A 43,829-nucleotide genomic window follows, 5' to 3' on the forward strand; every position below is an offset into this window, starting at 1 on the left:
AGTCTATTCAAAAGCAAAAAAGCTATTTAGGCAAGAGAATTAAAAGAGGACTATTCAGAAGCTCGTCGGGTTATTTCTATGGAGCAGATATTAATGGTTCCTTAAATATTGGAAGAAAGGTAGTCGGAGAGGCCGCCTTTAGCGGGAATCCGATAGAGAGGTTCGTAGTTAACCCAGTACGGGTCAAAGCGTACAAAGCTAATTCTAGATCCAATATTTGCGTACAGAATTAGTAACTATTCTGCACTAACAAGAACAAGATGGCTCTTCTCGACTTTGTGTGATAATTTTTGCTTATAGAATCATGAAATGCTTACTGGGAAAGACTTTTAGGACTATTTTGCTGAAGAAACTATCAGTATAGACCCCGTTTCCACACAGAAACCAGAAGAGCCACAAGATTAACTTATAACTTACTCTAGTGCAGTTAAACCTGATCGCCTGAAGCGATCAAAACTATCCAGGGTGCAGGAGTTGAACCTGCCTAGCACGAATTATGAGTTCGTTGCCTCAACCGCTCGGCCAACCCTGGGTTATACTATTAACTCATTATAGATCGGTAATTACTCTGAACGTGAAAATTCAGCCCCACCAAGATGAAAAAATTTGCAATCAGCACCTCCTTGCAGTTAGGACTCCTTTTGATGGTAGCCATGTTAGCCGCCGGTTTCGGTAGCGGTTGGGTAGCCTATCAATTGGGAATCGCCTCCCTGAAGGGAGTCAGTCAACCGGATATCAACCCCGCTAAAAAGTTTACCAACGATCGCACCAGTTATGGTCGCAATCAAACTTTTATCCCCGTGAAAGAACAAGAAGTAATTAAAAGAGTGAGAGTTTATATGCAACAACAGAAAAACAAACCGCAATCAAAGAACGAAACCAAGGGATAGGCTTTAAAAAAGGCGAATTTTGCCTTTTCGCTATGGATAATCAGGATTTATTGACTCGTTTAATTTTAGTCTTTTTACTAATCGTCCTCAATGCTTTTTTCGTAGCGGCGGAATTTTCGCTTGTGTCGGTCCGTCGTACCCGCGTCAGTCAGCTAGTGGCTGCGGGAGATGTGCCAGCGCAGACGGTACAATCTCTACAAAGAAGTCTCGATCGCTTACTTTCCACTACTCAATTAGGCATCACCCTTTCTAGTTTAGCTTTAGGTTGGATCGGGGAGAGTACCATGACCGTTTTTGTGAAGAAATTACTAAGTTTTTTACCCTTTTCTTTAAACTGGCAAAATCTTCTCTCCCATGGTTTCTCTCTTTGTCTAGCTTTTTTAATTGTTGCCTATCTCCAGATAGTTTTTGGGGAACTTTATCCCAAATCCCTAGCTTTAATTTATGCCGAACCGATGGCGCGATTATTAGCAGCACCTATTGGCGTTATTTCCCGGATTTTTAAGCCTTTTATCGGTATTCTCAACCAATCAACTCGTTTTTTATTGGTTTTAACCCGTATTCCCGAAGTGGATCTACAGCGTTCCAGTCGGGTAACTTCCGAGGAATTACAATTAATTATCAGCATGGAAGGGGAATTAACAGGATTAGAAGCAGCGGAAAGGAAAATCTTAAACAATGTTTTCCAGTTTGGCGAAATCACTGCCTCAGAAATTATGGTTCCCCATAACCGTTTAATAGCTATTCCCTCGACCGCAACTTTTGAGGAATTATTGCTACAAGTAGTTAACAGAGGCTATTCTTGTTATCCTGTGGAAGGAGATTCCAGCGATGATATCCGTGGTCTGATCGATTTTAAAGATTTAGCTTTACCCCTTGCCGAAGGTCAGTTAAATTTAACAACCCCGATTAAAACTTGGTTGAAACCTGTGCGTTTTTTCCCCGAAACCACTCCCTTAAATGAATTACTAACAGTGATGCGGGAATCATCCTTAAAGATGGTTATCATTGTGGATGAATTTGGCAGAACAGCCGGTTTATTAACTCTGAAAGATTTAATCGGTGAGATTCTGGGAACTTTTTCCCCTAGTGATCAATCAGGAATATTAGAATACCAAATCCTCGATGAATCAACTTTTCTCGTACAAGCACAAATGAATTTAGAGGACGTGAACAAAGCATTAAATTTAAGCTTACCCTTGGCCGATGAATACCAAACCCTAGCCGGTTTTATCCTCCATCATTGGCAAAAAATACCGAGGGTGGGAGAACAATTATATTACCAAAATTTAGAATTTACCATCATTTCTAAGGTAGGCCCTCGCTTGGAACAAATTAAAATTTATCGACAACAATTATCCTCATGATATAAATAAGAAACAACTTTTCTCCTTGATCCTTCTTGATTGTTAATCCCGTCAATAGCTGCCCACTCCTATCACCATGAAACACCTTTTGGCACTCCTCCCCCTCAGCTTGGGATTAATTGCCCTCACCCCCGCAAATTTGCCCCTAGAACGCCTTGAAATCTCACAATTAGGAACATCTACGGGATACGATGAACGACTGCCAAAGGACAAAAAAACCCTACTACAAGCGATCGATCATAGTTTACGTTATCTGAATAGCTCGGCGGCGATCCGCGCCTATCAAAATTATCCTATTCCTGAAATAACTCGTCAGCGAGTGCAGCGTTCCTTAGTACGTTTTCGTCAATTAGTGCAGAATTCTCCCACTCCCGCAGCTCTACAAAAGGCAGTTAAAAAAGAATTTATTTGGTATCGTTCTTTGGGTAATGATAGTCAGGGAAATGTTAAGTTTACTGGTTATTTTGAGCCAATTTATCAAGCAAGTCGGCAAAAAAACGCCGAGTATAAATATCCTCTCTATCGCCAACCTGCTAACTTTTCTCGCTGGTCTAAACCCCATCCAGCTAGGGTAGAATTAGAGGGAAAAGATGGTTTACTGGGGGAAAATAGCCGTCTAGCGGGATACGAATTAGTTTGGTTAAAAGATCGCTTAGAAGCTTATTTAGTTCATGTGCAAGGTTCGGCAAAATTACGTTTACCTAATGGTCAAATTATGAGCATCGGTTTTGATGGCAATACCGAGCATCCCTACACAAGTCTGGGAAAAGAAATGATTGCCGATGGTATTTTTCCTGCTGAGGGTTTAACCTTACCAATGGTTTTGGATTTTCTCAGAAGTAATCCTGAGCAATTAAAGAATTATATTCCCCGCAATAATCGGTTTATTTTCTTTCGAGAAACCCACGGTGCGCCTCCCACTGGTAGTATTGGAGTTCCGGTTTTACCAGAAAGATCGATCGCTACAGATAAAAGTATTTTTCCCCCCGGTGCTTTAGCGGTAATTGAGACAGAAATTCCCCAGGAAAATCTTAATAAAAAATTAGTGAGTCGCTATGTTCTCGATCAAGATACTGGCAGCGCGATTAAAGGTACTGGGAGGGTAGATATTTTTATGGGAACAGGAAAAAATGCTGGCGATAAAGCTGGTTTAGTTAATACCCCCGGTCAGTTATATTATTTATTATTGAGGGAATAGGAAATAGTATAGGTAGAATTAAGATAGACTTCCCAGAATCGGTTATCATACTTAAGTGATAATTTAAACAATAGAATCATGAAAAAAACCGTAAATATAGATTGGTCGGATTGTGGTCCAATTACTTTAGTAGTCGTGCAGCCGACTTCTTTTTGTAATCTCAATTGTGATTACTGTTATTTACCCGATCGCCATTTAAAAAATACCTTATCCTTAGATTTAATCGAGCCGATTTTTCAGAGGGTTTTTAGTAGTCGTTTTCTCCAAGATAATTTTACCATTTGCTGGCACGCAGGCGAACCCTTAGCAGTTCCCATCAGTTTTTATGAAAGTGCCTTTGCTAAAATTGCAGAAGTTAGCGAGAAATATAATCAGCAGGGTTATTGTTTTCGTCATTCGGTACAAACTAACGCCACTTATATTAACGATGCTTGGTGTCAATTATTTAAAAAGCATGATGTTTATGTAGGAGTCAGTCTTGATGGACCGGCTTTCATTCATGATATCCACCGGCAAAATCGTAAGGGAACTGGCAGTCATGCTGCTACTATGCGGGGGATTTCTTTCTTGCAAAAACATGAAATTGATGTTAGTATCATCGCTGTTTTAACAGAAGATTCCCTCGACTATCCCGACGAAATTTTTAACTTTTTTTGGGATCATGGTCTTACCGATGTGGCTTTTAATATGGAAGAAACCGAGGGGATTCATTCGCAATCTTCCTTAGATAAATTAGGTATTGAACAACGTTATCGCCAGTTTATTGCTAGATTTTGGCAGTTAGTCACGGCTAAACAAGGAGAATTTAAGCTGCGGGAATTTGAATCGATCTGTAGTTTGATTTATGCCGATGAACGCTTAGAAAATACTGATATGAATCGACCTTTTATGATTGTCAATTTTGATAATCAAGGTAATTTTTCCACTTTTGATCCAGAATTACTATCGATTAAAACCCAACCCTACGGTGATTTTATCTTTGGTAATGTTTTGACCGATTCCCTAGAATCTATCTGTGAAACCGAGAAATTTCAACAAATTTACGCTGATATACGCGGTGGAGTCGATTTATGTCGCCAAAAATGCGATTATTTTGGGGTTTGTGGGGGTGGTGCCGGTAGTAACAAGTATTGGGAAAATGGCACTTTCAACTCCACAGATACTAAAGCCTGTTTATACCGGATTAAGTGTATCACCGATATCGTTCTTGATCGCCTAGAAAATTTATTAGAAGTTTAAAGATGTTTTTAGCTATCAGTAAACAGTTATCAGTTATCAGTTATCAGTTAAGTAGCTGGTTATAATTAAATTAAAAATGGATTTTAGGTTCGATCCCCCCTGCCCCCCTTGATAAGGGGGGTGCCGATCCCCCCTGCCCCCCTTGATAAGGGGGGTGCCGATCCCCCCTTAGTCCCCCTTAATCCCCCCTTAATAAGGGGGGCATCTGATAATTTTTAACGCCTACCTACTTATCAGTTATCAGTTCACTGATTATTGTTTACTAATAACCTATGAAAAAACTTAATCTAAATACCATTTTTCCAAAGTAATGGCATGGTATTATTCTTCTTCTAAGGTTAATCCTAACGCCTCTAAGCGTTCCGCTAGTCGATCCGCGCGTTTCTTTTCTTTATCGGCACGTTTCTTTTCTTTATCAGCGCGTTTCTTTTCTTGACGCATTTGAGACTCTAACTCAACAGTTGTTAAAAATTTTTCTCCATCGGGACGATACAATTCTAAACTAGATTTATCCCAGATAAAACGCATACCTAAGCGGGGACTTATCCAGTCATTGATGGGGATAATTTCTCTTAAATTTTCTCCCTGTCTTTGCCAACCTTGTAAACGACAGCGCATCGGGTTATATAAATAGTATTCTTCTACACCATAGGTGTCATAAAACTCTAATTTTCGACTCATCTCTGCTTTTGTATTCTTCGGTGATAGAATTTCAAAAACTACTTGAGGAGCGATATTTTCTTCCTGCCATTGACGATAGGAACCCCTCCGTCCTTTGGGACGGCCAAAAGCTACCATCACATCAGGAGCAACCGGTGAAACCAAAGTAGAACGCAGAGAATACCAGAGTAAATCTCCGGCAATAAACACCCTAGGGTCATCGGCAAAGATAATCTCTAAATTCTCCTTAATTTTGACAATCCACTCATATTGTTCGGTATTATCTGCCATCGGTTGACCATCACTATCTGGGAAAAGAAGATCGTCGTCAATATCAAGATAACTAACCATTGTCTTTTATTTTTAATAGATGGTTGTTTTTTGATTGTAGCAAGATAATTATGAATTATGAATTATGAATAGGAATTATGAATTGGGGAGTGGGGGAGATGGGGGAGTGGGGGAGTGGGGGAGTGGGGAGGAGGGAGAAAAAAGCTGATGGCTGACAAAAGGTCTTAAGCGGCGGTTATATCTATTAGAGTCTATATTTATCAAAAAGTTAATTGACTAGAATCTATAAAAGCGTTAGGATTGATGGTGACAAATAGTTATTATTGAGGAGGAGATAAGAACTTGATACAGGCAACCCTGCACCAGTTAAGGGTTTTCGAGGCTACCGCACGACACAGTAGCTTCACCAAGGCGGCCGAGGAGTTATTTATCACTCAACCTACCGTCTCAACCCAAGTCAAACAACTCACAAAAGCTGTGGGTTTACCGCTATTCGAGCAAATTGGCAAACGTTTATTTTTAACCGAAGCGGGTCAGGAATTACTGTTCACCTGTCAAGAGATTTTTAATAAATTGGACAACTTTCAGATGAAAGTGGCCGATATTAAGGGAACTAGACAGGGAAAACTGACTTTAGGCGTAATTACTACCGCTAAATACTTTGTGCCGCGATTACTGGGGGCATTTTGTCAACAGTATCCCGGTATCGACATCGCTCTACAGGTGACTAATCACCAGAAACTGCAAGAGCGAATGTTAAATAACGAGGATGACCTCTATATTCTCAGTCAACCGCCGGAAGAAGTGGAACTTTGTTCTCAGTCTTTTCTGGAAAATCCTCTAGTGGTGGTGGCGCGACGGGATCATCCATTGGTGGGACAGAAAAATCTCCCCCTTGAGTGCCTCAACCATCAACCTTTTATTATGCGCGAATCGGGATCTGGAACCCGCCAAGCGGTACAAAAATTATTTAATCTCCACGATATTAAAGTTAAGGTGCGTTTGGAATTAGGCAGTAACGAGGCCATCAAACAGGCTATTTCTGGCGGTTTGGGACTATCGGTACTATCTAAGCACACTCTCATCTCGGAAGGGGAAAACGGCGAATTGGCCATCCTCGACGTGGAACAGTTTCCGATTCAGCGCAATTGGTACGTTTGTTATCTGGCCGGAAAACAACTTTCCGTGATTGCCGATGCTTTTTTAAAATACCTGCTGGAAGCTAGTCAAGCCATCCCGATTCATGCCCCGTTAAAAAATGGTCACAGCCTATTAGTGACCCATTAAACCTTAAACTTTAATTCAGGATCATTTTTCTTCTTGAGGTGGTTATATGTTCGAGTCCTTCAGCCAGACTATCTGGTTGGTACCTCTTTATGCCTTTGCGGGCGCACTTCTCGCCCTACCCTGGTCTCCCGGTATTATCCGGCAAACTGGCCCGCGACCGGCTGGTTATCTGAACTTGATCATGACCTGCTGGGCTTTTTTGCATAGCCTTTTCGCTTTGCTCGCCGTTTGGGGTCGTCCGCCCCAATCTATAGCATTTAATTGGCTAAATGCCGCAGATTTAAGCATATCTTTAGATGTGCAGATTTCGGCTGTTAATATCGGGGCTTTACTGCTAATTACTGGCTTAAACCTCGCCGCTCAGGTATATGCGATCGCCTATCTAGAAATGGATTGGGGTTGGGCAAGGTTTTATTCTCTCGTCGCCCTCTTTGAAGGGGGTATGTGCGCCCTAGTTATCTGTAATTCGCTATTTTTCAGCTATTGTGTGCTAGAAGTTCTCACCCTCGGCACTTATCTGCTGATTGGTTTCTGGTTCAATCAATCTCTGGTGGTAACGGGGGCGCGGGATGCTTTTCTAACCAAACGGATTGGCGATTTAATCCTCTTGATGGGAGTGGTGGCCCTTTTACCCCTGGCGGGAACCTGGAACTTTGACCAATTGGCAGAATGGGCGGCTACAGCCAATTTAAACCCCAATGTGGCTAATTTACTCTGTTTAGCCCTGATTGCCGGTCCGATGGGTAAATGCGCTCAATTTCCCCTGCATTTATGGCTAGATGAGGCCATGGAAGGACCGATGCCCGCAACAATTCTGCGGAATACCGTCGTCGTTTCCACTGGCGCTTGGTTATTGGTGAAATTAGAGCCGGTGCTACAATTATCGCCCTTAACCTTACAGGTGATGATCATTGTTGGCTCTGTTACTGCCATCGGTGCGGGGTTAATTGCGATCGCCCAGATCGATGTTAAGCGTTCCCTTTCCTATTCCGTCAGTGCCTACATGGGACTGATTTTTATCGCTGTTGCCACCGGACAAACGGAAACCGCTTTAGTGTTACTCTTTACATACGCGATCGCTATGTCCCTGTTAGTCATGGTGGTGGGTAACATCGTTTGGAATAATATCAGCCAAGATTTAAGCCAATACGGCGGTTTATGGTCTCGTCGTCCCGTTTCTGGCATTTGTTATCTCGTCGGTGCCGCTAGTTTAGTCGCACTGCCTCCCTTTGGTGGTTTTTGGTCATTGGCCCACATGGGCGATCGCCTCGCAGAAATCAGTGGTTTACTGTTATTAGTGCTATTGTTGGTCAATGCCTTAACTGCCTTTAGTGTCACTAGAGAATTTTGCGTTTTCTTTGGCGGTAAAATCAAACCAATGACCCTGCGCTCTCCGGAAGCTCTTTGGCCCTTAGTTATCCCCATGACTGTGACCATGGGTTTCGCCCTTCATCTGCCGATTTTATTAGCGCAATGGCATTTATTACCAAGTAACTTAAATCTGGGAGTGGCTTTTCTCTTGGTACTTTCCACTGCTGGGGGCGTAATTCCGGCAGCATATATTTATCTGAATGAAAATATCTCCAAACCGATCGTTTTTCAACCGAAAGCCCTTCAAGATTTCTTTGCCAACGACCTTTATACAGCCCAATTGTATAAAGTCACCATCGTTTTTGTCGTCGGATTAATTTCGCAAATTATTAACTGGATCGATACCTTTCTGGTGGATGGGATCGTTAATCTGGTGGGATTAGCCACGGTTTTTGGTGGTCAGAGTTTGAAATATAACGTCTCAGGACAGACCCAATTTTACTTTCTGTCGATTATTTTGGGGGTGGCTTTGATCGGTATTATCATCTGCTGGCCCCTACTAGCACAAATTTCTCTAGTTTTCAGTTAAAGATTTGATAACTTAGGCTTTTCTTTAGCATCCCCGGCCCTGACAATAGGATTTGTCCTGATTAATGGAAACAATTACCTATGTTCAATACCTCTCGTCGCCAATTAATCCGTTATGGGGGTGGTTTTTTGGGAACCAGTCTAGCCGCCTCTGTTTTGGGTTCTCAGTTGTCCCAAACTAACGCCCAAACCGCCGTTAATTCCCAGCCATGGCTAACGGCTCAAAATCAAGGATTGAACCCAGACCAGGCCTTAACTATGCTCATGGAAGGCAATCAACGTTTCTGGGAACGAAGACAAAAAAGTCCTAACCGCGATCAAGCTCGACTCACAGAAGTGGCCGAAAGTCAAGCCCCTTTTGCGGCAATTTTGGGCTGTGCCGATTCTCGCGTACCAGCAGAAATCGTTTTTGATCAAGGATTAGGAGATCTATTTGTGTGTCGGGTAGCGGGAAATTTAGCCACTTCCGAAGAAATTGGTAGCCTCGAATTCGGCACGTTGGTGTTAGGAGCCAAGGTAATTGTTGTCCTTGGACATTCTCGTTGTGGAGCGGTAAAAGCCACCATTGAAGGGGGTCGATTCCCCGGACAAATCGGTCGTTTAATCGATGGCCTACAGGTGGGAGTTGATCGGGCCGAAAAACAACCCGGTTCTAACAAACTTGAGCGAGCAATTAAATCCAATGTTAACTATCAAGTAGAGAAATTAGGCAAATCCCCAGTTATTGGTGAATTAGTGGACGGCAAACAATTAAAAGTTGTCGGTGCTTACTACGATCTCGATACCGGCAAAGTGAGTTTAATTTAGTCAATTCTAGATTAGTCATCGTGTCGTTTGGCTAATCCTTTTCTCATCCCAGTCATTATAAATTTGATCGATACCAATATGCTCAGTACCCTGCTTTGGTTGCCAATAATTGGAGCAATTATCGTCGGTCTTTTCCCCGATAAATTTGCCCCAGCAAAATTACGTCAAATTACCCTCTTTTTTGTTGCTGCCGTCCTCTTTTGGTCTTTATATCTGCTGACTCAATATAACTTAACCAGCAATGGCTTTCAATTTTCTGAATACCGCGAATGGGCAAAACCAATCGGTTTAAGTTATAACCTCGGAGTCGATGGTTTGTCCTTACCGTTAATTATTTTAAGCTGTTTCTTGACAGGAATAGCTATCTATAGTAGCGAAGAAAAAATAGAGCGTCCCCGACTTTATTACATCCTAATCCTCCTGATTAACGCCGGGGTTTCTGGGGCATTAATGGCCAAAAACCTGCTGCTGTTCATCGTTTTCTATGAACTAGAATTAATCCCCTTTTATCTGATGATTGCTATCTGGGGAGGCGAAAAACGTGGCTATGCTTCGATTAAATTTCTTCTCTACACTGCTGTCTCCGGATTATTAGTCCTAGCGGCATTTTTAGGCATAGGTTTCCTCAATGGTGGCACTTTTGACTACTCCTCCCTCTCGACCGCCGATTTCTCCCAAAAAACCCAGTTACTGCTCTTAACTCTGCTGTTAGTGGGATTTGGCATCAAAATCCCCCTCGTACCTCTCCATACTTGGCTACCAGATGCCTACACGGAAGCTTCCCCCGCTACAGCAATTTTACTAGGTGGTATTCTCGCTAAACTCGGTACTTATGGCTTAGTTCGCTTTGGTCTGCAATTATTCCCGGAAACTTGGTCTTTAATCGCCCCCGGACTGGCAATTGTCGGCGTTATTAGCGTTATTTATGGAGCTTTGAGCGCTATTGCCCAAAAAGACATTAAACGCATGGTGGCCTACAGTTCGATCGGTCACATGGGCTATATACTGGTAGCAGCCGCCGCTGGCACGGGTTTAAGCGTCCTTGGTGCCGTCGCGCAAATGATTAGCCACGGTCTTATTCTCGCCCTCTTATTCTATCTGGTGGGCATTGTCGAACGCAAAGCCGGAACTAGAGATTTAGATGTTTTAAACGGTTTAATGAACCCAATTCGCGGTTTACCCTTGGTTAGCGCTCTATTAATTCTCGCCGGTATGGCCAGCGCTGGTATCCCCGGATTAGTGGGATTTGTGGCGGAATTTATCGTTTTTCAGGGGAGTTTTTCCCGTTTTCCCGTGCAGACGGTTCTCTGTATCATCGCTTCCGGTTTAACGGCGGTTTACTTTGTTATACTGCTTAATCGCACCTGTTTTGGTAAATTGGATAATAAACTTGCCTACTATCCCAAAGTCCTGAAATCGGAAACTATACCCGCTTTTGTCCTAATGGTATTAATCGTCTTTTTAGGTATTCAACCCAATTATTTAGTCCGTTGGATTGAACCCACCACTAACTCGATGGTTGCCAGCTTATCGGGACAAGCAAAACCTAGTTTTGTGTTACAAAAATCTCCGCAAAAGTCCTCAAAAACCAACTGGTTTAATCGGGGTAAATTTTTGAGTAATAGTTAGTTATCCCTTGCTGTTTCCGAATTATTGTAACCGCTGCTAATTACTTTACCTAAAACTATGACTGGGACATTAATCAAAGCCAAAATTCCCCCTTCTACTCACGAATTCGCCGACATTATCTATCGTTTAGAAGCGGGTGGATCCATGTTGCCGGATACTCCCGAAAACCTGATGCAAATTATCGGCATTTATAAAGCTTATGCCGTGCCGATGGATTTTTATTGGCGAGATCTGCTCTACATTGCCGAACGAGTTTTCCTCGATCCTTTGCCCTTTTTTAAATATTTTCTGCCCCAAGAATACCTAGACCTACAAAATCATTACGCTGGCGATAATGCCGATTTACGCATCTGGCGCGGTACGGGTTCCGCTCACCCTGAATTGTTAGAATTCATGGATAAAGGTAAAACCCGAAAAATGCCCAGATTAATCCATCACCTCTGGCATGACCGTATTAATATGGAATTTGCTGAAGCCTGTATGCAAGCCATGTTATGGCATGGCCGCGATATGGGTTGGGGTTTATTTGATGCCTATCTCGATTCAGAAGAATATCGCCAAAATGCCGACCGCGCTATTAAGGCCTATTTCAAGAAAAACCCCGTGATGATGAAACTTTATGACCTGTTCCCCGATATGTTTTTGGAACAGGTGCGGATGATGTCCTACTACTCTAATTTAGGACTATTCTGGGAAGTGATGGCTCCAGTATTTTTCGAGATGTCCGATATCTACGATGAAGGCGGGTTTAAAGGTGTTCCTGATGCCATGAATTTCCTCGTCAATGGCATTTTTGCCATCGCCGGCCGGCCAATTTATCATCATGTTTATATTGATGGTCAATGCTACGAAATTATCCCCAAATCAAAGGCTTTTACTTGGCTTTATGAAGCGGCTTTACCCTATGTGGAAGCGGTCTTTTATCGTACTGCTCCCTTCCGGGGTACCAAGTCCTATAATGCCCAAGCAAAACAGGTTCCTGACGAACAAAAAGACTTTCACTATGGCATTCTTTATGCGGATGTTTTCCCCGTGGGTACTGCGGGAATTCCTCCCACTTTGTTAATGGATGATATGTATCATTTTTTACCCCAATATCTGATTGATTACTATCAGCAAAACTGCCGGGGGGAAGACGATATTTTGATTCAATTGGGTATTAGTTTCCAGCGCTCGATGTATAATGTTACTTCAGCAGTTATTCAAGCTCTACGCACTGCTTTACTCTATCCCCTCGACGATCCTAATCCCAAACATTTACTTAAAAATCGTCAATTCTTTGAGGCACAAATGGACAGATTTAAACGTCCCGAAGCGCGTCTTAGAGATATCCAAAGTCCTAATTATCGTTAAGGTTTTTGGGTTATTTTTCTGGTGGGTTTATCGCCCACCTTTTTTGATTATGAGATAACCGACACCCAATGTCATACTAATACTAAATCCCTTGAGTAACCCACAGAAAACGGGTTTTTCCGAGAAACCCGTTTTCTACTCGAGGGAATAAATAATCAGTATTTAATAGCCAGATTTAGTATTAAGTACCTAAGCAAAATTAATTACACATTTCGATAAAGCTTTTGCTTCTTGCCTTCGTTAAAACCACCCACTTACTAGGATAGTTACAGAACGTAAAAATTGGCTAATTCAGGAGTTATTATTATGCTAGACCAAATGATGAAGATGTTAGAAGGGCAACAAATAGGCCCCTATCGTCTTAATAAATTTCTCGGTGCGGGTGGTTTTGGTGGTGTATTTCATGCTAGTGAAATGGTCAGAAATACATCGGTCAAAGAAGTTGCCATTAAAGTTATCCCCGAAAGTAGCGATGATAAATTAATTGAATTAACAAATTCCAGAAAGTTAGAACATCCTAATTTAATTAAGAGTTATGCGGTGGGGGAATTTACTTTTCTCAATACAGAGATGCTTTATTTAGTGATGGAATTGGCACAGGGTAGCCTAGAAAATCACATTGCCAAAGCCAGTTTGTCAGCGGATGAGATTACAAATATTACTGCTCAAGTCGCCCAGGGCTTAAATTATCTTCATCGACAAAATAAAGTCCATCGAGATTTAAAACCGGGTAATATCCTCAAGGTTAATCAACAATACAAGTTAGCAGATTTTGGCTTAATTAGAACCTTAAATAACAAAAGCCACACTCAAACAGTCCACAATACCGGTACAATTATTTATATGCCTCCCGAAGCCTTTAGGGGGGATATTTCCTCAGCCTGGGATTTGTGGTCATTAGGTATTATGTTAATCGAAATGACGACTAATCAACTTCCCTATAAGTTTAATAATGATATTCACCAGTTAATGGCAAAGGTGATGAATTGTGATTTACAAATCCCCAGTTTACCGAAAGAGTTTAAACCGATTATTGAAGGGTGTTTGCAAAAAGATAGAAAACAAAGATGGACAGCACAACAGGTTTTAAATGCCTTACAAGCAGTCAAAAAGCCTGTTTCACCAATACCCCTAATTGCTTCACCTACTCCATTTACCGAAAAAATATCCAACGGAGTAACACTAGAGGTAGAAAACGGGTTTCTCCGAGAAACTCGTTTTCTGTGGGTTACTCAACGGATTTAGGATAATATTGGTGCGTTACGTCGCCTATGTAATTAATGTAAATTAAATAATATTGTGGCGCTCCTAACGCACCCTACCTACTCAGATGAACAGTTTCGACGATTACAACAGCATAGCGTCCTGTAGGGGGGAAGCATTCGAGCAATAACCTATCGGTGAAACCGGAGATTTTCTATCCGAATGCTTCACCCGTACTTTTTGCAGCAAACCCTATATAGGGTTTGCTGAATAAATCTAAAAACCTTGTTGGGTAAGACTTTTAGACTTTTTGTCAATCAAAAAGTACCAGGTATGGGAGTGATCAGGGGGAAAATCCCTGGACTTTTTCCCTAAAAATTAGGTAATTGGCCACCTCAAAACCGGTAAAACCCCACACCCCACACTCCACGAAAAACTTTTTGCCGCAAACCCTAACTATTGATTATGTTTCCGCTGCAACTAGCGCACAGACTAATCTTCGCTTTCTTGATCATTCCTCTCTTCAAACCCTAGCCAAAAAAGTAACGCATTCTCAACCTCCATCATTTGCTCAGATGTCAGATTTCCTAATTTACGCAAAAGCTTTGCATGGGGAATTGTAACGATGTTTTGTACATCAAAGACTCCTTCTCTAAGGAAGCGAGCTTGGACTTTCACTTCAAATCTTGAACCACGAGAGCTTGTCGTATGTGGAACCAGCGTCGCTAAGGCACGCTCTTGATTGCGCGCAGGAATACTGATAACCAAACAGGGTCTGACTTTGGCCACATAACCCAGATCAACCAGCCAAACCTGACCACGATCAGGGCTATCCATAGGAAGCTTCCTGATCATCTAATTCTAGAAAAATTCCCTCGGCATTGAGGACTAGATCTTCATCAGATAAGGGCGGAAAATCCAGGTGAATTGTCCGCTTCAGAATCTCTAATAGCAAATCTGAGCGCTCTGAGTCTGTCAAGCGGTCAAAGGTATCTAAAAGTTCCTGAACTATAGCAGTCATAGCGGTTGCCCTATATCTGCTCAATACTATAACACAAGCTTAACAAGGCTCTTAGTCATTCCTTGACAGCCCCAATAAATTCCGAATGTAAGTTTGGAATCCCCCCAAACCGCCATCGTCATCCCAACGCTGTCTGAAAGTCGGTAACTTCTCCAATTCCATCACATTCCCACCTTGATACCTGACTCGATAATCAAACATCGCATCTGCTTTTGCTGATACAGGTGGATTATCAAAATCAATAGCCCAAAGCACCTCAACAATTCGATAGATGTCGTAATTATCCTTGCCAATTTCACGTTCGGCTTTGCAGTCGAGAACTTTTACTAAATGGGTAACATACCCTCGCTGTCTGAGTAGTATCAAACTACCTTTTTCGGGTTTATTGGCATTGACTTCATCGTCTTTCCATGCCAGTTGGAAGGGCGATGAAACCTTATATTTCCGATATGCCCATGTACCATCGTTTCGCCTGACATTTTTAGTCCACTTCAGAGCTTGTAAATCCATGTCAATATCTCGAAATAAAACTATAAGTTAAACTCGATCGCGATGACGGCGATCAGCGATAAAAGACTCCACCAATTTAACATCTTCGACACTACCGATCACTAAAGGTGTGCGGGTGTGTAATTTATCGGGAACGATATCTAAAAGATTTGTCACCCCATCACTAGCTTTACCTCCTGCCTGTTCAATTAAAAAAGCAAGGGGAGCAGTTTCATAAATTAAGCGCAATTTTCCCTGGGGATTTTTAACAGTACCCGGATAGAGAAAAACGCCTCCCTGCATTAAAATTCGATGGATATCTCCCACTAATGCCCCACTGTAACGGGCTGTGTAACCATCATGACGGTGGACATAACGGGTATAGTCGCGAATTGCCTCATCCCACTGCCAAAAATTGCCCTCATTGGTACTATAAATTGGACCGTGATCGGGGATAATAATATTCTCTTGGGCGAGGATAAATTCCCCTAAACTGGGGTCAAGGACAAAGGCATGAACACCGCGACCGATCGAGTAAACTAAAATAGTCGATGGTCCATAGAGAATATAACCGGCGGCGATTTGTTTACGACCATTTTGCAGTAAATCTAGGGCTTCTCCGTCTAAATCATTGCCTTCCTGTTGACGGATGGCAAAAATCGAACCCACATTTAGGTTAATATCCACATTGGAAGAACCATCGATCGGGTCGTAGAGTAGGGTATAGCGACCGATGGGACAGTTTTCTGGGATATAATAGGGTTTATCCATTTCCTCGGAAGCAAGACGGCAAACTAAACCACTTTGCTTAAAAACCGAGATAAATACTTCATTGGCAAAAACGTCCATTTTCTTGACCGATTCCCCTTGGACGTTGGTTTCTCCAGTAAAACCTAGCACATCCGCCATTAATCCCGCTTTACTGAGACGACGGGCAATTAATTTCCCCGCTAGGGCAATCCGACTCATAATTGCGCTTAAATCCTGCGCGTCGGGGGAAAAGCTTTGTAGTTGCTGCAGGACGTGACGGGAGAGGGTGGTACAATCTCGATCGAGGCTATGTTCGGGGATAGAAAAGGGAATATTGCTAACCATAACTGTAATTGCCAGTAATAAAGTAAAAAAAGGGAAACTCGTCTAGTCTCAATTATGACTATGATTTGATCCTAGCCAAAATTTTTCCCATTGCGGGCTAATTTTTAGATCAGTTTTAGAGTTGGCTAATTTTTATCCCATTGATCATTAAATTTTGGTCAATAAGTAGCTGTTTATAATTAAATTGAAGATAAACTTTGGTTTCGATTCCCCCTTGATAAGCTATCCATTAGTCACATCTTTCTTAACATAAAATTTGACAAAAAGAGAAAAGTGTGCAAGATGGCTCAAGGGGGTTCTATAGGGGGACTAATTTGTAGCTTGTAGTTGGGAGCATCTCACCTTTGTAACCCCTAAATCAGGTTTTTATGTCAAGCTATTTTGAAAACCTTGCTAGAAAACAGTTTTAGGGATAAGTATAATTACTCACTTGCATAAATGAGATGCTCTCTTTGTAGCAATGATGTGGCCTCTAGATGAGAATATTTTGTCTCTATTTTAAATTTTTTGATGACCGATAAGACAACTTCTATAAATATATCATTCAGTCCATGTTTGTATAATTCATCCATGACTCTCCCAATTTTATCATCATTGATATAATCGGTTTTTATTTCTTCTCCCAATAATTCTTCGATTCCTTTATCTTCAAAAAATTGACTAAATAAGTATAAAGGCCTTGAAACAAATCCTAATCCATTGATTAGAATAGCTTTGACCACTGTTCCTGCTGAAATTTTTTCTCGGGAGTCAATTCCTAATTTAGAGTTGATTATTTCAACTATTCTTATTTCGTCAATTAGTCCGGCTACTATTCCTAAGTGATCTAGGTTTTTAATTTTTACCTCTGAGATAGGAGACAATTTTTGTACCTTTAATAGATTTTTGAGCTTTTTGATTGTCTCACTTTTTTGGGACTAATTCTCTGAGTATTTTTATTTATTTTTTTCTTGAATGAGTTTATGCTATTTTATGCTACATTTTGAAGTGCGGAGTGTCGGATAAAAAAATCAACCCATGAACGAACAACGCACCCAATTCTGTCTAAATTATGATTTTTTTGATTGTTTGATTGACTAGGATTTTGGCTCTCTTGGATTTGGTGGGTGAAATGTATTCTAAGATACATTCCTCCTAGCGAGGGGGTGGAAGGAACCACAAAGACACAAAGGACACAAAGATTGATCGATCATATTGTAAGTTAAACTTATCACACAGAACCTATAAGAGCCGGATTTTTTTCGGCTATCATCCCGGTGATACAATTCTGATAATCTCCCCATTCAATCTAAACAGCGCACTCAATTGATTCTTGACGATGACTAATGAGTTCAAAAGTTATCGCTGCTTGAGGTTCAAGAGTAATTAGATGATTTAGTTGTAATAATTCTGGAATCATCTGTCGTAATTTAGCTGTTAAAGCTTCGATGGTATCAGCTTCGATGACTAATCCCGGAATATCTTCACTCTCTGCTACCCACACTTGCGCTTCTCGATCCCAAAATGCTTCTACTTGGTACGGTTTTTGATTCATGATGATTTAGTTCAAGTGAGTAGAATTAGCTTATATATCAATTAAGATTATACAGTGCGATCGCATTTTTGACAACCCTACCACCAATCCCCAAATCTTGATGATCGCCGATGAATCGCTTATAATTGAATCAAACGAACAAAGCACCCAATCCTATCCAAACCTCATTAGGTTCTGCCTAATTTTCAATTAAGTACGGGATGATAAAATATGCAATATCAAGTCAATCTCAAACAAACAGAAGAGGGATATGCTGTTTGGTGTCCTAGTTTACCCGGTTGTGCTTCTCAAGGGACAACTAAAGAAGAAGCACTCAATAATATTCAAGATGCAATTCAGTCTTATTTAGAAGTTGCTGCAGAATTAAATCAAGGGATCGAATCTTATTATGTAGAAGTTGAATTAAATCATGCCTAGTCTTGCTAGAATTAATCATCAACGAGCAATTAAAGCGTTTGAAAAAGCAGGATTTCAGATTGTTCGACAGGGAAAACATATTTATTACCATGACTGATGGACAACATATTCTCACTATTCCAAGGGCTAATCCAATTAATGCCTATACAATGGGAACAATTATTAAAGGTTCTGGATTAACTATTGAAGAATTTAAAAAACTTTTATAAAACAATCTCAACCCATGAACGAACAACGCACCCAATCCTGTCTAAATTATGATTTTTTTTGATTATTTGATTGACTAGGATTTTTTTTGGATATTATCCCTGTGATACAATTTTGATAATCTCCCCATTAAATCCCTGTAGGGGCGAAGCATTCGGATAGAAAATCTAGGGTTTCAGCGATAAGTTATTGCCCGAATGCTTCGCCCCTACCCCCGAACAATAACCTATCGCTAAAGATAACTGAATTAACCGCCACCATCTACCACGCCATGAATGAACCCCAAAAACATCGACAATCTATTCGTTTAAAAGGCTATGATTATAGGCTTAATGGAGCTTATTATATAACAATTTGTTCTTATCAGAAGCAGTATTTATTTGGTGAAATTGTTGAAGGAAATATGGAGCAGAATTTACTTGGTGATACTGTTGAAGCAGTATGGTATAGACTGCCTCTAAATTTTAAATTTATTGAACTAGATGCTTTTATTGTCATGCCCAATCATATTCATGGAATTATAGTAATACAAAATTATGATCTGGAAAAGACCGAATACGATTCTCAATATACTCACGGTACAATGCCGGAATCTTTGGGGGCTATTGTGCAGAATTTCAAATCAATTTCTAGTCGTAAAATTAATCGTTTATGTGGCGATCGCCTGAAAATTTGGCAGCGCAATTATTATGAACATATCATTCGCAATGAAAATTCTTATCAAAAAATCCGGCAATACATTCTTGATAATCCGCGAAATTGGGAACAAGACGAGAACAATCTGAATAAATTCAAACCAATGTAGGGGCAAATAACCTGTGGGGACAAATAACCTGCGGGGACGAATAACCTGTAGGGGCGAAGCATTTGGGCATAACATATCGCTGAAACCATAAATTTCTTATCCGAATGCTTCGCCCCTACCCCGGGCAATAAACTAATAACCTTCGCCTATTATCCCTGTGATACAATTATGATAATCTCCTCATTAAATCCCTGTACGGGCGAAGCATTCGTGCATAATCTATCACTAACCTTAGCCTATCATCCCTGTGATACAATTCTGATAATCTCCTCATTAAATCCCTGTACGGGCGAAGCATTCGTGCATAATCTATCACTGAAACCCTAGATTTTCTATCCGAATGCTTCGCCCCTACCCCAGACAATAACCTTAGCCTATCATCCCTGTGATACAATTATGATAATCTCCTCATTAAATCCCTGTACGGGCGAAGCATTCGTGCATAATCTATCACTGAAACCCTAGATTTTCTATCCGAATGCTTCGCCCCTACCCATCAATTCCCCATCTACCACGCTATGAATGAACAACGCACCCAAGCCTACCTAAACCTCATTAATCAGCTATTATCCTGCAATGATGGCGATGAACCCCGAATATTACAGGAAAATCGGGAATTGCTGGATGAGGGGTTGGTACAGGTAATGGTAGCGGTAGCGCAACAATACGAGAATGCAGGAAGGGAAAATGAGGCGCGATGGTTGATGAATATGGCGCAACAGTTAGCGCAAGCATTAGGATTATTGGGAGAGGAAACCACAGCAACAGCTAACACTCCTCGAGACTATCTAAATTTCTTGATGAAGACATTACTAAAAATCTCAGAAAATCGTAACCCTCAAGTAATTTATCCCTTCTGGGAACAAAATCTTGATAAATTGGATGATAATTTAGCGCAAATTTTAGACAGTTGGACAAGAGAGAAATTAAGGCAAATTATACGAGAACAAGCCTATTCTATCGCTGTATATATTGGCAATTTCAGTAACTTAATCTGTCAATTTCCTCTCGGTGACATCACCACCCACAAAGAAATTGCCATCACGGGTTATGAAATAGCCTTAACTATCTTCACTTTTGAAGCATTTCCCCAAGAATGGGCATTGACACAGTTTAGTCTCGCTATTGCTTACCGTAACAGAATCAGAGGAGAGAAAGCCGACAATTTAGAAAGGGCGATCACCGCTTACCAAGAAGCTTTGAAAGTTTATACTTTTGACGCATTTCCCCAAGCTTGGGCAAGGACACAAACTAATCTTGGCACAGCTTACAGTGACAGAATCAGAGGAGATAAAGCTGAGAATCTTGAACAAGCGATTTCCTGTTACACAAAAGCCTTGAAAGTGAGTACTTTTGAGGCATTTCCCCAAGATTGGGCAACGACACAGTATAATCTCGCTCTTGCTTACTATTCCAGAATCAGAGGAGAGAAAGCTGACAATTTAGAAATAGCGATCACCGCTTACGAGAAAGCCTTAAAAGTGTTAACTTTTGACGCATTTCCCCAAGAATGGGCAATGACACAGAATAATCTCGGTGAAGCTTACCGTAACAGAATCAGAGGAGATAAAGCCGACAATTTAGAAAAAGCGATCGATGCTTACAAGGAAGCCTTGAACGTGAGGACTTTTGACGCATTTCCCCAAGAATGGGCAGATACACAGAATAATCTCGCTGCTGCTTACAGTAATAGAATCAGAAGGGAGAAAGCCGACAATTTAGAAAAGGCGATCACCGCTTACCAGGAAGCATTGAAAGTGAGGACTTTTGACGCATTTCCCGAAGATTGGGCAATGACACAGCGTAATCTCGGTGAAGCTTACCGTAACAGAATCAGAGGGGATAAAGCCTGTAATTTAGAAAGGGCGATCGCGTACTGCCAAGAAGCTTTGAAAGTTTATACTTTTGACGCTTTTCGCCAAGATTGGGCAATGACACAGAATAATCTCGCTGTTGCTTACCGTGACAGAATCAGAGGGGATAAAGCCTGTAATTTAGAAAGGGCGATCGCGTACTGCCAAGAAGCCTTGAAAGTTTATACTTTTGACGCATTTCCTCAACAATGGGCAATGACACAGAATAATCTCTCTATTGCTTACAGTAAGAGAATCAGAGGAGAGAAAGCTGACAATTTAGAAATAGCGATCGCGTACTGCCAAGAAGCCTTGAAAGTTTATACTTTTGACGCTTTTCGCCAACAATGGGCAATGACACAGAATAATCTCGCTATTGCTTACCGTTACAGAATCAGAGGAGAAAAAGCTGACAATTTAGAAATAGCGATCAAGTCTTATCACAATGCCTTACAAATCTATACTAAAGACAGTGATCCCCTTAATTGTTTACAAACCGCCCAAAATTTAGGCATCCTACATTATGATCAAAAACAATGGCAACAAGCAACAGAAGTCTATAATATCGCCATTGAAGCGGTAGAGAATGCCCGCTTAGAAGCATTAAATCCCCAAGATCGTCAAGAGGTTTTATCCAATGCCATTGGTGTTTTCCATCGCATTGTACAGGCGCATCTTAATCTCAATCAGCCTGAGAAGGCATTAGAATATATCGAACGCAGTAAAGGGCGTAATCTGGTGGAATTAATCACCCAGAAAAACCTACACCCCCAAGGCGTTAGTCAAGAAATTATCGCCCAATTAAATGAATTAAAGCAAAGAGTTGTTAACGAGCAAATTCGCTTACAACATCAAAGCATTAACCAGAAGCTAATGCAGAGTGATAACCTAACTCCCTACGTTCAAGATCACAGTTATCTGAAAGAATATCAACAAGACTTAGATAATTTTATTGCAAGAGAAATTAAAGATCCTCTCTTTAGCCTCACTCAAAAAGTTGAGCCGATCCCATTTACAGAAATTCAGGAATTAACTGATGCTGAAACTTGTCTGCTGCAATGGTACATTACAGGGGAGAAAATAATCGCTTTTGTGGTGTCGGCTGATGGAGAGATTAAAGTTTGGCAATCTTCCGAAGATGATAAAAATCAATTCTTGGATACATTCAATAATTATCGACGACTTTACTACTCCGAAAATGGCAAGCAAGAATGGAAAAATCAACTATCTAACCTCTTACAGACTTTTGCTGATATTCTGCATATTAATGATATTCTTGCCCTGATTCCCGATACTTGTCAACGCTTAATTATTATTCCCCATGTGTATCTGCATATTCTCCCTATTCACGCTTTCCCGATTAACAAAAACCAAATTTTACAGGATAAGTATGATGTACAATATGCCCCTAGTTGTCAAATCTTGCAAAAAATCTCCCAAACTTCTCACCATTCCGACTTTAATAAACTGTTCGCTATTCAAAACCCCACTAAAGACTTATCTTACACTGACTTAGAAGTTAATATCCTCTCAACTTTCTTTACTGAACCTCAAGTTATCGCCCAAGATAACGCCACTAAAAACGCTGTTCTTCCCCATCTCAAATCCTCAGATAACCACTGTTATCACTTCTCCTGTCATGGAAGCTTTAACCCAGCTAATCCCCTTGAATCCGCCTTATTCTTAGCCAATAAAGAACCCCTAACATTAGGCGAAATCTTTGAACTGCGCTTGAATAAATGTCGCCTTGTCACCCTTTCTGCCTGCGAAACTGGCTTAATTGATTTAAACTCTATCAGCGATGAATATATCGGTTTACCCAGTGGTTTTCTGTTTGCAGGAAGTCCCAGCGTTGTCAGTAGTTTATGGACAGTTAATGACCTGTCAACCTCCTTCTTGATGATTAAATTATATGAGATTTTATTTGATGAGAATCAGCAAGTTTCTGTACCAGTTGCTTTGAAAATAGCGCAAAATTGGTTACAGAATTTGACCATTGAAGAATTTGATAGGCTATTAGTCAAATATAAACCAGAAATTGATCAGGTTTTAATTGAACTAACTCCTAACAAAAAAAAGATTATTGAGAAACAAATTGAGTTAACTGGTCAACGGGGTAAATATCCTTTCGCTAACCCTTATTATTGGGCAGCATTTCTTGCATCAGGAGTTTAGATATATACAAAATTAAGATTAAATTTTAAGCATTATTTTGACAATAATCCTCTAATCCATATTTGTTTAAAATATAAAGTAATACAGCTAAAGCAACCCCAATTGTACCAAATAAACCTGTTAAAATATTAAGAATATCTAAAATTGTTCTAGCTAAATCAGCGCAAACTACTGGACGACATCTTTCTGCTAATTGATCTAAATCTAATCCCCTATCTGGTTCTGCTCCAGTTTCTTCCATATAAATTAAGATTAACGCATCGTCTAAATTTCCATCACATTCTGCAATCAAATTTAAAGCATCCAAAGCTTCAGGATAATCCTTAAATTGCTGCCGATAGTGTTGAATTTCTTCCAGTGTTAACTGAGTTGTATTGTCCATAGTGCTATTGTTAAAACTAAAACTAATTTTCTCCATTATAATGCGATCACTGATCTTGTCAAATGCAAAAACCTGCGGGTACAGCATCCTCAAGATAACCTTCGCATTCTTCAATCGCATCCAAAGCAGCGATCGCACTTAGATTATCTGCCAATTCAGCGCGAAACTGGGCAATTTCTTCGGGAGTAACTTTAGTTGATTCAATATCCATCGGTTGTTCTTATTTACAGACAATACTGATTGTATAGTTTCTATTTTGCCATCTAAAGTGTTAATCTAACTGGTTACTGATAACTGAAAAGGTTCTTAATTCCCTACCATTGTGATAATTGCTGTCATTTAAACCACGACAAAGTTAACTAATTTGCCCGGGACAACAATCACTTTTTTGATTTCCTTGCCCTCTAAATAACGTTGGGCGATTTCTGATTCCAGGGCGAGGGTTTCTAGGGTGCTTTTATCGGCACTAGCGGGAACTTGTATCGTGCCTCTGGTTTTTCCCAAAATTTGGATGACAAGGGTAATCTCGTCCACAATCAGGGCAGTAGGATCAACTTTTGGCCAGGGTTGCAGGTGAATTGATTGGCTATGGCCTAAAGCTTGCCATAATTCTTCGCTAAGATGGGGAGCAAAAAGGGAAAGTAAGATTAATAGGGTTTCGATTCCTTCCCGATAAATGGGGGATGCAAAACACTTATTATCCCCTAAAGCATTACTGAGTTTCATCAATTCGGAAATGGCGGTATTAAATTGATAATCTCCTTCTAAATCCTCGGAGATTTCTTTAATAGCGGTGTGAATTGCCCGTCTTAAATCCTTGTCAGTTTTCGAGAAAGTCTCTATTTTTTTGACTTGCTTGGCTTTATTTTCAATATATTCGCTGACTAAACGCCACACCCGATTAAGAAAGCGAAATTGTCCTTCTACCCCCGCATCTTCCCACTGTAAATCTTTTTCTGGGGGTGCGGTAAAAAGTATAAACATTCGGGCAGTATCGGCCCCATATTTTTCCAGGACTTTCAGAGGATCAACGCCGTTATATTTCGACTTAGACATTTTTTCAAAGAAGAAAGATAGAACTTCTCCCGTGTCTTTATCGCAATATTTATCCTCTTTATAGATAACATTTTCTGCGGGGACATATTTGCCAGTTTCGGGATTTTTGTAGGTCAATCCCTGTACCATTCCCTGGGTTAATAGACGGTTAAAAGGTTCATCGACATTAACTAAACCTCGGTCTCTTAAAACTTTGGTAAAGAAACGAGAATAGAGTAAATGTAGGATAGCGTGTTCGATTCCTCCGACGTATTGATCCACGGGCATCCAATCATTAACCTTCTCGAATTGAAAGGGTATATCTTCATTTTTAGCATCGGTATAACGGAGGAAATACCAACTAGAATCGATGAAAGTATCCATAGTGTCGGTTTCCCGTTTTGCGGGAGTGCCACAGCGAGGACAATCCACATTTACCCAGTCTTCTAATTTGGCTAAAGGAGAAGCACCTCGACCGCTAAATTCGACATTTTCCGGTAAAGTAACGGGTAAATTATCGATAGGTACTGGCACGGTTCCACAGTTAGGACAGTGGATAACTGGAATCGGACAACCCCAATATCTTTGACGGGAAATTAACCAATCCCGGAGACGATATTGTATTCTAGCTTTGCCGTAACCTTGGGCAGTGGCATAATCAATAATAGCGGTTTTTCCTTCTTGGGAATTCAGTCCATTAAATTGAGCGGAATTAATCATAATTCCCGCTTCTGTATAGGCCTCTTTTAACTCAATTTCGCCACTTTCTGGAGTAATAACTATCTTAATTGGCAGATTATTTTCCTGAGCGAATTTAAAATCGCGACTGTCGTGAGCCGGGACTCCCATTACTGCACCAGTACCGTATTCGTAGAGGACATAATCAGCAATTAAAATCGGAATTTCTTCACCAGTAAAAGGATTAATTGCCAGTCCTCCGGTTTTAATACCGCGTTTGGGTTTATCTTCGGCAGTTCTTTCTAATTCGCTTTCGCTGGCTATCTCTTGAATAAAAGTTTCTACGGCCGATTTTTGTTCGGGAGTGGTAACTTGTAAAGTTAAGGGATGTTCGGGAGCAAGTACCACATAAGTGACTCCATAAACCGTATCGGGACGAGTGGTAAAAACGGCAATTTTTTCTGGGGAATTAACAAGAGGAAATTCTAAATAAGCACCTACCGATTTACCAATCCAGTTGGCCTGCATGGTTTTAACCCGTTCTGGCCAACCGGTAAGCTTATCTAAATCAGTGAGTAATTGTTCGGCATAATCGGTGATTTTTAGGAACCATTGCCGGAGTAATTTTCTTTCTACTTTAGCACCCGATCGCCAAGATTTTCCTTCACTATCTACCTGTTCATTGGCCAAGACAGTTTGATCGATAGGATCCCAATTCACTGCCGCTTCTTTTTGGTAGGCTAATCCCGATTCAAAAAACTGTAAAAATAGCCATTGGGTCCAACGATAATATTCCGGGGAACAGGTGGCAACTTCTCTTTCCCAATCGATAGATAATCCTAACTGTTGTAATTGCCGTTTCATCTGGGCAATATTTTGATCAGTCCATTTTGCAGGAGGAACTCCCCTTTCAATAGCGGCATTTTCTGCGGGTAATCCGAAAGCATCCCACCCCATGGGATGCAGCACGCGATAACCCTGCATTCTTTTCAGACGGGCAATCACATCGGTGATAGTATAGTTACGAACGTGACCCATGTGCAGGTTGCCTGATGGATAGGGGAACATGGAGAGGGCGTAAAATTTCGGTTTATCGGCGTTTTCTGGGGTTTTGTCCAATCCCATTTGCTGCCAAATCTTCTGCCATTTCTGTTCGATTTCTGCGGGGTTGTACGGCACTGGGGTCTTTTCTCCTGAGTTTTATCTATCCTTCCTATTTTACAGCAGCTGGCTGGGGGCGATTGCCAGTCTTGCGGTTATCCACCCTAGCAAAAACTCTCTGGGTTTTAAGTAAGTGGTTCTAATTAAATAGAAGATAGATTTTGGGTTCGATCCCCCCTATCGATTAGTCAGATCTTTCTTAACAAAAAGAGAAGAAACTTAAAAAAAGGGGAAACGATTGATAGGTATAGTTTTGAAAGAAGGAATCAAGGTCGAGGTCAGCAAAAAAATGGAGAAATGGGCAGCCCAAGAATTACAGTATGGTGGAAAACTTGGCTGGACAGCTTAGTACAAGCGTTCTAAAAGTTTCGGAAAATCTAGCCGCGATGAATGGCAATCTTTGTGTGACACTATTTATAAAAAGGTTCCGCTCAATTTCTTCTTATCAATATGCTATTAAAATTACCTCAAAAGCTAAAAATTCAGCGACTAATATTATTAGTATTCTGCCTAGTGATAGGGATATTTGTCTGGTGGTTATCCTGGCAATCCACCGGGATGAGCCAAATTCAACGCCCCGAAACAGTTGCCCAACAAATTTACCAAGCAATGCCAGATTTACCGAAAGAAAACAACTATATCCGTCGAGAGACAGGAGCGATCGATCCGAATAATACCCTAATAAGTCGCTTTCTTCGTTATCATCAAGATACCAAAAAAAGATTTACTCTCATCCGTTTTGATTGGCAATTAACCCTAGGGGATTACCTAGGAGTGAACGAGAAAATCAGCGAAGAAAACTATCCCGGACAAGCAACCCTTACCGTTAATCCCATGGCTGCCGATATCAAAGCGATGAACAGTCTTAATCGTCGTCAACGGCAGCAGTTAGTTACCCTTCTAGTCGAAATTTATAACCCCGCTATTCTCCCCCAAGAAACCCCCACTCCTAACCCTTCTCCTAGTCCCTCTCCCCCTCGTCCATCATTATCAAAACCGGGAGATGCTGACCTATTAAAATTCTAGAAAATTATGGAAAAAATTCTCAAATATGGTTCGGGTTGGCGACTGGGTTGGAATCCTACGGCAGCCGTTTATAAAGGATTAATTGGTGGCGATGATTGGGCGATCGAATTGACCGAGTCCGAGTGGCAAGATTTGCGTCGGTTACTATCACAATTGACCGCAACTATGGCGGCCATGGCCACAGAATTAATGGATGAAGAAAGTATTGCTTGTGAAGCGGAAAGCGAGCTTTTATGGTTAGAAGCGACAGGATTTCCCGATAATTATTCCCTGCGATTTATTCTCTATCAAGGTCGCGGTTGTGAGGGCAATTGGTCAGCCACTGCCCTGCCAGAGTTGCTCGCTGCTTGGGACAATTTGCTTTACAATTTTTAAGAAAGCGGTGGACATAAGTTAATTTTTGTTTCCCCCTCTTGACTTTTTGATTCCCCTGTGCTGCCATGATTGCCCATCCGAGGACGAAGACCGATAATCTCACCTACACTCCGCCCCCATTGCTGAAAAACGGTTTTGCCATGACTCTCTATGTGTCCCTAAAAGCGCGAGAAACCTGGCAAAATATGATCGCTATTCCCGAACCAGTCTATCAAGAAACCATTTTCACCGGGGCCAATGCCGTCCCTATCTACGGGATTGTTTCCATTCCCCCGCAAGCGAAAGGAACAATTATCGGGACCTACGGCATCACGGGAGACTTAGATAATCAATGGTTTTTAAGGATTTTAGGCAGAAAAGCCGTAGCGAGAAACTACGCAGTCGTCCTCTTCGATTGGCGGGCCCACGGTAAGACAGCCGAATTATCCCCGACTCTCACCTCCGATGGCATCTATGAAGGGCTAGATTTCATTCATATTGCCGCCCAAGCTCAAAAAATGGGCTGTCCCGCTCCTTTTTGGTTCACAGGTTACTCTCTGGGGGGACAATTAGCCCTCTGGGGAATTAAATCGGCAGAGAATCAGGAAGATATGGGGATCGATCCCGTCGATATCGGCGGTGGGGCGGTAATTTGTCCTAATTTGGACTCTAATCGTTCCTTATCCTATCTCGTCCGGGATACCTGGGGGAAACATCTGGAAAAAGCGATCGCCAGGGAATTACGCAAGTTAGCCAAACGCATCCATCAAGCTCATCCCGATCATATCGATCCCGAAGCAATTACTCGCGCCACCACGATTGCCGGATTCGATCGAGAATTAGTGATTAAAAAGCTAGGATTTGAGACAGTTTTTGACTATTATGCCGCTAGTAGTCCCTTGCCCTTTCAACCCTATTTAACTAAACCCACTTTTATCCTCTACGCGGCCGATGATCCCCTCTTTTCCCCCGCAGTTATTCCCGATCTGCAAGCAGCGATCGCTGATAATCCCCACGTGGATCTACTCTTAACCAACCACGGTGGTCATGTGGGTTATATCAGCAGTTTATCCTGTCAGCGTCAGTGGGGCGATAGCGATCGCTGGTGGGCATGGAATCGGGTTTTAGACTGGTTTGACCAAAAAACTGGCAAATAATACTAAATCCGTTGAGTATAGGTTACATATCAAGATAGGCACTCATGCAAGAGGGGGAATAGATAATCAGTTTTTAATAAGTAGGTAGGCGTTAAAAATTATCAGATGCCCCCCTTATTAAGGGGGATCCCCCCGCCTATCGGCACCCCCCTTATCAAGGGGGATCCCCCCGCCTATCGGCACCCCCCTTATCAAGGGGGGCAGGGGGGATCGAACCTAAAATCCATTTTTAATTTAATTATAACCAGCTACTTAACTGGATTTAGTATATAAGGGCTAATTTCTAGGAGTCAAGGGCCGCTAGAAACTCCTCCACCTGTTCCCGAGTCGGTTGGGATGCGATCGCGCCTGCTCTTCTTGTCACCATTGCCCCCACCGCACAGGCATAAATCACCGCGTTACGCGCTAAATCGGCATTTTCCTCGATTTGATCGCCTCCCAGACCGGCACGAGCTAAAAAACCAGCCACAAAGCCATCCCCCGCCCCAGTGGTATCCACTACCTCCCCAGAAAAAGCCTCGACATTGCCGCTATTTTCGCCTAAATGATATTTACAACCTTTTGCGCCGCCAGTAACCAGAATTGCCCCTAAATTGGGGTATTGTGATGATATTTCTCCCGGGTTATCAGTGCCAAATAACCATGCTGCTTCTTCCTCGCTACATTTGAGCAAATCGGCCTGGACGATAAAATCTCGAATGATATCAGGGGCAGCCTCAAGATTAGGCCAAAAAACCGGTCGCCAGTTGATATCGATCAATACTTTCACTCCGTAAATTTTAGCCAATTCGAGGGCGCGTTGCATTGCCCGGCGGGAAAGGGGATAGGCTAACCCTAGGGTTCCCATCACTAGATAATCGGCATTTTTAAACAGATTTTCGGGCAATAGGTCAGCATTAAGGGCAGTATCGGCAAAATCAGTCGTTTTTCTGCCGCCAAAACCCGCAAAATGTCTGTCTCCCCCAGCATCGCGGGTGACATAAACTTGTCGGGTGGGTAGGGTGGCATGATACTGTACACCAGTGGTATCGACTCCGAGAGCGTCTAGCAAGGCGATTAACTGTTCTCCGGGTTGATCTTTGCCCACACAACCGATAAAAGCCGAATTTATGCCCAATTTTCGCAATCCACAGGCCACGTTTGCCGGCGCACCCCCCGCGTAGGTTGTCCAAGAAGTTACTTTCTCTGTAGAGCGATCGCTTTGATCGGCAATTAGATCATAGAGGATTTCCCCTAAACAAATGACAGACACCGGCGAAGATCTTTGATTGTTAAGCATTGCTGTGGGGTGTGGGAAACTTTTTTCAGTGTTGCCAAAGGCACGGCGTAGCCGTCCAGTAAACAGTAAACAGTAATCAGTGAGGTTCTTCGTTACTTGGTATGATTCGATCGGGGGGCATAAATCGACTAAATCCTTATTTGGTAAGAGACTTAATTGATTAGTTCGTTCAGGAGCGAAAACAATTGACAAAAATCACCAAATGCTTTTTTCTGCAAGGGTTTCATCCCTTAAAACTCCCGTCATGGCATCACACAAACCGAAGAACCATCAGTGAACTGAAAACTCTCATCTGATAACTGATCACTGAGCACTGATCACTGATTAATAACTTGTCAAGAAATCACGATAAATCAACTAGAGATTATCTGAGGAATTGAGTATAATTAGACACATAGATTAGGGGAAATTGCTCATAAATCAGTCCGATCGAGCGTGAATCCTCTTTCTCGGAAAAATATCTTCTCCTATTTTTTAGTCTTAGACTAAGGAAATATCATGATTGATTGTAGTCAGATTCAGTTTGACGAGGATAAAAGCAAGATAGATCTATTGCAACTACGAGAATTATTTAATTTAACCGCATTTTGGGCAATCGATCGCCGTTTAGAAGATTTAGAAACCGCAATTGACTATAGTGATCCGGTGGTGACGGTGTGGAATGAGCGGCAATTAATTGGTTTTGCTCGGGCCACTTCTGACGGCATTTATCGGGCAACTATTTGGGATGTGATTGTTCATCCCGATTATCAGGGAGCCGGTTTAGGACGTAAATTAGTAGAAACAGTTTTGGCCCATCCCCGAATAAATCGGGTGGAAAGAGTCTATTTGATGACTACTAACCAACAACAATTTTACCAGCGCATTGGTTTCCAAAGCAACGCCACCACGACGATGGTATTATTTAATCGTTATCCCGAGGAGTTTTCCTGTCCGGCGATCGAGGTAAAGAAAAAACGATCTCTGTGAGCTTGTCCTGACTATTGTTATCGATTCGATCTAAGCTCATTTCCCCCCCCGATACTTCGATAATTCCCTTCGCTAACTGGAATTTAAGACTAGGAGAAAAGCCAAGAACTTGAGTAAATTGTTTGACTTCTTCTGGCTTTGATTCTAAACTCAAGGATGAAATTTCTGGCATTGGCCAGAGAGCCATTTCCCCCGTAAATTCTAGACTAATAGTGACTTTTTTCTCGTCAAGAGCGCTTACGGATATACAAATAGAGCCACTTCCTAGGTTGGCGATCGCTGCATCGACGAGAAGAACAAGAGCGGAGGATAAACATTGATAATCGGCAATAATAGCAATATCATCAGTTAAAGAGCTAAATTTAAGCTGAATATTGCGATTAGCTGCCTGTAAATAGGTTAAACTTGCCCAATCTTCCCAGAGTTTAGTTAAAGAAAAAATTTCTCGCTCCAGAGGTATAGTACCCGACTCTAGCTTCGAGAGATTAATCATCTCATCGAGCATTGCCATCAGTTTACGGCCTGCCAGTTGTCCCTGGGCGATAAATTCCCTTTCTTCGGCCGGACTTTCACAAAGATCGGCGAGAATCATTTGATGGAGACTGATCATACTGCTCAATGGCGATCGCAATTCATGGGCAACCCGTCCCAAAAAACTGCTTTTGAGGTGATTAATTGCCACAGCCATCTGATAAGCGAGACGAGTTTGCTGTAATTCCCGTTTTAAAGCGTCAATATCGTCCATATTTACAGAAAAACTGCCCCTTGTCGTAAGATATCCCATCTTTGACATTGCCAACGTGCGACGGTGGAGGGTTGTCCACTATTGATTATTCCCCATGCTTGCCTTTCTGTGGGTGCTAACACCGTCACCGAGGGAAAAGTAGTCATAATCGCTTCTGGAGTTAATAAAGGCTCTTGTCCTGACAGATTAGCACTTGTGGTCGCTAAAACACCAGTTCGACCGAGAATTTCTCTTGCGATCGCATGAGCGGGAACTCGGATACCAATCGTGCTAGAATCCTTAGGGTTAAGAACTTTTGGTACTTTTTCAGAAGCGGGTAAAACCAAAGTTAGGGAGCCGGGCCAGTATTTTTCGGTCATTTGCCGCCAAATTTCCCTTTCTTCCTGATTTCCCTTGACATAATCCCATAAATCTGCTGCTGAGGCCGCCATGAGAATTAAAGGTTTATCAAAAGTCCGTTTTTTAGCGGCAAAAACTAAGGCAGCATAGGGGGGAGAAACTGCTAAAGCGGGGACTGTATCCGTGGGAAAAGAAACCACTTGACCACTTAGGGCTGCGTGAACAATTTCGTTAAGAGAAGCAGTAGGCATTGAGAATTGATCATTTTTGGGGACTAATTTAGCCTAAGACTTTTTGGTACAATTTTAAACGGGTAGGGTTGATTCATGAATCAACCCTACCTTGAATCAACCCTACCTTGAATCAATCCTACTTGATCAGCGGTGGATCTGAAAGTTTTTAACACCTACCTACTTATCTCCAACCAATTAGCGACGATTAATTATGAATGAGTCTGATACTTTGGCTAATCTCGAACAATTAGAATACATTCCCTACCTAGATGCCACCGGTAATATCTGTGCTTATTTCCAGGGAAAAATCGGGGTTTATGCCATTTTTGATCGAGAACAAGTCTTAGAGTTTGTCGGCTATTCTCGTGATATTTATCTCAGTTTAAAACAACATCTTGCCCGACAGCCCCAAGCTTGTTATTGGCTAAAAATACAGTTGATTGATCGTCCTAATCGGACTATTCTCGAATCGATTAAACAAGCTTGGCTAAGAGAAAGTCAGGCAGTAATCGGCGATGAAAAACTCTGGACAGAACCAATTGATGCTAAATTAGCCATGACTGAGACAGAAAAAGAAATTTATCAAAGTGCTGACGAAGTAGGGCAAATCAAGTTATTAAAACAGGTATCCAGACGAGTAGAAAACGATGTTTTATCAACTCTAGAAAAACGGGGAGTACAGATGGAAATTCGTTTTAATCCTAAGTTAAAAGAACAGGGTTTGCTCGATTTGAAGTAAAAATTAAGTAGGTAGGCGTTAAAAGTTATCAGATGCCCCCCTTATCAAGGGGGGATTAAGGGGGGATCGGCACCCCCCTTATTAAGGGGGGACTAAGGGGGGATCGGCACCCCCCTTATCAAGGGGGGATTAAGGGGGGATCGGCACCCCCCTTATTAAGGGGGGACTAAGGGGGGATCGGCACCCCCCTTATCAAGGGGGGCAGGGGGGATCGAACCTAAAATTCATTTTTAATTTAATTATAACCAGCTACTTACTAGGAGCGATCGATTCTCCAGACAAACCGCTATGATAGTATATCGCCCCATCCCCACACCAATGGAACAGCGATGACCAATCAAGACTGGCCAAACCTACTGCAGCAACTACTCGATCAAAAATCCCTTTCCCTTAACCAAGCTGAAGAATTAATGACCGGATGGTTAAACGGCCAGATTCCCGAAGTTTTATCGGGGGCGATTTTAGCGGCTTTGCAAGCAAAAGGAGTCTCGGCCGCCGAATTAGCGGGAATGGCTGGAGTTTTACGGCAACAATCTCGCTTAGAAGACCCTAAACCCCATACTACTCCCGTTATCGATACCTGTGGCACCGGCGGTGACGGGGCTTCAACCTTTAATATTTCCACTGCCGTGGCTTTTGTGGCGGCCGCCGGGGGCGTAAAAGTGGCTAAACACGGCAATCGCTCGGCCTCCAGCAAGGTCGGTTCGGCCGATGTTTTAGAATATCTTGGGGTTAATTTAAGCGCCCCTAGCGAGAAGGTGGCGGCGGCTTTAGATGGGGTGGGAGTGACCTTTCTTTTTGCCCCCGGTTGGCATCCAGCCCTGAAAAGTGTGGCTAATCTCCGCAAAACCCTGAAAGTTCGCACGGTTTTTAATCTTCTAGGTCCTCTAGTTAATCCTCTCCGTCCCACAGGTCAAGTTATCGGGATTTATGACCAGCAATTTCTCACCCCCATGGCCACAGCTTTAGCACAAATGGGAACCCCCAAGGCGATTATTGTTCACGGCCGGGAAAAACTCGACGAGGTGGGGTTGGGAGATCTGACCGATATGGCTTTATTAAATAATGGCGAGGTGATTTCTGCGGCGATCGATCCCTTGTCAATTTCTATCCCTAGAGCCAGTTTAAATGCCCTTAAAGGCGGGGAAGTGCCAGAAAATGCCGAAATCCTCAAAAATGTTCTGCAAGGGGGGGGAACGCCCGCTCAACGGGATGCTGTGGCGATTAATGCCGCTCTTGCCCTACAGGTGGCAGAAAAGGTCACTTTTGGCGATCATGCTGCTGGTTTCGCCCTCGCTCGCGAGATTTTAGCCAGTGGGTTAGCTTGGCAAAAATTAGAGGAGTTGGTTAAGTTTCTCGCTTAGGAAAATTCCCTGCTCCCTTCCCCCCACTTCCCCACCTCAATGCACTTACTGCATGACAGAAATCCTTAAACACGATGGTTAAAGGATTTCTGTTACAAACAATACAAAATTGTCCAAGTTAAAAAGAATTAAATAACAAATAGAGACTAGGTAAATTACTAAATTTTTGCTAATGACGACAGTATTTTACAGAATACTTATTGTTAAATCCCGATTTCTTCATTTCTAACCCGCACCAACTAGAACAATTACACCCACAAACCAGAAGGAGATAGATTCATGGTACAAGCACCTGAAAAAGATGGAACAACTCTCAATAAATTCGAGAAATTTAAAGCCGAGAAAGACGGATTAGCCATTAAAGATGAACTAGATCATTTTGCCCAAATCGGTTGGGAAGCGATGGATAAAACCGATTTAGAACATCGCTTAAAATGGGTGGGGGTTTTTTATCGTCCTGTCACCCCAGGTAAATTCATGATGCGTTTGCGGGTTCCTAACGGCATTATTAGTAGTGAGCAAATGCGCGTTTTAGGGGAAATTGTGCAGCGTTACGGCGATGATGGCAATGCCGATATTACTACTCGTCAAAACCTACAATTACGCGGTATTCGTATCGAAGATATTCCTGATATTTTCCAACGACTAAAATCCGTGGGCATGACTTCGGTACAATCGGGCATGGATAATGTCAGAAATATTACCGGTTCACCCATGGCGGGACTAGACGCAGATGAATTAATTGACACCAGGGAATTAGTCCAAAAAGTCCAAGATATGATTACCAACTGCGGTCAAGGTAATTATCAATTTACCAATCTGCCCCGCAAATTTAATATTGCCATCGAGGGGGGCCGGGATAACTCGGTTCATGCGGAAATTAACGATATTGCCTTTGTTCCTGCCTATAAAGAAGGAGAATTAGGCTTTAATGTCGTGGTAGGTGGCTTTTTCTCGGCTAAACGCTGTGAAGCGGCAATTCCCATGAATGTTTGGGTGAGACCTAATCAGGAGGTGGTGGATTTATGCCGAGGGATTTTAGAAGTTTACCGCGATAACGGATTGCGTGCCAATCGTCAAAAATCCCGTTTAATGTGGTTAATTGATGAGTGGGGAATCGAGGAATTCCGGACGCGGGTGGCTAATCACCTAGGTTATCCCTTGGCAACGGCAGCCGAAAAAGACGCTATTGACTGGGAAAAACGGGATCATTTAGGAGTTTTTCCCCAAAAACAGGAGGGATTGAGCTATATCGGTCTTTGTGTTCCCGTTGGTCGTCTATTTGCCGATGATATGTTCGATTTAGCCCGGATTGCCGAAGTGTATGGCAGCGGAGAATTGCGTTTAACCGTGGAACAAAACGTGATTATTCCCAATATAGCGGCTGAAAATATGCCAACTCTTTTAACCGAGCCTTTACTGGCTAAGTTTACCCCCAATCCCACTCCTTTACAACGAGCGCTCGTTTCCTGTACGGGGGCGCAATTCTGCAATTTTGCCCTGATTGAAACCAAAAATAAGGCTGTGGACTTGATTCGTCAGTTAGATGCTGAATTAAATATCCCCCGGGGTGTGCGTATGCACTGGACCGGTTGCCCTAACTCCTGCGGACAACCCCAAGTGGCCGATATCGGTTTGATGGGGACAAAAGCTCGCAAAGACGGCAAAACCGTCGAGGGAGTTGACCTCTACATGGGGGGTAAAGTGGGTAAAGATGCTCACCTGGGAAGTTGTGTACAAAAAGGGATTCCCTGTGAAGATCTAAAATCGGTGTTAACTTCTATCCTCATTGAGCAATTTGGGGCGACACCGAAGGGTTAATTAACAAGTTTATTGATACGCTGAATGGGGGGTTTGTCCCCTCTTTTTTTTCTGTATCTCTGTTGGGTGAAATTGGCAAACCTTTTGCTATGTTAGGAGGCAGATAGGAGCAGGAAAATCCTTATATATAGCGTTTCTCACACCTGTGTGGCACAGTCAAACCTTTGCTGATTAAGCTTTTCACCATCGACAATGTACCTCTTGCGAACAGGAAACGCTATATTTTCCTACCAGATGGGAATCGTTACTTAGGGTTTGCTGAATAAATGTGAAATATAGACGAGGTAAGAGTTTTAGGGTACTGTTTCGCCCCCACAGGTGCAAGATTTTGAGAGTCCTGTAAGGGCGAAGCATTCGGGCAATAACCTATCGGTGAAACCGTAGATTTTCTATCCGAATGCTTCGCCCCTACTTTTTGCCGCAAACCCTACTTCGCTTCAAATTGAGCTTGTTTGCGAAGTAATTCCCCGATGGTTAAATTGGGTTGAGGTCGGCCATTAAAAACCGTTCCTACCTCAAATTTTTGCAACTGTACCCGTGCCAAATGATAGGCCTCATCCGGTAGGGGAATATAACCAATACTATCTAATAAATCAGGAACTCGATCGAGATAATATTCGACAAATTTCTCTAAAGCGGGATTCTCTTGGGCTTTTTGAGCATTAACATAAATAAACAAAGGACGAGATAAAGGCTGATATTTACTATCCTCGACATTGCCGCGAGTTGGTTCAATACCGTTAACTTTTAAAGCTTTTAATTTATCCCGATTTTGTTCATAGTAAGCATTGCCAAAATAGCCTAAAGCGTTGGCATCTTGACTGACGGCATTAACTAAAGCTTGGTCATCTTCACTAAAATTAAAGTCCCCACGACTGGCATCTTTGCCGTTAATTACATCACTAAAAAAATCGTAGGTTCCGGAATCTTTACCCGGCCCGTGAAGGGTAATCGGTTGGTCGGGCCAAGCGGGATTAATTTGATTCCAACGTTTGATTTTATTCTCGGCCGCTGGTTCCCAAATAGTTCTTAATTCTGTGGTGGAAATATCATCAACCCAGTTATTTTTGGGATTGACTACCACGGTTAAAGCATCAAAAGCGATCGGTAGTTCGATAAATCTGACCTTATTAGCATCACATTCTTTTAATTCTTCCACAGAAATCGGCCGAGAAGCATTATTAATATCCGTTTCTCCCGCACAAAATTTTCTAAAACCGCCGCCAGTTCCTGAAATATTAGCGTCAATTTTAACATCAGCCAAAGCTTTGTTAGGGGTATTAGCTTTAAAATCTTCGAGAACTTTATCAGTAATTGGTGCTACGGTACTCGAACCATCGATTTTAATTGGTTTTAGATCTTGAGGATTAATATTGGCACAAGCGGGTAAAAGTAGAGCAGTTCCTAGTATGGTTGCGACTACTTTGGTCGGACGAGATAGCTGAGTAAAGATTTCTAGCATAGGTGTCAAAAGGAGAAAGTAAAAACGGGTATTGGGGAGACTTTTCAGTTATCAGTGGGGAAGTGGGAAGAAAAAAGCTGAGGGATGATGGCTAAAAACCTTAATCTTTTCTTTGTTGTTTTTACGTCACTATAATGGTAGGGAAAGAGAAACCCCCTATATAGACGGGAAAAGTTAGCGGCTTTACCCGCGACTTAAAACTAATGTTTAGTCAAAATAGATAGTAAAAGAAGTTGAGATTTTTGTCTAGTTATCGAGAAAACTTTTCTTGACAATACATTACGTTCTTTTATTCACTTCTTAACCTATTCTTTACCAAGCAGTGGTAACTTTTAGCGTAAGATTTAAGGCAGTTTACGGATCAAAATTAATCCTATGCTCAACAAAAACAGAACCCATTTACTAACAGCCTTATCCCTAGCCACTTTAACAGCGACTTTAACCGCTTGTGGTGGCACCGATACGGCAGGAACTAGCGGAGAGGGAAGCAATAGAATCGCCCAGGTTCCCCTAAAAGGAGAGGTCGCCCTCAATGGTGCGGGTGCTTCTTTTCCTGCACCCCTATATCAAAACTGGTTTGTCACCATTAATCAACTATTTTCCAAACTACTAATTAACTATCAATCTACCGGTAGCGGGGCGGGAGTCGAACAATTTATCCAAGGTACGATCGATTTTGGCGCTTCCGATGTGGCCATGAGTGACGAGGATATGGCCAGAGTTAGCAGAGGGGTTTTACTGCTACCGATGACGGCGGGAAGCATCGTTATGGCTTATAATTTGCCCGGAGTAGAAGGGCTGAAACTAAGTAGAGAAGCCTATGTAGGCATCTTTTTAGGCACGATTACCCGTTGGAACGATGCCAAAATTGCCGCCGATAACCCCGATTTAAAACTACCCGATGAAGAAATTACCGTAGTTCACCGGGCAGACGGTAGCGGAACAACGGGAGTTTTTACCAAGTTTTTAAGCGCCGTTAGTCCCGAATGGAAAAAAAGCATCGGTGAAGGAAAAGCCGTACAATGGCCGACCAAAAAAGGTAAATTTCTTGGCGGTAGAGGCAATGAGGGTGTAACTGCCCTAATTCAACAAAATCAAGGCTCGATCGGTTATATCGAGTACGGTTTCGCTAAAAATAATAACCTGCCCATGGCCGTTTTACAAAACCAAGCCGGTCAATTCGTTATCCCCAATGAAACCAACGCCGCTGCCACCTTAGCCACGGTGGAATTACCCGAAAATCTGCGGGCTTTTATCATCGATCCGCCGGGAGAAAATTCCTATCCCATTGTCACCTATACCTGGATGTTGGTTTACAAAAAATACAACGATCCCCAAAAAGCTTTAGCAATGGAGGCGATGATTGAATTTGGACTTAACCAAGGACAAGAACAAGCAGCTCCCCTTGGTTATATTCCCCTACCGAAAAACGTTCGGGAACGAGTAGCCGCCGCTGCCGATGTCATCTATCCTGATTACACGATCAACGTGGATTAGTCGCCGAAAAAATGTATTCAAAGTTACAATAGTAGTGGAGAAAGGCCAATTTCTCCCTTAGCTGCCGCAAACTAGCTGGATTTAAACCCTAATCATGAGTGCGCCCACAGTTCCACCCGACTCAAATTTTAAAGAACGTCCAGAATCGGAAAAAATCCTCGATAAAGGCTTTGTTGGATTAACCACCGCCTTTGCCATCGCTATTGGGCTGATTTTGCTCCTAATTGCCCTAGTTATTTTTATTCGGGCTTTACCAGCGATTCAAACCTTTGGTCTGGGATTTTTGACCAGTAGTGCTTGGAATCCCGTGCGCGGTCGGGAAGAATTCGGAGTTCTGCCGGTTATCTACGGAACTCTCGTTAGTTCTCTGATTGCCCTCCTGATTGCTGTTCCCCTCGGCATCGGTTCGGCCATTTTTTTAAGCGAAGATTTTATTCCCTTAAATGCGCGGACAATTTTGGTTTTTCTCGTACAACTTTTGGCCGCTATTCCCAGTGTTGTTTACGGATTATGGGGTATCTTTGTATTGATTCCTATCCTCAGACCCCTTGGTAACTGGTTAAATGCTAATTTTAGTTGGATTCCTCTGTTTAGTACTCCTTTAGGGGGTCCTGGAATGTTACCGGCGGGGGTTATTTTAGCAATTATGATCCTGCCGATTATTATCGCTATCTCTCGCGACTCTTTGGCCGCTTTACCGCCGGATTTGCGACAAGCTTCCCTAGGTTTGGGGGCCACCCGTTGGGAAACGATTTTTCGAGTCTTAATTCCTGCCGCTTTTTCCGGGATTGTCGGGGGGATTATGTTAGCTTTAGGGCGTGCTTTAGGGGAAACCATGGCAGTAACGATGATTATCGGCAATTCTAACCGCATTAGTGCCTCTATTCTCGCCCCCGCTAACACGATCGCTTCCTTATTGGCTAACCAATTCGCCGAAGCATCGGGAATGCAAGTATCGGCACTCATGTATGCGGGTTTTGTTCTCTTGGTTTTGACCCTAGTAGTCAATATCTTCGCCGAATTAATCGTTAATCGCGTCAAAGCTAAGTATTAAGCCATCTTTTAACTGATATGGATAGTGCGAATTTAGGCAATAATCTCAAAAAGAAACCGAGTAGTCCTCGATCGCTATTGGGGACAATTATGACCGTTCTCTCGGCTTTATGTTTAGCTGTCACCGTGATTCCCCTCTTTGCCGTCCTAGGCTTTGTTTTTGTGCAAGGGGTGGGTCGTTTAAACGCTAATCTCTTTACTAAATTACCGCCACCGCCGGGGTTAGGAGGAGGAGGCATCGCTAACGCCATTTTAGGCACAATTATCGTCGTTGCCCTAGCCACAGCGATCGCAGTTCCCATCGGCGTTTTAGCGGCGGTTTATCTCTCGGAATTTAGCGGTGATAACAAACTTGCCCAGGGTGTGCGCTTTGCTACCAACGTTCTAGCGGGTGTCCCTTCGATTATTGTCGGGGTTTTCGCCTTCGGTTTGTTAGTTGCGCCCTTATTTGGCGAAGGAACAGCCCTTTTAGGCTTTTCTGCCCTGGCCGGTTCGATCGGTTTAGCGGTGTTAATGTTACCGACTATTATTAGAACCACCGATGAGGCTTTAAAAATCGTTCCCCAAGACATCCGCTGGGCAGCCATGGGTTTAGGGGCCTATAACTACCAAACCGTCCTAAAAATCGTCCTTCCTGCGGCAGTTCCCGCTATTTTAACCGGTGTGACTTTAGCAATTGCTAGGGCTGCCGGAGAAACCGCCTCCTTAATTTTTACGGCATTATTCTCTAACTTTTGGCCTCGGGGTGTCTTTGAACCGATTGCCACCCTTTCGGTCCTAGTTTTCAACTTTGCTACTGCCCCTTTTGCCCCTCAACAGCAATTAGCTTGGGCAGGTGCTTTAATTCTCGTGCTTTTGGTGTTGGTAACTAACATTTTATCCCGTTTAGCCACGCGCCAGAAAACCTATTAAGTCAAGGAAAAAGTGAAAAGCAAAAAGGGATATTTAAGTAAAAATCTACCTATCTTTCTGATTCCTAAATTAGCCAAATTCAAGGTAAATAATTTATGCTAACTAATTCTAACCCCCATTCTACAGGAACCGTTTTAAAGGTCGATAAGGCTGATATTTACTATGGTAATTATCGGGCAGTGCGGGACGTTTCCATCGATATTCCCAAAAATAGAGTCACCGCTTTTATCGGACCCTCTGGCTGTGGAAAAAGTACCATTCTCAGGTGTTTTAATCGTCTCAATGATTTAATTCACGGTTTTCGTATTGACGGCAAAGTTTTTTATCATAACCAAGATATTTACTCTCAAGAGGTAGATCCTGTCGAAGTCAGAAAATATATCGGTATGGTGTTCCAGCGCCCTAATCCTTTTCCCAAATCCATCTACGATAATGTGGTTTACGGAGCGCGATTAAATGGTTATAAAGGCGATTTAGATGAATTAGTAGAAACTTCCCTGCGTCGGGCAGCTCTCTGGGAAGAAGTAAAAGATAAACTAAAAGAAAGCGGTTTTTCCCTATCGGGGGGACAACAACAAAGATTATGTATTGCTCGCGCTATTGCCGCTCAACCAGAAGTATTATTAATGGATGAACCCTGTTCGGCACTGGATCCAATTTCAACTTTAAAAGTTGAGGAATTAATGCACGAATTAAAAGAACGTTATACAATTATTATTGTTACTCACAATATGCAACAAGCTACTAGAGTAGCGGATTTAACGGCTTTTTATAACGCTGAACCCACCGATAAAGGTGGCAAAATTGGTTATTTAGTCGAGTTTGATCATACGGACAAAATCTTCGGTGATCCTCAAGAACAAGCAACTAAAGATTATGTTAGTGGACGTTTTGGCTAAATCAGTTATCAGTTATCAGTTATCAGCTTTTTTCTTCCCTCTTTCCCTCTCCCTTCTCCCTTTTCCCCAACACCTATTCCTTTAAAGATTATGTATAGTAGCGATGTTGTCACCGATGCGGTTTTGAGAACCAAAAACTTAAACGTTTACTATGGTTCTAATCTCGCTGTTCGTGATGTTAACCTTGATATTCCTGAGAAAAAAGCGATCGCTTTTATCGGTCCTTCTGGCTGCGGAAAAAGTACGGTTTTGCGCTGTTTTAATCGCATGAATGATCTAGTTAAAAGTGCCAAAATTGAGGGAAAAGTTACCTTTCGGGGCCAAGATATTTATGGTAATTCCGTTAATCCTATCGGGTTACGCAGTCGTATTGGTATGGTTTTTCAGAAACCGAATCCTTTCCCCAAATCTATCTATGAAAATATCGCTTTTGGGGCGCGCTTAAATGGTTACATCGGTGATATGGATCAATTAGTGGAAGAATCTTTAAAAAAAGCCGTTCTCTGGGATGATGTTAAAGATAAACTCAAAGAAAGTGGTTTAGCTTTATCGGGGGGACAACAACAAAGGTTATGTATTGCTCGCGCTATTGCGGTTAAACCGGAAGTTGTTTTAATGGATGAACCCTGTGCGGCACTCGATCCAATTTCTACCCTAAAAATTGAGGAATTAATTCACGAATTGAAAACCCAATATACTATAGTTATTGTCACCCACAATATGCAACAAGCGTCGCGGGTTTCTGATTTAACGGCTTTTTATAATGCTGAACCGACCCCAAAAGGTGGTAAAGTGGGTTATTTAGTGGAATATGATCGCACCGAGGTTATCTTTCAAAATCCCGCTCAAGAGTCCACTAGAGATTATGTTAGCGGTCGTTTTGGTTAAAGTATTAATAATTAATCATTATTCACGACTCCGGGATAGATTAATTTTTTTCATCTGGAATGATTGAAAAACGATTAAATTAACTGATTGCGAAACCCGGTGGACAATCATCTGGCACTTGAGTTAAACATAGTTTTACTTTATCGCCGGGTAAAGCTGTTTTTCAAGCTGGAACTTCATCAATTTTCACATAGAAAAACAGGTAATGATTCGGTAGTAGTGGCGTAGCTCTCTTGCTTACCTGGTATGAATTGTGTAAAATATTTATTAATAGAAATAATTGGAACCCGATCAGTCTTTAAACCTCTAGCTTGATCATGACTTTTCTGATAAATATCTTTTTCTGGCTCCTGTCTGGCTTACTCAAATATCAGTCTAGCACCGAACAAAATCCCCCCTTCACCTCTATTCCCCTGT

Annotated in this window: 37 protein-coding genes, 1 tRNA gene and 5 pseudogenes; 28 read left to right on the forward strand and 15 right to left on the reverse strand. The window is 42.1% G+C overall.

Annotated elements, in window-relative coordinates; translation table 11 throughout:
• Positions 1 to 233, forward strand: a pseudogene (locus O9323_RS03295) (RNA-guided endonuclease InsQ/TnpB family protein); the annotation flags it as partial.
• A 226-nt stretch (positions 234 to 459) separates the two neighbouring features.
• Here O9323_RS03295 and O9323_RS03300 read toward each other — a convergent pair.
• A tRNA-Ile gene (locus tag O9323_RS03300) sits at positions 460 to 532 on the reverse strand.
• Positions 533 to 596: 64 nt separating this feature from the next.
• Between O9323_RS03300 and O9323_RS03305 the strand changes: the two genes are divergently transcribed.
• From O9323_RS03305 to grrM, 4 genes are all read left to right on the forward strand, one after another.
• Entirely contained in the window at positions 597 to 890 is a 294-nt protein-coding gene (locus O9323_RS03305) for a hypothetical protein (RefSeq protein WP_002752521.1), read from the forward strand.
• A 32-nt stretch (positions 891 to 922) separates the two neighbouring features.
• The gene (locus tag O9323_RS03310; protein ID WP_002732609.1) at positions 923 to 2,257 is read left to right on the forward strand and encodes a hemolysin family protein; all 1,335 of its coding nucleotides are present in this window, start codon (positions 923 to 925) and stop codon (positions 2,255 to 2,257) included.
• A 76-nt stretch (positions 2,258 to 2,333) separates the two neighbouring features.
• Positions 2,334 to 3,455, forward strand: coding sequence for a murein transglycosylase A (gene mltA, locus O9323_RS03315; protein WP_002732036.1), 1,122 nt, complete (start codon positions 2,334 to 2,336; stop codon positions 3,453 to 3,455).
• Between the two features lie 78 nt (positions 3,456 to 3,533).
• Positions 3,534 to 4,694 carry a cyclophane-forming radical SAM/SPASM peptide maturase GrrM/OscB gene (gene grrM / locus O9323_RS03320; protein ID WP_149106667.1) on the forward strand — a complete coding sequence of 387 codons (1,161 nt, stop codon included), beginning with the start codon at positions 3,534 to 3,536 and terminating at the stop codon, positions 4,692 to 4,694.
• A 321-nt stretch (positions 4,695 to 5,015) separates the two neighbouring features.
• Here the strand turns inward: grrM and O9323_RS03325 are convergent, their stop codons facing one another.
• Positions 5,016 to 5,705, reverse strand: a complete 690-nt coding sequence (locus tag O9323_RS03325) for a Uma2 family endonuclease (RefSeq protein ID WP_288124684.1) — start codon at positions 5,703 to 5,705, stop codon at positions 5,016 to 5,018.
• Positions 5,706 to 5,987: 282 nt separating this feature from the next.
• Here O9323_RS03325 and O9323_RS03330 point away from each other — a divergent pair, with 282 nt between their 5' ends.
• The 6 genes and pseudogenes from O9323_RS03330 to O9323_RS03355 all read left to right on the forward strand — a co-directional run.
• A complete protein-coding gene (locus O9323_RS03330; RefSeq protein ID WP_002733390.1) occupies positions 5,988 to 6,932 on the forward strand; it encodes a LysR family transcriptional regulator in 945 nt (314 codons plus the stop codon).
• A gap of 46 nt (positions 6,933 to 6,978) precedes the next feature.
• A complete protein-coding gene (locus tag O9323_RS03335) occupies positions 6,979 to 8,832 on the forward strand; it encodes an NAD(P)H-quinone oxidoreductase subunit F (protein ID WP_149107551.1) in 1,854 nt (617 codons plus the stop codon).
• Positions 8,833 to 8,912: 80 nt separating this feature from the next.
• Positions 8,913 to 9,638 (forward strand): carbonic anhydrase, encoded by a 726-nt coding sequence (locus O9323_RS03340; RefSeq protein ID WP_002752529.1) that lies wholly within the window; start codon positions 8,913 to 8,915, stop codon positions 9,636 to 9,638.
• A 78-nt stretch (positions 9,639 to 9,716) separates the two neighbouring features.
• Entirely contained in the window at positions 9,717 to 11,267 is a 1,551-nt protein-coding gene (locus O9323_RS03345) for an NADH-quinone oxidoreductase subunit M (protein WP_002752531.1), read from the forward strand.
• A gap of 57 nt (positions 11,268 to 11,324) precedes the next feature.
• A complete protein-coding gene (locus O9323_RS03350; protein ID WP_002752533.1) occupies positions 11,325 to 12,620 on the forward strand; it encodes a CO2 hydration protein in 1,296 nt (431 codons plus the stop codon).
• Positions 12,621 to 12,926: 306 nt separating this feature from the next.
• Positions 12,927 to 13,811, forward strand: a pseudogene (locus O9323_RS03355) (serine/threonine-protein kinase); the annotation flags it as partial.
• Positions 13,812 to 14,315: 504 nt separating this feature from the next.
• Here the strand turns inward: O9323_RS03355 and O9323_RS03360 are convergent.
• The 6 genes and pseudogenes from O9323_RS03360 to O9323_RS03385 form a co-directional block, all read right to left on the reverse strand.
• Entirely contained in the window at positions 14,316 to 14,660 is a 345-nt protein-coding gene (locus O9323_RS03360; protein WP_002752537.1) for a type II toxin-antitoxin system PemK/MazF family toxin, read from the reverse strand.
• Entirely contained in the window at positions 14,653 to 14,844 is a 192-nt protein-coding gene (locus tag O9323_RS03365) for a hypothetical protein (RefSeq protein ID WP_002734063.1), read from the reverse strand. The genes O9323_RS03360 and O9323_RS03365 overlap by 8 nt, the downstream gene beginning before the upstream one ends.
• Before the next feature lie 51 nt (positions 14,845 to 14,895).
• Positions 14,896 to 15,354, reverse strand: coding sequence for a hypothetical protein (locus tag O9323_RS03370; protein ID WP_288124685.1), 459 nt, complete (start codon positions 15,352 to 15,354; stop codon positions 14,896 to 14,898).
• 27 nt (positions 15,355 to 15,381) lie between these two features.
• A complete protein-coding gene (gene fbp, locus O9323_RS03375; RefSeq protein ID WP_002731573.1) occupies positions 15,382 to 16,428 on the reverse strand; it encodes a class 1 fructose-bisphosphatase in 1,047 nt (348 codons plus the stop codon).
• Positions 16,429 to 16,889: 461 nt separating this feature from the next.
• Positions 16,890 to 17,291: pseudogene (locus tag O9323_RS03380) on the reverse strand (DUF4277 domain-containing protein); the annotation flags it as partial.
• A 425-nt stretch (positions 17,292 to 17,716) separates the two neighbouring features.
• Complete coding sequence (locus tag O9323_RS03385) at positions 17,717 to 17,962, reverse strand: DUF1902 domain-containing protein (RefSeq protein WP_002732423.1); 246 nt, start codon at positions 17,960 to 17,962, stop codon at positions 17,717 to 17,719.
• Between the two features lie 210 nt (positions 17,963 to 18,172).
• On the opposite strand from O9323_RS03385, the gene O9323_RS03390 reads away from it, so the two are divergent.
• From O9323_RS03390 to O9323_RS03405, 4 genes and pseudogenes are all read left to right on the forward strand, one after another.
• Positions 18,173 to 18,379, forward strand: coding sequence for a type II toxin-antitoxin system HicB family antitoxin (locus tag O9323_RS03390; RefSeq protein ID WP_002733171.1), 207 nt, complete (start codon positions 18,173 to 18,175; stop codon positions 18,377 to 18,379).
• A pseudogene (locus tag O9323_RS03395) lies at positions 18,372 to 18,588 on the forward strand (type II toxin-antitoxin system HicA family toxin). Before O9323_RS03390 ends, O9323_RS03395 begins: the two are co-directional and overlap by 8 nt.
• A gap of 269 nt (positions 18,589 to 18,857) precedes the next feature.
• On the forward strand, positions 18,858 to 19,391 hold the full coding sequence (locus tag O9323_RS03400; RefSeq protein WP_069474445.1) for a transposase: 534 nt from the start codon (positions 18,858 to 18,860) through the stop codon (positions 19,389 to 19,391).
• 518 nt (positions 19,392 to 19,909) lie between these two features.
• Complete coding sequence (locus O9323_RS03405) at positions 19,910 to 23,419, forward strand: CHAT domain-containing protein (protein ID WP_288124686.1); 3,510 nt, start codon at positions 19,910 to 19,912, stop codon at positions 23,417 to 23,419.
• Positions 23,420 to 23,444: 25 nt separating this feature from the next.
• Here the strand turns inward: O9323_RS03405 and O9323_RS03410 are convergent, their stop codons facing one another.
• The 3 genes from O9323_RS03410 to leuS form a co-directional block, all read right to left on the reverse strand.
• On the reverse strand, positions 23,445 to 23,801 hold the full coding sequence (locus O9323_RS03410) for a hypothetical protein (RefSeq protein ID WP_045358853.1): 357 nt from the start codon (positions 23,799 to 23,801) through the stop codon (positions 23,445 to 23,447).
• 58 nt (positions 23,802 to 23,859) lie between these two features.
• Complete coding sequence (locus tag O9323_RS03415; RefSeq protein ID WP_187602852.1) at positions 23,860 to 24,012, reverse strand: hypothetical protein; 153 nt, start codon at positions 24,010 to 24,012, stop codon at positions 23,860 to 23,862.
• A gap of 128 nt (positions 24,013 to 24,140) precedes the next feature.
• Positions 24,141 to 26,693: a leucine--tRNA ligase gene (leuS, locus tag O9323_RS03420; RefSeq protein ID WP_288124687.1), complete on the reverse strand. Its 2,553-nt coding sequence runs from the start codon at positions 26,691 to 26,693 to the stop codon at positions 24,141 to 24,143.
• 432 nt (positions 26,694 to 27,125) lie between these two features.
• Here leuS and O9323_RS03425 point away from each other — a divergent pair, with 432 nt between their 5' ends.
• The 3 genes from O9323_RS03425 to O9323_RS03435 all read left to right on the forward strand — a co-directional run bounded on the left by O9323_RS03425 (position 27,126) and on the right by O9323_RS03435 (position 29,212).
• Positions 27,126 to 27,701, forward strand: coding sequence for a hypothetical protein (locus O9323_RS03425; RefSeq protein ID WP_149106737.1), 576 nt, complete (start codon positions 27,126 to 27,128; stop codon positions 27,699 to 27,701).
• Between the two features lie 6 nt (positions 27,702 to 27,707).
• The gene (locus tag O9323_RS03430; protein ID WP_288124688.1) at positions 27,708 to 28,076 is read left to right on the forward strand and encodes a DUF1818 family protein; all 369 of its coding nucleotides are present in this window, start codon (positions 27,708 to 27,710) and stop codon (positions 28,074 to 28,076) included.
• 65 nt (positions 28,077 to 28,141) lie between these two features.
• Positions 28,142 to 29,212, forward strand: a complete 1,071-nt coding sequence (locus O9323_RS03435) for a YheT family hydrolase (protein WP_288124689.1) — start codon at positions 28,142 to 28,144, stop codon at positions 29,210 to 29,212.
• Positions 29,213 to 29,495: 283 nt separating this feature from the next.
• On the opposite strand, the gene O9323_RS03440 is transcribed toward O9323_RS03435, so the two are convergent.
• Positions 29,496 to 30,491 carry a carbohydrate kinase family protein gene (locus tag O9323_RS03440; protein WP_288124692.1) on the reverse strand — a complete coding sequence of 332 codons (996 nt, stop codon included), beginning with the start codon at positions 30,489 to 30,491 and terminating at the stop codon, positions 29,496 to 29,498.
• Positions 30,492 to 30,989: 498 nt separating this feature from the next.
• Between O9323_RS03440 and O9323_RS03445 the strand changes: the two genes are divergently transcribed.
• Entirely contained in the window at positions 30,990 to 31,460 is a 471-nt protein-coding gene (locus O9323_RS03445; RefSeq protein WP_002752559.1) for a GNAT family N-acetyltransferase, read from the forward strand.
• Here O9323_RS03445 and O9323_RS03450 read toward each other — a convergent pair.
• Both O9323_RS03450 and O9323_RS03455 read right to left on the reverse strand, forming a co-directional pair.
• Positions 31,396 to 32,253: a sensor histidine kinase gene (locus O9323_RS03450; RefSeq protein ID WP_288124690.1), complete on the reverse strand. Its 858-nt coding sequence runs from the start codon at positions 32,251 to 32,253 to the stop codon at positions 31,396 to 31,398. The genes O9323_RS03445 and O9323_RS03450 overlap by 65 nt on opposite strands.
• A complete protein-coding gene (locus tag O9323_RS03455; protein ID WP_002732168.1) occupies positions 32,208 to 32,795 on the reverse strand; it encodes an L-threonylcarbamoyladenylate synthase in 588 nt (195 codons plus the stop codon). The genes O9323_RS03450 and O9323_RS03455 overlap by 46 nt, the downstream gene beginning before the upstream one ends.
• 193 nt (positions 32,796 to 32,988) lie before the next feature.
• Here O9323_RS03455 and O9323_RS03460 point away from each other — a divergent pair, with 193 nt between their 5' ends.
• The 3 genes from O9323_RS03460 (at position 32,989) to O9323_RS03470 (ending at position 36,701) form a co-directional block, all read left to right on the forward strand.
• A complete protein-coding gene (locus O9323_RS03460) occupies positions 32,989 to 33,516 on the forward strand; it encodes a GIY-YIG nuclease family protein (RefSeq protein WP_002752567.1) in 528 nt (175 codons plus the stop codon).
• A 329-nt stretch (positions 33,517 to 33,845) separates the two neighbouring features.
• Complete coding sequence (gene trpD, locus O9323_RS03465; RefSeq protein WP_149106738.1) at positions 33,846 to 34,880, forward strand: anthranilate phosphoribosyltransferase; 1,035 nt, start codon at positions 33,846 to 33,848, stop codon at positions 34,878 to 34,880.
• Positions 34,881 to 35,159: 279 nt separating this feature from the next.
• The gene (locus O9323_RS03470; RefSeq protein ID WP_002752582.1) at positions 35,160 to 36,701 is read left to right on the forward strand and encodes a ferredoxin--nitrite reductase; all 1,542 of its coding nucleotides are present in this window, start codon (positions 35,160 to 35,162) and stop codon (positions 36,699 to 36,701) included.
• A gap of 427 nt (positions 36,702 to 37,128) precedes the next feature.
• Here O9323_RS03470 and O9323_RS03475 read toward each other — a convergent pair whose 3' ends face one another.
• On the reverse strand, positions 37,129 to 38,163 hold the full coding sequence (locus O9323_RS03475; protein WP_288124691.1) for a PstS family phosphate ABC transporter substrate-binding protein: 1,035 nt from the start codon (positions 38,161 to 38,163) through the stop codon (positions 37,129 to 37,131).
• A 375-nt stretch (positions 38,164 to 38,538) separates the two neighbouring features.
• Here O9323_RS03475 and pstS point away from each other — a divergent pair, with 375 nt between their 5' ends.
• From pstS to O9323_RS03505, 6 genes and pseudogenes are all read left to right on the forward strand, one after another.
• Entirely contained in the window at positions 38,539 to 39,660 is a 1,122-nt protein-coding gene (pstS, locus tag O9323_RS03480; protein ID WP_002732270.1) for a phosphate ABC transporter substrate-binding protein PstS, read from the forward strand.
• Positions 39,661 to 39,754: 94 nt separating this feature from the next.
• Positions 39,755 to 40,714 (forward strand): phosphate ABC transporter permease subunit PstC, encoded by a 960-nt coding sequence (gene pstC, locus O9323_RS03485; RefSeq protein ID WP_002749316.1) that lies wholly within the window; start codon positions 39,755 to 39,757, stop codon positions 40,712 to 40,714.
• 17 nt (positions 40,715 to 40,731) lie between these two features.
• Positions 40,732 to 41,625 (forward strand): phosphate ABC transporter permease PstA, encoded by an 894-nt coding sequence (gene pstA / locus O9323_RS03490; RefSeq protein WP_002732684.1) that lies wholly within the window; start codon positions 40,732 to 40,734, stop codon positions 41,623 to 41,625.
• Positions 41,626 to 41,720: 95 nt separating this feature from the next.
• Positions 41,721 to 42,524: a phosphate ABC transporter ATP-binding protein PstB gene (gene pstB / locus O9323_RS03495; RefSeq protein ID WP_002752588.1), complete on the forward strand. Its 804-nt coding sequence runs from the start codon at positions 41,721 to 41,723 to the stop codon at positions 42,522 to 42,524.
• A 90-nt stretch (positions 42,525 to 42,614) separates the two neighbouring features.
• Positions 42,615 to 43,412 carry a phosphate ABC transporter ATP-binding protein PstB gene (gene pstB, locus O9323_RS03500; RefSeq protein ID WP_002752590.1) on the forward strand — a complete coding sequence of 266 codons (798 nt, stop codon included), beginning with the start codon at positions 42,615 to 42,617 and terminating at the stop codon, positions 43,410 to 43,412.
• 317 nt (positions 43,413 to 43,729) lie between these two features.
• Positions 43,730 to 43,829, forward strand: a pseudogene (locus O9323_RS03505) (ISNCY family transposase); the annotation flags it as partial.

This window comes from Microcystis sp. LE19-131.1A, from assembly GCF_027532015.1.
GTDB classification, from domain to species: domain Bacteria; phylum Cyanobacteriota; class Cyanobacteriia; order Cyanobacteriales; family Microcystaceae; genus Microcystis; species Microcystis ichthyoblabe_A.

Bases quoted from the DNA above. Each gene is read 5' to 3' on its own strand.
- O9323_RS03325 (WP_288124684.1), bottom strand. From the start codon at position 5,705: ATGGTTAGTTATCTTGATATTGACGACGATCTTCTTTTCCCAGATAGT.
- O9323_RS03360 (WP_002752537.1), bottom strand. From the start codon at position 14,660: ATGGATAGCCCTGATCGTGGTCAGGTTTGGCTGGTTGATCTGGGTTAT.
- fbp (WP_002731573.1), bottom strand. From the start codon at position 16,428: ATGGTTAGCAATATTCCCTTTTCTATCCCCGAACATAGCCTCGATCGA.
- O9323_RS03405 (WP_288124686.1), top strand. From the start codon at position 19,910: ATGAATGAACAACGCACCCAAGCCTACCTAAACCTCATTAATCAGCTA.
- O9323_RS03335 (WP_149107551.1), top strand. From the start codon at position 6,979: ATGTTCGAGTCCTTCAGCCAGACTATCTGGTTGGTACCTCTTTATGCC.
- O9323_RS03455 (WP_002732168.1), bottom strand. From the start codon at position 32,795: ATGCCTACTGCTTCTCTTAACGAAATTGTTCACGCAGCCCTAAGTGGT.
- pstC (WP_002749316.1), top strand. From the start codon at position 39,755: ATGAGTGCGCCCACAGTTCCACCCGACTCAAATTTTAAAGAACGTCCA.
- O9323_RS03415 (WP_187602852.1), bottom strand. From the start codon at position 24,012: ATGGATATTGAATCAACTAAAGTTACTCCCGAAGAAATTGCCCAGTTT.
- O9323_RS03410 (WP_045358853.1), bottom strand. From the start codon at position 23,801: ATGGACAATACAACTCAGTTAACACTGGAAGAAATTCAACACTATCGG.
- O9323_RS03305 (WP_002752521.1), top strand. From the start codon at position 597: ATGAAAAAATTTGCAATCAGCACCTCCTTGCAGTTAGGACTCCTTTTG.
- pstB (WP_002752590.1), top strand. From the start codon at position 42,615: ATGTATAGTAGCGATGTTGTCACCGATGCGGTTTTGAGAACCAAAAAC.
- pstA (WP_002732684.1), top strand. From the start codon at position 40,732: ATGGATAGTGCGAATTTAGGCAATAATCTCAAAAAGAAACCGAGTAGT.
- O9323_RS03445 (WP_002752559.1), top strand. From the start codon at position 30,990: ATGATTGATTGTAGTCAGATTCAGTTTGACGAGGATAAAAGCAAGATA.
- O9323_RS03340 (WP_002752529.1), top strand. From the start codon at position 8,913: ATGTTCAATACCTCTCGTCGCCAATTAATCCGTTATGGGGGTGGTTTT.
- O9323_RS03425 (WP_149106737.1), top strand. From the start codon at position 27,126: ATGCTATTAAAATTACCTCAAAAGCTAAAAATTCAGCGACTAATATTA.
- O9323_RS03390 (WP_002733171.1), top strand. From the start codon at position 18,173: ATGCAATATCAAGTCAATCTCAAACAAACAGAAGAGGGATATGCTGTT.
- grrM (WP_149106667.1), top strand. From the start codon at position 3,534: ATGAAAAAAACCGTAAATATAGATTGGTCGGATTGTGGTCCAATTACT.
- O9323_RS03460 (WP_002752567.1), top strand. From the start codon at position 32,989: ATGAATGAGTCTGATACTTTGGCTAATCTCGAACAATTAGAATACATT.
- mltA (WP_002732036.1), top strand. From the start codon at position 2,334: ATGAAACACCTTTTGGCACTCCTCCCCCTCAGCTTGGGATTAATTGCC.
- O9323_RS03450 (WP_288124690.1), bottom strand. From the start codon at position 32,253: ATGTCAAAGATGGGATATCTTACGACAAGGGGCAGTTTTTCTGTAAAT.
- pstB (WP_002752588.1), top strand. From the start codon at position 41,721: ATGCTAACTAATTCTAACCCCCATTCTACAGGAACCGTTTTAAAGGTC.
- O9323_RS03430 (WP_288124688.1), top strand. From the start codon at position 27,708: ATGGAAAAAATTCTCAAATATGGTTCGGGTTGGCGACTGGGTTGGAAT.
- trpD (WP_149106738.1), top strand. From the start codon at position 33,846: ATGACCAATCAAGACTGGCCAAACCTACTGCAGCAACTACTCGATCAA.
- O9323_RS03400 (WP_069474445.1), top strand. From the start codon at position 18,858: ATGAATGAACCCCAAAAACATCGACAATCTATTCGTTTAAAAGGCTAT.
- O9323_RS03350 (WP_002752533.1), top strand. From the start codon at position 11,325: ATGACTGGGACATTAATCAAAGCCAAAATTCCCCCTTCTACTCACGAA.
- O9323_RS03475 (WP_288124691.1), bottom strand. From the start codon at position 38,163: ATGCTAGAAATCTTTACTCAGCTATCTCGTCCGACCAAAGTAGTCGCA.
- O9323_RS03345 (WP_002752531.1), top strand. From the start codon at position 9,717: ATGCTCAGTACCCTGCTTTGGTTGCCAATAATTGGAGCAATTATCGTC.
- O9323_RS03435 (WP_288124689.1), top strand. From the start codon at position 28,142: ATGATTGCCCATCCGAGGACGAAGACCGATAATCTCACCTACACTCCG.
- O9323_RS03440 (WP_288124692.1), bottom strand. From the start codon at position 30,491: ATGCTTAACAATCAAAGATCTTCGCCGGTGTCTGTCATTTGTTTAGGG.
- O9323_RS03385 (WP_002732423.1), bottom strand. From the start codon at position 17,962: ATGAATCAAAAACCGTACCAAGTAGAAGCATTTTGGGATCGAGAAGCG.
- O9323_RS03310 (WP_002732609.1), top strand. From the start codon at position 923: ATGGATAATCAGGATTTATTGACTCGTTTAATTTTAGTCTTTTTACTA.
- O9323_RS03365 (WP_002734063.1), bottom strand. From the start codon at position 14,844: ATGACTGCTATAGTTCAGGAACTTTTAGATACCTTTGACCGCTTGACA.
- O9323_RS03370 (WP_288124685.1), bottom strand. From the start codon at position 15,354: ATGGATTTACAAGCTCTGAAGTGGACTAAAAATGTCAGGCGAAACGAT.
- O9323_RS03470 (WP_002752582.1), top strand. From the start codon at position 35,160: ATGGTACAAGCACCTGAAAAAGATGGAACAACTCTCAATAAATTCGAG.
- pstS (WP_002732270.1), top strand. From the start codon at position 38,539: ATGCTCAACAAAAACAGAACCCATTTACTAACAGCCTTATCCCTAGCC.